Source organism: Peptoniphilus grossensis (genome assembly GCF_001940285.1).
GTDB classification, from domain to species: domain Bacteria; phylum Bacillota; class Clostridia; order Tissierellales; family Peptoniphilaceae; genus Peptoniphilus_A; species Peptoniphilus_A faecalis.
The window spans coordinates 1903156-1960826 of record NZ_MJIH01000001.1; the positions used below are offsets into that span (position 1 = coordinate 1903156).

A 57671-nucleotide genomic window follows, 5' to 3' on the forward strand; every position below is an offset into this window, starting at 1 on the left:
TTAGCATAATTAATTTTAAATAAAATTATAACAAATAGATTGTTATGTGGTTAAAGAGATCCTACCTTTTACAAAAAGTTATCATATTAATAACAAGTTTTTTACATATCATAGTTATAATAACATTAAAGTATCACAGTATAAAGTATTTAAAGGAGAGAATTTTTTTAAAAAAGATTAGTAGATGTTTAAATTTATTTTTAGCTTTTGTAATTTCATTCGTTTTAATGGGGAATTCAATTGTATATGCAAATGAGATTAATTCACAAAAACCTTATGAGAAAAGAGAAAATTTAAAAATCATTGAAGAGTCCTTTTTGAAAGGCAAGTATAAGGCTATTTATGAATATACTGAGGGAGATACTCATTATAAAAGAATAGATGAAGCTGATGATGAATTCAAAGAAACAAAAAGTGAATTATTTGAATTAGTGCGTGGTAAATATGTCAAAGTTGAAACTCAATATACTAATATTGATGATAAAGGCATAATGAATGTATACATAGATTCAGAAAAAGGAAATGATAAAAATTGGCAGGTTAATCTAAAAGATAATTTGGAAATTAACAATAATGCAATTGTACCTTATGTAAATAATTATGATTGGATTACAGAGGAAACCGATGGATATAAATATATAGGGAATTTAGGTAGAACGGCTTTAATATCAGCAATAGCTGCTATAGCTGGGTCTATAATAGGAGGACCGTTAGGCGCTGGTGTTGGGGCATCGGCAGCAGCTATTGCAGATGCCTTATTTAATGGCGGAAATAATTATGTATATTATCATAAAATATATAATTGGAAATATTGTGAAAGAGATTGGAGAATTATAGAAGAAACAGAATACACTAGATTTTATGAAGATTCATATCATAGATTTTTTATTGATTATACCTATGTGGAGTGGAGATGTTAGTTGAAGGAGTGGTATGTATAATTTTTGAGATTATATATGCTAAAAAACTAAAATATACAGAATTAAAAAATAGGAAGTATTATTATATAAGTTTTTTTATTATACTAATTAATCTATATAGATATAAATATGGAAATTCAAGTTTTGGACTATTCAGTTGGTAATTTTTTTAATAGCAATAAACTTAGGTTTTATATTTGAAAAATTTATAAGTAAATAATTTAAAAATCGTTAATTATCTTTAATTGAATTATAAAATTGTTAAACAGTAGTGTAAAATAGCTTGTGTATCGGCTTAACCTGACTAAGGTAGGTCGATACTTTTTTTATGGCTCTATGTTAAATTTTGGGAGACTCGATAATATCGAGTTTTTTTATTGTAAAAATAAATAACTATAGATAAAAATAATTCTAAACTATAAATAAAAAATTATAATTTCCATGAGAGCAAAAAGCAAATTAAAAATGAAAAATATTTATTCTATTATTTCTATCTACTTAAATAAACTAGTCTAGTATAAAAGTGGATAGATAATTATACAAAAAATCTAAAATATTTTAAATATTTAAAACATAAGACAAAAGTAAATTTAAAAATTTACAGCTATTACAATTAATTGTGTATAAATAAAAACTAATTTGTTCCTTAAAAAAATTAAAAAAAAAAAGATAACTATCTATAAGATATTTAAAATCAATTATGCTATATTTTGAGAATAAATATCCTTAGTAAACCCAAATTTTATAGCCTATTGCGTGATAATGGATATAGATTTTGGTTAAGGTTTCTATCTTTTAAAGGGAGGTAATTTAAAAAAGATAAAAGTTTTCACGACAAACACAATGGAGCAATAAAATTTTTGTAAAAATAATAGAAAAGCTATTTAAACAAAAAATCAACAGAAATTTAAAATAGCTAAAAGTCTATTATACCTTGCTTATAATTTTATAATGACAATCAAAAAAATTAATAGGAGGAATTATGATTTTAGTAGAATCAATAATCATAGTGCTATTATTTGTAGCATTATTTAAAAATTTAATTAAAAGGAATTCCATTCCATTTTATATTTTGGCAGCGTTAATAAATTTTATGTATATAAAAATTGCATCAATGCCAATGGTCAAAGAATTGAACCCGGCAATATCTAAGTATTTATTAGGACCACTAAATAGAGGAGCCATAGGGACAGCCTTTATCATAATAGTAATGTATATTGGCGTTCTCAAAAAGGATCAATTTGTAAGAGAATTAATGCAAATAAGAGGAGAACTTGCAATAATAGGTTCAATTATAATTTTTGGACATAATATATTATTTGGAAAAATATTTTTTGTACAATTTTTCACAGATATGTCAAGTCTTGAACCATTAAAACTAGTGGCGACGATAATTTCCTTGGTGATGATAGCAATTTTAATTCCATTATTTTTAACATCCTTTAAAACTATTAGAAAGAAAATGAATCCAGGTAGCTGGAAAAAACTTCAAAAGTTAGCCTATACATTCTTCTACTTAATATTCATTCATGTAATAGTATTATATTCTGGACATATTAAAGATAAAGTACTTGATGTTGTAATTTATGTTTTAATTTGGGGTTACTACACAATCAAATTAGTTCAAAAAAATCAAATATAAATTCAAGTGAAAGGGTTGCAATAAAAATATAAAGGAGAAGTTAGTCTAAAATAAGTAAAACTATTGTAAAAGTGGTACTTTGTATCATTAATTCTATTTAGGAGGTAGATATGAAAAGAAAATTAATTGCGCTAATGATGGCAATGCTAATGATGATTGGCACTGTAAGCCTTGAAGTCTTTGCTAAAGAAGAATTAACTAATAAACAAAAAGTTGACAAATTAGTTAGTGCAAAAATAGTTGAAGGAGATGAAAGAGGAAATTTAAACCTTGGCGATCCAATTAAGAGAAGTGAGATTACAAAAATCCTAATATATTCCTTGGGATATAAAGACGAGGCAACAAAATTTCAATCAGAAAAATCTAAATATTCAGATGTTAATTCAAATCACTGGGCAAAGGGAGTAATTCAAGCAGCAAGTAAAATAAAAATGCCAAATGGTCAATATTTGATAGCGGGTTATCCAGATGGGACTTTCAAACCAGAAAAAAACATAACAGAAGCAGAATTGATAAAATTAATGGTTGTAGCCACTAAGAAGGACTTGACAAGTGAGGAAATGGCAAAAGCAAAATGGCCTAATACTTATATTGATTGGGCAAAAGAGCTAAAGATTATAGGCAAGGGTACAGGCATTGAAACTATTGATCCAAATAAAGAAGCAAGCAGAGAATTATCCTTTGTAGCTTTATTTAATGCAACAGAAAATAATGAAACTAAAAAAACTGAAGAAAATAAAAAGGCAGTATCAAGCCTAAAGATGAATACAGTCAAAAAATCATCTTCACGAACAAGTAATAGGTTTATCACTAGTAGCGGTAGCACATCAACATCAAGTACAACACAAGCACCGAATGCTAATGAAAATTCTAGTTCTACACAAGCACCGAATGCTAATGAAAATTCTGGCTCTACACAAGCACCAAAAACAAAAAAACCTTTAGATGGAGAATGGTATGCAGCTTCCTTTGAAGGACTTGAAAGTGATAAATATGGACCAAGTATTGTGAAAGTTAAATTAACAGATGAAAAAATAGATTCAGTTGAAGCCATAGCTGATGGTGGATTTAAAGAAGAGTATTTAAATATTGCAAAGCATATTCTTCCAAAAATGAAGGGTTTAAAACTTAATGACCTAGATAAGGTTTTAAGTCAAATAAATAATAAAAAGGGAGAATATTATGATTCAGTAACTAATGCTACTATAACAGCTAAGGATTATGTAAAAGCGACTAAAAAAGCTATTCAAAGATCCATTGATGCAAACGACAATAAAAATATTCAGGACATAACATATATAAAACTAAGACTTGCACCAGGAGAAACAAGAACACAATATATGCTAAAAACTGATTTAAAAGCTGGCGAAAAAGCTGATTTCAATTTTCTAAAATTCGACATAGCCTATGCTAATGGTAGAGTTGAATCTGGAGTAGATTTTACTGAACTTAAATATAACAATATAGATGCAAACTATACTCAAAATCAAAAGCTGGAAAAACCAGGAAGCATCACGTTGCATATAAAGGACAAGACAGGATATCTTGAAGAAAAAGTGACTCTTCATGTATCAGATCAAGAAGATCCAACAAAGATAAAAGTCGAAACCAAACAAATGAAGATGGTAAAAGCTAATGGAGAAGAACAAGATACAGGAATAGTTGTAAAAAACAAGGGAAAAGATACAACAATTACAGCTAACAATAAAGAAGACAAGCAAGTTCCAGTAAGAATAGATAAATCTGGAAAGGTATTTGTTACTCCAAATGCTGATGTTGGAACAATAATCACTATAAGGATTACTGATAAGGATCTTCCTAGAGGTTTTGCAAGCATTAATGTTTCTGTAGATACTACTTCAACTGACATAAAAAAGATAAGTGTAGATAAAGATAATATAAAAACTGTAAATGCTACTAATGAAGAACAAGACACAGGAATCCTTGTAAAAAATAGTGGTAAAGAAACAACTATTACAGCAATTAATCTTGATGGCGATGATGTAGTAGACATAAGAATAGATGACTCTGGAAAAGTATTAGTTACTCCAGGCACTAAAGCAAAAGATTCAATTCATATTGAAATTTTTGATGACAATTTACCTGATGGCTCTGTAGAAATTGAAGTTCCCGTAGACAATAATTCAATTGATCCATCAAAGATAAGTGTAGATAAAGATAATGTAAAAACTGTAAATGCCACTAATGAAGAACAAGATACAGGTATAGTTGTAAAAAACAAAGGCGAAGAAACAACTATTACAGCAACTAATAATGATTACAAGGAGATTCCAGTATCAATAGATGAATCTGGAAGAGTATTTGTTACACCAGGTACTGATGTAGGAGATATAATCTATATTGAAATTGCCGATAGTGATTTACCTTATGGTTTTGTAAATATCGATGTTCCTGTACAAGCAAATAGTGGTGAAACATCTCCAGCTGAAAAAACTTGGTTTGGAACATCTGATGTTAATGTAGGTTTTAATCCTAAGGGAGCAGGTCCAAATATTCTCGAGGTAAAGATAGATGAGGGTCTAGTAAAAGATATAAAAGTTATTAAAAATGGTGGATTAGAAGAAGGATATATAAGAATAGCTCAAAGAATCTTGCCAAAATTAATAGACAAGGATAAAAATGCAATCTTGAAGATTGAAGCTGAAATAGATAAAAAATTAGATAATAAAAATTATACAGGTGAATATGTAGATGTAGTAAGCTCTGCTACTAAGACAGCTAAGGGATATATAAGGGCTGTTGCAAATGCAATAGACAGATCTGAAAAATATAGTGGAGATAAAAATATTCAAGATATAGCCTATATAAAACTCTCTGGAAATAATGAATTTAGTCCGGAAAAATACAGAAATGCTATTGCAGATAAAGTAAAATTAGTACGTGGAGAGAGTGCAGATTTTGATTCTATCAAATTTGATATAGCTTATGGCAATGGATTAATAAGACCTAATGTTAAATTTTCAGATTTAAAAAAATATGGAATAGAAACAAATTACGAGCAAGGACAAATTTTAAACCCTGAAGGAAATCAAATAACTATAAAAGCAAAGGATAAATCAGGCTATGCAGAAGATTGGCTAACACTTTTTGTCGCAGAAAGCCTAAAACATGAAGTAACTCCAACACATTTTATATTGACAATGCCAAATGGAAGTGAAGATAAATTCAATATACAAAAAGGATCTGGAGTTAATCTTGGTGGGAAAACAGTCAATGTCAAACCTACAAAGGCTGAACTTTTCTACAATGATAAAAAGATAGCAGATGGTCAGTGGCTAGATAAACCTTTTGAGTATTGGAAGTTTGAAAACTTTGATACAAGTGTATTAAAGGAAGGTGAAAAATTTGAAACTTCATTCTATAGATTTAATACTTGGGTTGATGATAAATCAGAATTAAAATCCATCAAGCTTAATTTAAAGAAAAATAAATATTTTGAGGGAGAAACTTTATCCAAAGGAGATTTTACAATCACTACAACTACTATCAATGGTACTGTAAAGGAAATAGGTTGGGATGAAGCAAGTCAATTAGGAATTAATATCAATCCAAATATTGATTATGAATTTACCAAAGAGGATACAAGTACTCATGAAAAGGAGATAACTATTAGCTACAAAGAAATAAGTGATAAGGTTAAAGTACAAGTATTAGAAGCAGATTCCGAAACTCCAACAAAGGTTGAGGTCAAACTAGGTGAAGAATTAGTTTATACTCAAGATATAACTAAAGAGGAATGGAATAATGCAGATAAAAAACTTAAAATAATCGGAAAAGAAATTTCAGATAAATTTAAAGGAAAACAAAAGGATTTCAATGTTATTCTATATAATGAAAGCAATAAAGTTATAAGAACAAGTAATGAATATAAGTATAATTTCAACTATGCAAACATTGGAGAATACAAATATGTAGTACTTGGTCATTGGGTATTTAAAGCTGACCCTAAGGTACCAACAAAGGTTGAGGTCAAACTAGGTGAAGAATTAGTTTATACTCAAGATATAACTAAAGAGGAATGGAATGAGGCAAATAAAAAACTTAAAATAATAGGAAAAGAAATTTCAGATAAATTTAAAGGAAAACAAAAGGACTTTAAAGTTATTGTATATAATGGAAACAATGAAATTATTCCAACAGAGTATAGATATGACAGTGGCTTGAATATCTCGACAATTCAAGAAAATGAATATATTATGCTTGGACAATGGGTATTTAAATAATGATTTGTGAAATTCATAAATAACAAATATTTCTCTCTAGATTAACTTAATTTAGAGAGATTTTTTATTTCCCATGCTTTATGTATTTTAAATTTTTGATATAAGATTTAAAAATATTTATATGGGCGAGAAGAGAAAATAAGGATTAGTTTAAGTTAAAGACTCTCATATAGGGATAAAATTAAAATGAGAGCCTTATTTTTTGTAGACTTCTGTGGTAAAGTCTGTGTTTATTTTTCCATTTTTTATATTGTATATATTGCTTGCGAGAATTTCTTTTTCCAGCATTTTTTTTATTATTCCATTAGATTTATCGTAAAAGTTTTTAAAGGAATAGATTTTATTTTTGTTTTTTGATTTTTAAATATTTCGATGCCTCTTTTATCGCAAGCGAGGACTCTTGTGTAGGGTTCTTCAAAGGATTTTTTATTTCATCTTTTTTTATATCTAAGAGAATTTCAAGAACAAGTCTTTTTATTCTCGATTTGCTATGTCTTTTTGAGTGAACTTTTTCTATAAGTTCTTCAAAATTTTTAGAGTCTAGATTTTCTAAAATTCTATTTTCTAATCCTACTTCATAGTCAAAGTAATCTTTGAAGTTTATTTTTTCTGAAATCATTTTGTATTTAAAAATTTCAAAGTAATTTTCTAATTTGTTTTCGACCTTGAGTTCATAATGTGGTATAAAGTTATTTACATCTTCATTATTATAGCAAAGTCTTCTTATATAAGATGCTGATGCAAATTCGTCAATTGAAAAGTCATCATTGTGGTTTACATTTTTTCTCTCAATTGAATAGGGCTTTATTTTTGAATTTAATTTTTCTAGGTTTTTAATGTACTCAAGTGCCAAAATATTATTAGGCTTTTTTAAAATTTCTTTTTCTTCTCGAGATAAAAAGTCCATGGCAAGTTCACGAGATTTTATATAAGAGTTTCCCTCGGCTAGAAATTTTTTTATTTTAGCATCATCTAGGTTTGCGTTAATTTTTTTTAGTAATTTTTTAAAATTATAGAATTATCTTCGCTTCCAAAGTAAAGTCTGTCGACAATGCCCATAGAATTTAGAATATTTATGCCGCCGTGAGCGAATATTTCTGCGTTTGATGTTGAATAGATTAGTGGCAGCTCTAAAACTAGGCTTGCACCATTATCGACGGCAATTTTTGCCCTTTTAAACTTATTTATTATGGCAGGTTCACCTCTCTGGACAAAATTTCCAGACATTATGATTATTATATAATCTGAATATTCATTTTTTATTTTTTGTATTTGATAGGCGTGACCATTGTGAAAGGGATTGTACTCCGCAATTATAGAAGCAATTTTCATATTTTAAAACTCCAATTATTGACTAATGTCTACATCTGTTATAAACTAATTATTAGTTATTATACTATATTTAATGAATTTAAAAAACATTAGGAGGAAATATGAAGATATTAGTAATTAATTGCGGATCTTCTTCTCTTAAATATCAATTAATTGATATGGAAACTGAAGAATTGATGGCAAAGGGTTTAGTTGAAAGAATTGGAATTGATGGTTCAAGAATTAAGCACGAAACAATAGGCAAGGAAAAGAAAACTATTGAAACTCCAATGCAAGACCACAAAAGAGCTTTGGAACTTGTAATGGAATCCCTAACTAATGAAGAATATGGTGCAATTAAATCCCTTGATGAAATTGACGCAGTAGGTCACAGAGTAGTACATGGTGGTGAAGATTTTGCAAAGTCTGTTATAATTGATGAAAAAGTTTTAAAGGGAATTGAAGATAATGTTGAAATAGCTCCTCTTCACAATCCACCAAATATTATGGGAATTAAGGCTTGTCAAAAACTTCTTCCAAATGTTAAACAAGTTGCAGTATTTGATACAGCTTTCCATCAAACTATGCCTGAAGAAAGCTATATTTATGCACTTCCTTATGAATATTATGAAAAATATAAAATTAGAAGATTTGGTTTCCACGGAACTTCCCATAAATACATCACTAATAGAGCAGCTGAAATGCTTGGAAAAGATGTAAATGAAGTTAATTTAATTACTTGTCACCTTGGCAATGGTTCAAGTATTTGTGCTGTTAAAAATGGTAAATCCATTGACACTTCAATGGGCTTTATTCCACTTGAGGGACTTGCAATGGGAACTAGATGTGGTGATTTAGATCCAGCTATTATTCCTTTTATTATGGAAAAAGAAAATCTTTCTACTGAAGAAGTTAACACTTTAATTAATAAAAAATCAGGTGTACTTGGAATTTCTGGAGTATCAAGTGACTTTAGAGATATAGAAGCTGCAAGAGATGAAGGAAATAAGAGAGCTAAACTTGCCCTTGATATTTTTGAAAAAAGAGTTCGTGGATACATTGGTTCTTATATGACTGAACTTGATCATGTTGATGCAATTGTATTTACAGCAGGCGTTGGCGAAAACTCAATTGAAATGAGAGAATCAATTGTTAATGGATTAAAATCTTTAGGAGTTAAAATTGATCCAGAAAGAAACAATGTAAGAGGCGAAGATAAACTTATTTCTGCTGACGATTCTTTGATAAAAATATTTGTAATTCCAACTAATGAAGAGCTTATGATTGCAAGAGATACTAGAGAACTTGTTAAAGCATAATTTTGCAATAAGTATTGACATTTAAAAAGTAAAAAGTTATAATAATTTGTATGTATTTTTGAGGTGAGTATATGAAATTAGATCTTAGTGCTTTTTTGTCATCTGATGATATTAGGTTAAACTTTGATGGTAGCCTAAAGGAAAATGACACGGATTTGAGTTTAGAAGATCTAAATCTCATCTATCCAATAGAGTACAATGGATATATTCATAATTTGACAGGGGAATTAGAACTTTGTCTAAATATTTCCTACAAATTTAAAGCAACCTGTGACAGATGCCTCAAAGAGTTTATAAAAGAAAAAGAGACGAGTTACATTGGATACAATTTTAAAGACCTTAGTTTATATGATGATGATTCAGTAGACGAGTATTTTAAAATTAAGGATGATTCCGTAGACCTTTCGGAGATTATTTTCTCACAAATTATTACATCTATTGTTGGGAAAAATTTGTGTAGAGAAGATTGTAAGGGTCTCTGTCCACGTTGTGGCAAGAACCTCAATGAAGGTACTTGCGATTGTGAAAAAGGATCTTCTGAAGAGAAATTTGATCCAAGATTTGGAAAGTTATTAGATTTATTTAAGGATGAGGAGGTGTAGAAATGGCCGTACCTAAGAGAAAAACTTCAAAACAAAGAAAGAATAAGAGAAGAGCATCTTCTTACAGATTAAATAAAGCAACAGTAGTTGAATGTCCTAACTGCCATGAAATGAAATTACCTCATAGAGTTTGTCCATCATGTGGACACTATGCAGGCAAAGAAATTGTTGCAGAAGCTGAATAATTAAGTGAGACTTGAGTCTCACTTTTTTTGTGCGAAAAATTTGCTCTATAATATTTCAAATATAGTCCAAGATATAGAGTTTTTATTATCAAATTTCTTTTAAGAATTCATACTAAAGTTATGTTATAATAAAAATATGGTAAAGTTAAAAAAAGCTGATATTTTAGTTATTATTTTAATAGTTATTATTTCTTTTTTAATTTATTTTTTTACAAATAAATTGCCTAAAGAGGATGTAAATCTTGCAAAAAAAGTTGTGATTACTGTTGACGGGAAAGTGTTTAAAGAGATTCCCTTAAATAAGGATACAAAAGAGAAGATAGATATAAATACTATTTATGGTAAAAATGAAGTCGTAATTGAAGGGGGAGAAGTCCATATGCATGAATCCAATTGCAAGGATAAGATTTGCATAAAGATGGGGAAAATAAGTATTCCCGGCGATTCAATAATATGTCTTCCCAATAGACTTATTGTTAAGATAGTATCTGAAAAAAGAAATGACAATGACTTGGATTTGGTTATAAAATGACAAAAAACAAAAAATTAATTTATTTATCACTACTTAGTGCAATTGGGATTGTCCTTGGTTTATTTGAAAGTGTAATTCCACTCCCAGTGGCAATTCCTGGAGCTAGACTTGGATTGTCAAATATTGTTGTACTTGTAATCATAGTTTCTATTGGTTATAAAGAGGGCTTTTTTGTCTCTATTTTTAAGACTGTGATTTTAGCTCTTGTTACTGGTGCAGTTTCAAGTTTCTTTTTCTCCATGGGTGGTGCAATTTTAAGTTCAATTGCTATGATAATGTCTCATAAATTTTTGAGAAAATATTTATCTTTAATTGGCATCAGTGAAATAGGATCTTTTTTTCACAACTTGGGACAGGTTTTAGTTGCATCCTATATTATGAAAACTACGGCAATACTAGCATATCTACCTTTACTTGTAATTTTGGGGATTTTCACAGGATATTTTGTTGGTCTTGCTTCAATCTATGTAGTCGACAATACCAATATATCTAAAGAGAGAGGTTGAAATGGAAAGTATTATTTTGGCGTCAAATTCTCCTAGAAGGAGAGAAATTTTATCGAACTTTATAGATTTTAAGGTAATTTCTAAGGAGATCAATGAAATAAAAGACGATTCTTTTTCTCCTTCTACAACGGTAACTGCTCTTGCCTTTGAAAAGGGAATTGAAGTCGCCAGGGAACATGTTGATGAAATAATTTTATCTGCGGATACTTTAGTTGAATTGAAGGGACTACTTTTAGGCAAACCCAAAAATCGAGAAGATGCAAGAGAAATGATTAAAAGTTTAAGGGGAAAGACTCATAATGTCTACACGGGTTATGGGATTTTTAAACTTTCAGAGAAAATTAAATATGTAAGCTATGAGAAGTCTAGTGTAAAATTTTATGATTTAAGTGATTATGAAATTGAAAAATATTTAGACACTCTTGAGTATAAAGATAAGGCTGGTGCCTATGGTATTCAGGGCAAAGGCTCGCTATTAGTGGAAAAAATAGAAGGAGATTATTATAATATTGTGGGCTTTCCAATAGGAAAGATAAACAGGGATTTAATAAAATTATTTAATTTTAGCTTATGGTGATTTTATGAGAGAAAGAGAAATGGAAAAATACACAATAAAGGAAATGCCAGAAGACGAAAGACCTCAGGAAAAATTAATAAAATTTGGGCCAAATTATCTTTCCAATGCCGAACTTTTAGCTCTTATTATAAGAACTGGTACAAATTCAGGTGATTCAGCAATTGATACTGCTCAAAAGGTTCTTAGAAGTTTAAAATCAGAAAATGATGAAGATGGTCTAAACAGCCTTAAAAATGCAAATTTTTCAGACTTGATGAAGGTTGATGGAATCGGACAAGCAAAAGCTGCTATGATTATTGCTGCTGTACAACTTGGAATGCGACTTGCTGTTAGTAATTACAATTCAAAAATTAAAATTACATCGCCGTCTATTGCTGCAAATTATGTTTTAAGTGAAATGAGCGTTTTGGAAGAAGAGCATTTTAGGATTATGACGCTAAACACTAAAAAAGAAATAAACTTTGTTAGAGAAATTTCGAAGGGAACTATTAATATGACCATTGTCCACGCAAGGGAAGTTTTTAGAACTGCAATTCAGGACAATGCACATAGTATAATTTTATTACATAATCATCCAACAGGAGATCCATTAACCATAGTATAATAAATAATAGTAGTTAAAGTAGTTTAAGAGGAGATATTAAAGGGATATTTTACTTTAAATAAAAATTAACAAGGTTTATAATTTGTAGTAGTTAAAGTATTTAAAGAGGTGGGAACATGTGAAGGTTCAAAGGATAGAAGTGGAGAATAAGCCGTATCCATTGTATTTATTACTAGATAAAGAATACCAGCTAATAGAACCAGTAATGAAATTTATTAAATACTTAGATAATACTGGTAAGTCTCCTAATACCATTAAGGCATACTGCTATCATTTAAAGTTGCTGTACGAGTTCATGGAACAGAGAGGTGTTATTCTTAATGATATTAACTTTGAGTTGTTAGCAGACTTCGTAGGTTGGTTGAGATATCCTTCAGCATCAAATGTAATTGATCTTCAGTCAAAAAAAGCCATAAGAGAAGAAACGACAGTGAATACAATTTTAAATGTAGTTATGAGTTTTCTTGATTATTTAAGTAGATTAGGAGAATTTAAATCAATTGATGTATTTAAACAAGCAAAGGGAAGAAATTTCAAAGGATTTTTACATCATGTTAATAAGGGTAGATACCAAAAGAATGTCTTAAAGTTAAGGGTTAAAAAGAAACAGATAAGAACATTGAGATCAAAGGAAGTTAAGCAAATTATTGATGCTTGTCATACGAAAAGAGATAAATTAATTTTAATGCTTATGTATGAGGGTGGTTTAAGAATCGGTGAAGTGTTATCGCTTAGGCTTGAAGATATTGTCACTTGGGACAATCAAATCCATTTAACACCTAGAGATGTTAATGTTAATGAAGCTTATATTAAATTAAGGAAGGAAAGAACAATACATGTGAGTAAAGAACTTATGTCACTTTATACAGATTACTTGATATATGAGTATAGTGAGGAATTGGAGCATGATTATGTTTTTATTTCCTTAAAAGAAGGCTATTTTGGGAAACCACTAAAGTACCAAAGTGTTCTTGATCTAGTTAGAAGAATAGTTAAAAGGACTGGAATAGAATTTACATCACATATGCTTCGCCACACTCACGCAACGCAGCTAATTAGGGAAGGATGGGATGTTGCGTTCGTTCAAAAGAGATTAGGTCACGCACATGTTCAGACAACGTTAAATACCTATGTTCATCTTTCAGATCAGGATATGAAAAATGAGTTTAATAAATACCTCGAGAGAAAGGAGCATAAGAAATGAATGCTTCTAGTAAAAGGAAAATTATTAGTCAGAGTGAGATTAGCAAAAAAATAGCTGTAATGAATGAAGAAATGCAGGGGTTTTGGGCTAATAATAGTTGGGATATAAGAAAATGTCCACATCCTTCTGCCATAGAATTAAGTAAGAATCCTGCTTTAAGGAATCGTTGGGTTCGTTTTGAACGTGTTAAAAATCTGTGGTTAAGAACAGAATTGAAATATTTTTATTTTTACCATTTAAACAATGGAATATGGAATGCAAAAACTGTCTGGATTAGAAAAGGAACAGTAATTAATAAAATGTTAGATTTCTTAGATTTAAAGTATCCTAGCATTACTTCAATTACTGAAGTTCCTATTGAAAAAGCAATGACGGAGTATAGAACTTATTTGACAAAACGGGGTGTTAGAATTACCACTACTAATTATAAGATTACTGCTAATCAAGAAAAAACACCTGTAAAAGCTAATTCCTACTATGTTACTAATCTAAAACAATTTATGGAGTTTTATGAGAACTTTTATTTTGATGGAGAGGAGTGGGATAAAGACGTTTGGGATAGACGTAACTTACCTTTGCCAGATGATAAGGTTAACCCAACACAATATGAATATACAATTAACTTTAAAGGGTTTCGGAATACATATTTTAAACAACTTGTAAAAAGATATTGTAAGTTGAGATTGAACGTGGATAGCTTTTCCTATGTAAGTGATATTGCCCAAAGACTTAAAGAGTTCTTTAATTTTCTGGACATGAAATTTAAACAAGTTCAGAGAGTACACCAATTAACGAGAGTGGAAATTGAAGCATATTTAAGTGAACTAAACATGATGGGAATAAAACCTAGTACAATAACTGGGAGGATCTCTATATTGGAAGGACTATTTAGTACCCTTCTTAGGCTAGAATGGGATGATGTTCCTTCCAAAATATTAATTTATTCTGAGGACTATCCGAAAATACCAAGAGCAAAACCACGCTTTATAGATGAATTCGTCCTAGAGCAATTGAACAGTCATCTTGATAAATTACCCGAATATATAGCTACGATGACTATGATTGTTCAAGAATGTGGAATGAGGATAAGTGAATTGTGCACCTTGAAAAAAGGCTGTCTATTAGAGGACAAAGATGGAGATTTCTTTTTAAAGTATTATCAATGGAAAATGAAAAAGGAGCATATAGTTCCAATATCTAAAGAGGTAGCTTTACTTATTAAAGTTCGGGAAGATAAAGTTTCAGAGGAATTTCCAGATAGTGAATACCTCTTTCCAAGAAAAGATGGATCGCCATTAAAACAAGAAACATTTAGAGGTGAGTTAAATAAATTAGCTTATGAGCAAAATATAGTGGATAAATCAGGTGAGATTTATAGATTCCATGCCCATGCCTTTCGCCATACAGTAGGAACAAGAATGATTAACAACGGGATGCCCCAGCATATTGTGCAGAAATTTTTGGGGCATGAAAGCCCAGAAATGACAAGCAGATACGCTCATATCTTTGATGAAACTCTAAAAAATGAATTTACTAAATTTCAGGAAAAACTGGTTACCAATAATGGAGATGTGCTTGATCTAGATGAAGATAATGAAGTCGATGATGTAGAGCTTCAATGGTTCAAGAAAAATATAAATGCACAAGTGCTTCCAAATGGTTATTGTAGATTGCCAGTAGTAGCAGGTGGTTGTCCACATGCGAATGCATGCTTAGATTGCACTCACTTCTGTACCAGTAAGCAATTCTTACCACAGCACGAAGAACAGTTAGAGCGTACAGAAGAGTTATTAGCCATAGCTAAGGATAAACAATGGCAAAGACAAGTAGAGACTAATAGCCGTGTTAAAGAGCGTTTAGAACAAATCATTGGAAGTTTGACGGGGTAATTATCAATGGATAAACAAGTTAGAAATACAACAGAAATTGTACGTTTGGCGAAGCAGAAATCAAAAAAGACAAGGGAAAAAGTAGACAAAGCGATTTCTAAATTTTCGATTGAAGGTAAAGTTATTAATTTTAATTCAATAGCAAAGGAAGCTAATGTTTCTAAATCATGGCTTTATAAGGAACACGATATTAGGCAAAGAATCGAATCCCTTCGTGAGCGTCAAATAACAGCAAATGTAGTCTCAAAACCCAAGAAAAGTTCTCGTTCGGAGGAAATCCTTATTAAAACCTTAAAAAGAAGAGTAATGGAATTAGAAAAAGAAAATAAAAAATTACAGAACCAAATTCAAAAATTATATGGAGATCTGTATAATAAAGAATAATTATTAATCTGTAGACAAATTGTGAAAGGATGTACTTAAACGCTAACGGTCAGCTTTATTGAACAGTAATTTAAGTATATGTCCAATCTAGGGTAAGTAAATTGAGTATCAATATAAACTTTATATGAACATAATCAACGAGGTGAAATCATGAGCAATTTGATTAACGGAAAAATACCAAATCAAGCGATTCAAACATTAAAAATCGTAAAAGATTTATTTGGAAGTTCAATAGTTGGAGTATATCTATTTGGTTCAGCAGTAAATGGTGGTTTACGCATTAACAGCGATGTAGATGTTCTAGTCGTCGTGAATCATAGTTTACCTCAATTAACTCGAAAAAAACTAACAGAAAGACTAATGACTATATCAGGAAAGATTGGAAATACGGATTCTGTTAGACCACTTGAAGTTACGGTTATAAATAGGAGTGAAGTTGTCCCTTGGCAATATCCTCCAAAAAGAGAATTTATATACGGTGAGTGGCTCAGGGGTGAATTTGAGAATGGACAAATTCAGGAACCAAGCTATGATCCTGATTTGGCTATTGTTTTAGCACAAGCAAGAAAGAATAGTATTTCTCTATTTGGTCCTGATTCTTCAAGTATACTTGTCTCCGTACCTTTGACAGATATTCGAAGAGCAATTAAGGATTCTTTGCCAGAACTAATTGAGGGGATAAAAGGTGATGAGCGTAATGTAATTTTAACCCTAGCTCGAATGTGGCAAACAGTGACTACTGGTGAAATTACCTCGAAAGATGTCGCTGCAGAATGGGCTATACCTCTTTTACCTAAAGAGCATGTAACTTTACTGGATATAGCTAGAAAAGGCTATCGGGGAGAGTGTGATGATAAGTGGGAAGGACTATATTCAAAGGTGAAAGCACTCGTTAAGTATATGAAAAATTCTATAGAAACTTCTCTCAATTAGGCTAATTTTATTGCAATAACAGGTGCTTACTTTTAAAACTACTGATTTATTGATAAATATTGAACAATTTTTGGGAAGAATAAAGCGTTCTCTTGTGAAATTAGAGAACGCTTTATTACTTTAATTTACTGAAACAATTTGTAACTATTGAAAATAGAAAGAAATTGTTCCTTCGATAGTTTATTAATATTAGTGACATTTGCATGCTTCAAAGCCTGTCGGAATTGGTTTTTAGTAAAAAGAACGCGATATTCACGGTTTACCCACTTATAAACAAAAGATTGATACTCTTTGTAGTCCTTCTTTAAAATCAATGGTTGATGTCGTTCAAGAACAATCAATACAGAGTCTACATTCGGTTTAGGGTGAAAATATGCTCGTGGCACTTTTTTGAGAACTCTTATGTCCAATTCCACCATCAATAGCAAACCTAAAGCTCGTTTCGTATTTTGTAATCTTTTTGCAAAACCATTCTCCACAATAAGGTAACTATATTTCGAATTGCTTTCAAAAGCAATTTTTTTGACAATATCAGTACTGATGTTAAAGGGGATATTACCAAATATTTTATAGTCTTTGTTTTTGGGGAAGTTAAATTTCAGAATATCCGTATGGATAACTTTTATATTCTGAAAAGGCTTCACGACTTTTTGGGTGACTTGACACAAGTCCTCATCAATTTCTATAGAATCCACCCACCGACTCATTTTGACAAGTTCTTTGGTAAAATGACCTTTTCCTGATCCAATTTCTATTACATTATCTTGTTTATTTATATTCGTATGATTCAATATCTCTTTTACATGCTTTTTAGAAGTAATAAAATTTTGAGTGTCCTTTGGGTTTTTCTGGTTCATTATAATCTTCTCCTTGCCATTTTTTTCATTATGAATGAGATAAAGTAATATCTACTACTGCGATACTGGTGCACATAATTGAAACCTCCTTATGTAACTGAATATGATTGTATCATCTTTTCATTTTAGAATAAACCTTTATATGTAATTTTGCACTTGACACTTCAGATGGACGTTTTCTTCAAAATAATATGTTTTGAAACTTGATAAGAGAAGCCACTGTCTTTACTAAAAAGTAAAGGCTGCGATAAAGGACAGTGACTTTAATAAAGTTGCACTGTTGTATTGTCTTTGGATAAAATTGTCTAAAGGGAAGTTTTATCCCCAACGAAAAAACATCTAAAGTGGTAAGTAATGAAAGAATGTCGATAAAGTAGGAATGGGGGATCTTTTTGAATACAATAGAATCACAGTTTGATAAGGTTGCAGAAGATTACGATTTCGTGAATGAGCTTTTGAATGATTATTCATTCTTTGTGTCTAATATGTCTCCAAAGAAAGGCAGAGCATTAGATATCGGATGTGGCTCGGGTTTGTTAGTGGAGAAATTAGCAAGTTATTATGATGAAGTGGTAGGGATTGATATTTCTAATCAAATGCTCGATCTTGCCAAATCTAAACGTCAACTAACAAATACGGTCTATCTGAATATGAATGCAGAACAACTTAATTTTAATGAGAAGTTTGATTTTATTGTAAGCCGAACAACCTTTCATCATTTGGATGATATAGCCAGCGTAATACAGCAAATGAAGGAACTGTTGAATGAGGAAGGAAGAATAGTTATTCTTGATAATGTATCTGAAGTCGAGACACCGCCTACCTATGTTTATAAATTAGGGGCAATCCAAGAGTTTTTACCGCATTGTTTCAAATTTGGAATAAAAAATGCGATTAGAATTTATAATCACAACACATCTAAATCATGGCTTGAGCATTTAGCTTCAGATAAGTACCTATCTGAACAAAATTATTACGATTTATATGAAAAGTTGTTGCCTGGATGCCAATTCCATAAAATGGGTTGGGCAATGGGGGTTGTCTGGACAAAATAACTTAAAGCTGTGGCTTTGAAAAGTTGAATTTGTGATTGTTTTCAGAGCTATCGGGTGCTTTAGTATAAATAACAATGAATAAAAAATCAGCCTGTATCTTATGTTACTATTAAGTAATTTAAGATACAGGTTTTACTATTTTTGAAATAAGTACCTTCCACTTCAAATACATGTATTCAAAGTGAAAGTATTGATTTAAATGATTCTTTTGTAATTTACTCTTGATAAGACGCAAGCCCTTCAAAGGAAGATATTAATCTTACAAAAAGTCTTGTCGAGGCGTCAAATATTGTTGACATCAAAATCTTGGACCACATAATTATTGGCGACAATAAATATTTTAGTTTTTTAGAAGAGGGACTTATTTAGGAGGTTTTATGAGGATTTGTGCTCTGGGAGACTCCATATTTGAAGGTTATTTAGTTGGTGGAAAGTCTTTAATTTATTATTTATCGGGAAAAGGTTATGATATTGACAATTATAGTGTCAATGGTTTTACAACAGATGAACTTTTATATCTTATAAATAAGTCAATGAGTTACGATATATATTTAGTTCATATAGGTCTCAATGATTTTTTTAATGGTAGATCTCTTGAATATGTACTAAATAATATATACAAAATTATTGAAAAATTGAAAACCTTGGGAGGAAGGATTTTTATAATAAGTCCCTATCCTACGTCATTTAAAAATTTAGACGAAGCCTATGAAAGTTTTATTAATTTTAGTTCAGTAAATAAGAAAATAGAAAATCTGGACAAAATTTTAAAAAAGAAGGCTAAAGATTTTAAAGTTATTTCCTTTTTTGATTATGCTAAAGAAAATTACATAGAAGAGGATTTAATTGATGGGATTCACCCAAATACAAATCTAAATAAAAGGCTATCAAGTCTTGTAGAGGAAAAATTAAATGGACATATTTGATGCTTTAAGCAAAAAAATTGGATATAGAAAATTTTCAAAAAGAGAGAAGATTTTATTATTAATTTTTATTTTATTGTTTTTAGAATTTTTATTTTATAATTTTCTGATAAAAAGGGAAGCACAAAAAGTATCTGAAGTTAATTTTAACAAAAATGTTGAAGTTGAAAAACCTATTTATAAATATAATGGACTTTCAGATTTTTCCAATGAAAACTTAGATAAAATTGCTTCTGAAAATAATTTAAGCAGAGATAATTTTACCAAGGAAGGGCAAACAGATATTGAGACCCTTTTAATTTCTGGGAAGGTCAATAATAGTGAAATCAAAAAAATTTCTGCTTTCACAAATTATTATGGGTATTCAACTATTGAACTAAATAGGGATGATGAAAATTCTTTTTCCTATAGATTAAAAGCGGAAAAACCATCTAAAGCAATTTATTATTCAGATCTAAAAGGAGCTTATTTTAATGGGAGTGAAAAAGACAAAAAAATAGAAGATCAAATTAAAGGGGAAGAAATTAATCCTAAAAAAGTAGGAGAAAGTGTAAAAGCAGACCAATTAAAAAACACTAAAGTGGCTATGATAAAAAATTCTAAATTAGAAGACATTAGTAAAGAGAATAAAAATATTGACAATAAAATTAAGAGCAAAGAAGTTTCTTCCGCAGATATTAATATAAATTCAAAACCTGAGAGGGATAAATCAAAATATATTAATCCAATTTTATTTGATGATTTTGAAAATAAGATTAAAAAAAATAAAGAATACAAATTCATTGTTGAGGATAATGTGAAGACAACTTATCATAGCGAGTCGGGCATTACATCATTTTATATAAATTCGGAAAGCATAGGTGATATTGTTAAACTTGGAGTAGAAAAGTACTGTGACGGAATTTCTCTTTCACTATTTTTCCCCTATGATTCCTGCAAGGAAATTGGAATTATAAATATTTCAGGGGAACAAATCCCCTTTACAGGAGAGATATGTCAGGCTGAGTGGTTTAGAATTAATTTATTAGCATACGATATTAGCTATATTTATTTTTTGCCACAAAATAACGAGGATTTATTCTTTTTTGTAAAAGATGTTGAGTATGATGAAGAAATCTAGAGGATTTACATTAATTGAGTTAGTGATATGTATTGGGATTTTATTAATTCTTTTATCTATTGCCAATATTAATCTTAATGTTCGCGACAAAATCGAAGCTAAGGAGCAACTCAAGACCATGGCTTTAGATATAAAACAATTGAAGAATTATTCCCAAGTTAATAACTGTAGAACTAGTATAAAAATAAATAATGATGGCTACATTCTTAATTTTTTAGGAAAAAGTAGACATGTAAAATTTAACAAATTAGTTAAACTTAAGTCAACAAATGTAAGAGTTATTAATTTTACAACTGAAGGGAAGCCATCTTTTTTAGCTAATAAAAATTCTGCTGGAACTATTAACTATACTATAAATGATAAAAAAACTGTTAAAATAACAATACAACCTGTTACTGGAAAGGTTAGTTACGATGAATTTAAAAACTAAAAACAAGGGTCATTTGATGATCGAAATACTATTTTCTATAGCCATAATAGGACTCATTGCATCAGTAATTATGCCAAATATTATTACTCTTTTAGAAAACCAAAATAATATAAAAGAAAGAGAAGCATTAGTTTATGCTCTTAATTCAAAAATGGAGGAAATAATTGGCGAAGCTTACAATAATAAAGATTTAAATTTGAATTTTGGTAATGCAGATAGTGAAAATGAGGACTTTATTATTAATGTTACAAAAAACAGCGAAGGCAAATTAAATCATGTAATAGTAAGTGGAAAGAGGCATGATACTGATGAAGAAATTAAGTTTGAGGTTTATATCACGAAGGGAGGGTTATTCACTAATTGAAATAGTGCTTTCTATTGCTATCCTTTTAATTATTTCAATGATATTAACTTCTATTCTTGGAGTTTCACAAAAGGCTTTGAATAAAATCTATTTAAACCAAAATGCAAATTCTGAAATGTCTTATGCAATTGAGTATATAAAAGATGAAATAGATAGCTGTGATTATTACGCTTTAATCAATGGGAAAATTTATTTTATTAAAAAAATGGGAAACAAGTACAATTACATAAATTATGAGAAAAAAACAAACCAATTATATAGGGTTTCTAATACTGTAAATACATTATTGAATAAAATAAATACATCAAGTGGAATTAAAAATTCTATGACTGGAGAAATAAAGAGTTTTAAAATTTCTGATTGTGGAAATTATTTTAACATTTACTTGGAATATAGAAATAGAGATAAAATAAATTTTAAAGTAGCAAAGAGGATACCAATTTATGAATAGAAAAGGAAAGGGCTATATTTACATTTTTACAATTATTTTAAATTCACTTCTTGCTCTTTTCTTTTATTTTATTTATTCATATATTTCAAATGCATCTTATATAAATCTAAATAGAGTTGAAAAAATTCAATCAAAATATGCAGTGGAATCTCTTTTAAATATAAAGATTTCTGAAAATGATTTTAATGAAGAATTGGGAAATTTCATATTTTCTAATGAAGGATATAGAAATTTAAATTGTGAATTCAAGCCAAAGGATACAGAAGTAAAGAAACTCGAATTAAGAAAAAGAAACTATGTAAATAAAGAGGGCATAGATGTAGATTTAGTTGAACTTAAGGCTGATGCAAAATATAAAAATTCCATAGCAGGTGCTAAGATCATGGCGAATTATGTCAACAAAATTTACAAAGAAGAAGATGGAGTTTTAAATTCAGGTAAAGTAAATAAAGATGATTTAGAAAAAATAAGAAATTTCTTTAACGAAAATAATTGGTCCAAGGGAGACAATAGAGTATTAAATCTAGATGGAGATTTTTTCTACGGAATTGAAAAGGGCAAAAAATTCATCTTTGAAGAAGTTGAAGTCTATGATGAAAACCTGAGAGAGAATGTAAAAAAAAGGAAGCCTCTTTATTTGCTAGACAATGTAGATGTTATTATTCAAAAGAGTGGAACTCTAAATATAGAAACAGGCATAAACAATCAAATTTTATTAATAAATAATAAAGTTTTGTTTAATGACAATGCAATATCTGGTATAATTATTTTAAATGATAATGCAGAAATTTTTAATAATTGTAAATTAGAGGGATATTTAATAAATTTATACGATAAAAATTCTGGCATAAGTGTTAAATATAAACCAAAAGTCTTCGAAAAATTTGGTTCTGTATTGCCTGAATACATAAAATTTCAGCCAATTTCACTTAACTATTATGATATAGAAGACAATACTTAATATGGAGGAAAATATGATAACAGCAGGAGATTTAAGAAAAGGACTTACATTTGAATGGGACGGAGATGTTTGGGTAGTTCTAGACTTTCAACACGTTAAGCCTGGAAAAGGTGCAGCTTTTGTAAGAAGTAAAATTAAATCTGTACTTACTGGTGGCATTAAAGATACAACTTTTAATCCATCAGAAAAATTTGAAAAAGTTGTAATTGAAAATAAAGAAATGCAATACCTATACTCTGATGGAACATTATATTATTTCATGGATCAAGAAACTTATGAACAAATTCCACTAGAAAAAGATATGGTAGAAGATGCTCTTAACTTTATCAAAGAAAATGATATGGCAACTATTAATTTTTATAAGGGCAAGGCTTTTAGAGTTACACCTCAAAATTTTGTTGAATTAGAAGTAACGGAAACTGAACCAGGTGTCAAAGGCGATACATCAAGTGGTGGATCTAAACCAGCTACTGTTGAAACAGGTTTCACTCTTAATGTACCACTTTTTATTAATACAGGTGACATTATAAGAATTGACACAAGAGATGGCGAATATATGTCTAGAGTTTAATTTGGAGGGAATATGGAATATTTATTAAAGAGAATATCTTATTTACAAGGTCTTTGTGATGGGTACGATTTGGACACAACTACTAATGAAGGGAAAATTATATCTGAACTTGTGGATATTTTAAGTGATGTTATTGATGAAATGAGAGAATCACATGAAGAAATCGAAGATTATGTAGACATTATTGAAGAAGATCTAGCGGATTTAGAGGATTATGTATACGGAAATGAAGATATGGATTTCGATTTATACGATGACGATTTTGACTTTGACGATTTAGAAATCTACGACGAAGACGAAGAAAAAGGTGAAGAAGAATAATTAAATTTTAGAAGGGCGAGGATTTCCTCGTCTTTTTTTAAAATTTTTATAAATAGGAGAAAATATGATTATAAAAGGCGGAAGAGTAATAGATCCTCTTTCAAAAACTGATGAAATTTTAGATATAAAAATTGAAAAGGAAAAGATCATTGATATTAAAAAAAATATTGATACATCAAATATTAGCGAAGAAATAATTGATGCCAGCGGAAAAATTGTAGTTCCCGGATTTATTGACGTTCACGTTCATTTTAGAGATCCTGGTCAAACTTACAAAGAAGATTTAAAAAGCGGAAGTGAAGCAGCAATCGCCGGTGGATTTACCACTGTCATTCAAATGGCTAATACTAGTCCTAAAATCGACAATAAAGAAAGAATTATTGAACATTATAAGAAGGCAAGAGAACTCCCTTTGAAGGTTTTTACGGTTTCAGCTCTTACAAAGAATTTTAGCGATATTGAACTTGTCGATATGGAAGAAAATTATAAAGCAGGTGCCATTGCCTTTACAGATGACGGAATTCCAAATAGAAATTCTAAATTAATTTTAGAAGCCATGGATCGTGCAAAAAAGCTAGGTGCAATAATTTCTTTTCACGAAGAAGATCCAAATTTAATTATTCAAAATGGGATAAATCATTCAGAAGTTTCAGATAAACTAAATATAGAAGGCTCTCCAACTATTGCAGAAACATCTTTTATAGCAAGAGATGTTGCTATGGCAATTTATACTGGTGCAAAGATTTCAATACAGCATATTTCAACAGCTTTAGGAGTAGAACTAGTTAAATTTGGAAAATCTATGGGAGCAAATATTTTTGCAGAAGTAACTCCTCATCACATTGCACTAAAGGACAGTGCAGTTTTAAAATATGGAAGTTTGGCAAAGATGAATCCGCCTCTTAGAAGTGAAAGGGACAGAAAAAGAATAATTGAGGGAATTAAAGAGGGAACAATTGAAATTATAGCAACAGACCATGCACCACATAGCAACGAAGAAAAGGCTTTAGAACTTACCAAGGCACCATCAGGAATAATTGGACTTGAAACTTCTTTTTCAATTTGCTATGAAAATTTAGTTTTAAATAATGAGATAACTCTTATGAAATTAATTGAGTTAATGAGTACAAATCCAGCAAAAATTTATGGATTAGAGGGAGGAGAAATTGCAAAAGCTAAAATAGCTGACATAGCTATTATTGACCTTAACAGTTGCTATAAAATTGAAAAATTTAAATCAAAATCATCAAACACTCCTTTTAAAGATAAAGTTTTAAAGGGAGAAGTTCTTTATACGATTTCTGAAGGAAAAGTTGTGTACAAAAAATAAATATGTCAAAGTAGATACAATGATAAAGATTTTTACTATTTACTTTAAAATTTAAGATGTTTGATATATTATTAAAATAGGGAGGCAATTATGAGAATTTTTAATTATACATTATTTAATTTTAATAGTATTAAAAACACCTTTAAAAGATTCCCCTTTACTATTATAAGTGCCATGCTTGCTACAGTGTTTTTGATTATATCGACTTTTTATGAAAAAGATGATATGTTTACAAATAGAATGGGATGCTATGGTTTAGTCTTTGTATTTGGAATTTTTCTTTATACCTTTGTTGGACTTTTTAATGAAGGACTAAGAAATTACTATGACCTAAAAAACTTAAAAACTAATAATTTATTCAGGGTACTTTCCTATATAATAACCTTTCCAATTTTATATGGAGTTTATGAACTTGTTTACAATGAAGCTACAATATTAGCTAATTATAATAATAATTTTATTTATTTTACATTGATTGCAGCACTAGTTGTATCTTCATCCTTTATTGGGAAATTTAGTTACCACAAGGATTATGTAGCTTATGTTGCAAAAATTTTAAAGTCCTTTATAATATCAAATATTTACAGCTTTATTGTATTTATTGGTGTAAGCGGAATTATATTTGCATTAAATAGTTTATTTAAATTTAATTTTCAGTCCTTAGTTTATTTTAGAGTGGCAATTTTTTCTTTTATATTATTTAATGTTGTAACCTTTTTTTCTGATTTTCCAAAAGTTAGAGATTCTTTCACAGATTATAAATATCCTAAAGCTTTTAAAATTTTATTAGTTTATATAATTGCACCAATTGTAATTATATATACAGCAATTTTACTTGCGTATTTTGTAAAAATTTTAGTGCTTTGGCAAATTCCTAATAATTTAATCGTAAATTTAGTTATTTGGTTTGCAAGTTTTTCAATAGTATATTTATTTTTCTTGTCTAGAGTGGATTCGATAAAAATTATTAACAAATTTAAAATTATTTTTCCTTTCACACTTTTCCCATTATTGGGAATGATGTTTTTTGCAATTTATTTGAGAATTAATGAATATGGAATAACGGAAAACAGATATATTGTTATAGCAATAGGAATTTGGGTTTTTCTTTCTCTCATTTATTATATTTTGTATAGAGAAAATTCAAATATAACTATACCGATATTTTTATCTGTAATAATTTTAATTACGGGAATAGGACCTGCATCGGCACCAAGCCTTAGCGTAAGATCTCAAAAATCAAGATTCGAAAAACTTTTAAAAGACAATAAAATGATTGCAGGAGAAGAAATTAAGCCTAATTTAAATATTGAAAGTGATGCGAAAAACCAAATAGTAGGTATAGTTAGCTATATGGCAAAAACTGATAGAGTGTCTGAACTAAAATATATACCTAAGGATTTTAAGCTAAGTGAAGATAGTTTCACAAAATTATTTGGCTTCAGTAATATTATCGAAGACAAAAATTATCTCGGTTATTCTTATACAGATAATTTTCCAAAGGACAATGAACTTAAATTTAATATAGACATTGAAGGTTACAAAAATTTAATTTTTGTATATTCGCTTGATGATGTTGTTACATCTGGAGATTATAAATTTGAAAAAACTAAAAGAGAAATAAAAATTTATAAAAAATCAGGTGAAGATTGTAAAGATATTATGACAATTGATTTGGCAAAATTAAAAGACAACCTAAAAGTTTTGAGAAATACAAAAGACAAAATAGAGTTAGAAGATTTGGCAATGGAAAAAGATGGGTATAAAATTTTATTTACAAATATCTATTTTCCAAAAGAAGATAATTTAGAAGATGCCTATATTGAATTTTATCTTTTAACAAAATAAGGAGTGATTATTTGTACTATATAAATTTTGAAAATGATGTCTTTATTAAAGAAGAAATTGATTTAAGCCCAGTTTCAGATATTTTAAAAATTTATTTAAATAAATGTGATTCCTATCAGATTAAAGTTTTAAAAGAAGATAAAAAATCAAAAAAATTAGTTGAAGAATTTGCGGTTTACTCTGATGAAGATGGATATGAATATATCTTTCAGGGGATAATTGATGAAGACTTTAAAAAAATGATTTTAGATAATTTAATTGGAGATGTTGCTCTCAACTTTATGGGAATAAGTCTTTATAATGATGGGATTTTAAAATTAGAAATCATAAATTATGGTAGCGAAGTCTACATCTATGGTTTTGATGAAAAATCTGTAGTTGAATTTTCCGAAGAACTTGAAAAAATTTATGGAGTTAAGGATTTAAATGTATACATGGATGAGAGCGAGGAAGATGATGGTGATGGACATGACCATCACGAAGATAAACACAGTTGCAATTGCAAAGATGATAATGAAAATTCTTGCGATTGCAATGGGAATTGCTCTAAATAAAGTAAAAAAGAGTCTATCGAAGTGAACTAACCTTCTAAGTTGGTTTTTAGGTCCAATTTTTGGGGCAGTTCAAAGGATGGCTCTTTTTTATTAAAAATTATGAAAGTTCTTCTGATATTGCAGAACTAATTTTAGGAAGAAGTTGTTTTTTCCTTGAAAGAAGTCCTTCAGATAAAAATTTGTCGCCAATTAATTCTTTTTCAAATTTTCTTGCAATTGCCTCTTTAAAACTTCCCACAAGGATTACCTCAGAAATCTCTTTAAATATATCCGTTATCATTAAAACAAAAGTATCTGTATCAGATGTTTCTACAAAGTGTTCCATTGCTTCTTTTAATTCCCTTTCCACAGAAGTCGTACTTTCCAAATCCATAGTAAAAATTTGGCAAACTCTTACATTTATGCCTTCAATAGAAAAGTTTTTGACGTCAGATTTTAAAAGTTCATCTGGTTTTCTCCCTTCGAGGCTTGTGCCTGCTTTGAACATTTCCATTGCAAATTCATCTACATCAATAGCTGCAATTTTTTTCATTTTATTTAGCACATATCTATCTGTGTCAGTAGATGTAGGAGATCTAAATAAAAGTGTATCAGAAATTATAGCTGCGCAAAGAAGACCAGCAACTTCACGAGAAGGCTTTATTCCATTTTCAAAAAACATTTTTGAAATAATTGTTGCAGTTGATCCAACAGGTTCATTTCTAAAATAAATTGGAGAATTTGTAGAAATATTGGCAATTCTGTGGTGATCTACGATTTGCACTATTTCTGCAGAATCTATATCATCAATGGATTGATTTCTTTCGTTGTGGTCAACTAAAATTATTTTTTTCTTTAAATTTGAAATCAAGTGGTAACGGGAAATATTTCCAATTACTTTATTTTTATTGTCGAGAACGGGATAGGATCTAAATCTCGATTGTGCCATTTTTTCACGGACTTCGTCAATTAAATCATCCTTGTGAAATACAACTAGATCATTTTTTGTCATCACATATTCAATGGGAACGGATTGTGGTAAAATTCTCGCAACCATAAAAGTTGAAAGCCCAGTAGAAATTACTGCAACATTATTTTCCTTTGCAAGTTCTAAAAGTTTATCGTCAAGCTTACTTGAAATTGTAAGAATTAAAAGAGAGACGCCCTTTTTAATTACAGCTTCTTGGTCTTTTACATCGTCGCCAACAATTACTATATCATTTTCATTTATCAAATCTTGATTTTTTATAGCTTTAACAGCCATTTTACCTGATAACTTTCTTGGATTTTTTGGTAGATAAAGGACTTTACCCTTGAGTACATCTAAAATATTTTCAAAGCTTGTGTTACTCCTACCAATTATAGAGTCGTCCCAAACTTCCATATAAGATGACGCAATATTGGATAAACTTACGATTCCAATGAGGTTATCGTCATCGTCTACAACGGGCAAGGAATTGATATTATTTTTTTGAATCAAATCCATTGCCGAAGCCATAGAAAGGCTTGAATCGACACAATAAGCAGCGTCTATTTCAATATCACGGACTTGTGGTTTAATAGAAGCCTTAAGTCTTGGATTAGGAACGTTAAAATACTTGAGAACAAATTCGGTTTCTTTATTTATATTGCCAAGTCTAATTGCTTCAGCATTTTCACCCAATTTATTTTTTAATTCCGCCAAAGCAATGGCAGAACATATACTATCTGTATCAGGGTTTTTATGTCCTGTTATATAAATCTTATTTTTCATAATTCCTCCAAATTTATTAGCTATTATAACACAAATTTCTTAAATTCTTGTAAAATTATATAACTTTAGGATATAATTTGTTTGTGATACTATGAATATAATAATTATTGGGGCAGGACCTGCTGGGATAGTCGCTGCTATAAATGCAAAAAATGAAAATAACAATGTAATATTAATAGAGAAAAATGATAGAATTGGGAAAAAATTATTGGCAACGGGCAATGGCAGATGTAATTATACTAATTTGAATTTATCGGAAAAAAATTATTCATCTCCAGATTTTGTTAAAGATACTTTAAAGGAATTTAACAATTATGATTTAATAAATTATTTTAAAGTGCTAGGACTTGAATCCACCATTGATGGAAATAGAGTTTATCCAATTACATTGAAGGCAAATTCTGTGTTAAATATTTTAATGTATTGGCTTAATAAAAAGAAGATTGATATTAGGACAAACACAGAAGTTTTAGAAATAAAAAAAGATAAAAAAGGTTTTGAAGTAGTTACAAATGAGGGGGTTTTAAAATCAAAGGTAGTTATAGCAGCCTTTGGTGCTAAATCAATGCCTGCAAGTGGTTCTGATGGAAGAAGTTTTGAAATTTTAAAAGAACTAGGGTTAAAAATAACTGAATTAAAGCCAGCACTTACTCAATTAAAATTAGAATCAAAATATTTAAAGCATCTTAAGGGAACAAAAGTAATTGGGAAGGTAAAATTATTTGAAAAGGATAAAAAAGTCGACGAGAGATTTGGAGAAATTTTATTTACAGATTATGGAATAAGTGGACCACCAATTTTAGATTTGTCAGTAAATATTTCTAAAGACAATTTTATTGAAGTGCCAATTATAAATAATGTTGATGAGAAAACAATTGAGATGCTTTATAGTAGATATTATATGTTTCCAGATTTTTCTCTCGAAGAGTACTTAATGGGAATAGTCGATAAAAAATTTATTCACTATATAATTGACTCTTTAAATTTAGACAAAAAAATTGCAATGAATATGATTTCTATGTCAGATTTTGAAAAGATCCTAGAAATTTTATTAAAGTCAAGGTTTAAGGTACTTGGAACTATGGGTTTTAAAAATTCTCAAGTTACAAGAGGCGGAGTTGATTTAAGTGAGGTAAACTCTTATAATTACTCCTGTAAAAAGATTGAGGATTTATATATTATAGGTGAAGCACTAAATATTGATGGAGATTGCGGTGGTTATAATTTGCAATTTGCATTTTCTTGTGGATATCGACTTGGAAGGATACTTAGTGAAAAATAATTTGCAATAGAAATAGATTCAGATTAAAATAATTTTTGTGAATAAGATTAATTTTAATGATTCAAATAGACTTGGAGGAAAAATGTTTTACTTACAGAAAAAATTAAAGGAATATGGAAATATTTCTGTTGGAATTGTTGGCTCAGGAATAATGGGCACTTCACTATTCACTTTGTTAAGTCAAAATGAAAATTTTTATCCCATAGTTTTTTCATCAAGAAATAAAGTAACACTAAAAGCTGCAATAGATTCAGCAAATATAGATAAGGGTGATTATGCCTTTACAGATGATTTGGAAGAAGCAAGGAGTCTTTTAAAAGAAAAAAAATATATTGCTACAACAAATAATCTAATAGCATCAACTCTTGTAGACTGCATAGTTGATTGTACTGGAGATACTGAGGCCGGTACGAGGTTATCTATTTCTGCAATAGAAAATAATGTGGACATAGTTAGTCTTAATGTTGAGATGGATGCAACAGTCGGACCAATCTTAAAGGTAATGGCAGATAAAAAGGGAATAATTTATTCGGGAACAAAGGGTGACGAGCCTGGTGCTATTGTAGAGATTTATGAATTTGCAAAAAATTGTGGATTTGAAATTTTAGTTCTTGGAAAGGGGAAAAATAATGAATTAAACAATTATGCAACTCCAGATAGTTTAAGGGATTCTGCAAATAAAAGAGGAATAAGCCCAAGAATGCTAACTTCTTTTGTCGATGGGACTAATACAATGATTGAACTTAATGCAGTATGCAATGCTCTTGGATTTATTCCAGACATTAGGGGTTGTCATTTTGTAGACACAAGCCCTAAAAAAATTGCAGATGATTATAAACTAAAAGAAGATGGCGGAATTTTAAATTCCTATGGTGTTGTAGATTTTGCAACTGGGATAGCTCCTGGTGTATTTGCTGTAGTAAAACCAAAATCTAATATTATAGATAAAGAAATGAAATATCTTTCCATGGGCGAAGGTCCAAATTATACAATATATAGGCCTTATCATTTGACTAGTATTGAAACAATAATTTCTATCATTAAAGCGGTGGTATTGAGAGATGCATCTATTGCTCCAATGGGAGAACCCTATGCAGAAACCGTAGCAGTGGCTAAAAGAGATATAAAAAAAGGCGAAAAGCTTGATTCTATTGGTGGAGAAATGATTTTTGGAACTTTGGAAACAAAAAAAGATCAATTAGAAGGAAACCACGTGCCAATTGGTATTGTAACAGAGGGTGCTTGTGCTAAGAGAGATGTAAAAAAGGGAAGCCTAGTTACTTATGATGATATATCTTTAAATGAAGATTCAGAAATTGTAAAACTTAGAAAAATACAAGACAAGTATTTTAAAAAGTAAACAAAGATGATATAATATTTAAAATAGGTGATAAAATGAGAATAACACAAGAGACAGATTATGCTTTTAGAATTGTAAGATATCTGGCTGAAAATGAAGGAAATGTAATTGGAGCACCTCAAATTGCTGAGAACGAAGGTGTTACTAAAAGATTTACTCTGAGAATTTTGAGAAAATTAAATTTGGCTGGAATTACTGATGCAAAAAGAGGTTCTAAGGGTGGCTATTATTTAAAAAAGCCAAAAGAAGACATAACATTATACGACATACTTATTGCGATAGATGGACCTATTATAATTAATAGGTGTTTACAAAAAGATAGTTTTTGCAGCAAAAATAAATCTGGTAATGTAGGAAATTGCAAATTTCACGGTACACTCGCAAAGATTCAATCCAATATTATTAAAATGTTTGAGAATGAAACAATAGACAATTTTATATAAGCTTTGATGAGGACGGTAAATCCTAAAAACTAAGAGAGCAGTTGTTTGGTGCGAAACTGTGTTTTGAAAATTTATAGATCACCTCGGAGCTCAAAGGTCAAAAGCCTTTGCGTATTTGCGTTAAAAATTAAGTGATAGTTACCTATAATTAGGGTGGTACCGCGGCTAGTTCGTCCCTTCTCGTTTGAGAGGGGACTTTTTTATAAAATTTAGGAAGAATAAGGAGTTTTAGATGAAAAATTTTAAAGAATTATCTAAGGATAAGGTTAGTGTAAGGGAAGAAGAAATCTCAAAATTTTGGGATGAAATAGATCTTTTACACAAATCTGTGGAATCTAGAAAAGATGGAGAGAATTATATTTTTTATGAGGGTCCTCCAACGGCTAATGGCAAGCCAGGCATACATCATGTAATGGCGAGAACTTTAAAGGACTTAACTTGTAGATATCACACAATGCTAGGATATAAAGTTAAAAGAAAAGCTGGTTGGGATACACATGGTCTTCCAGTTGAAATTGAAGTTGAAAAAAAGCTTGGACTTCATAATAAACAAGATATTGAATCCTATGGAGTTGAAAATTTTAATAAAAAATGTAGAGAGTCTGTATTTGAATATGAAAAAGAATGGAGAATTCTTACTAGAAGAATGGGTTATCTAATAGATTTAGATCATCCATATATTACACTTGAAAACAACTATATTGAATCAGTTTGGCATATTTTAGACAAGATGTTTAAAGAAGGACTAATCTATGAAGGACATAAAATTGTTCCCTATTGTCCAAGATGTGGAACGGGACTTGCGTCCCACGAAGTTGCACAAGGTTATGAAGAAATAAAAACCACTACTGCAACTTGTAAATTCAAATTAAAGGGCAAGGATAATGAATATTTCTTGGCATGGACAACTACACCATGGACACTTCCATCTAATGTAGCCCTTGCTGTTAATCCAAAAGTTTTATATATAAAAGTAAAACATTCTGACGGAAATATTTATTATGTGGCAAAACAACTTGCAAAAACAGTTTTTAAAGATGATGAATATGAAGTAATAGAAGAATACATCGGTAAAGATTTAGAGTTTATAGAATATGAACAACTTCTTGATTTTTTAAAACCAGATAAAAAAGCATTTTATGTAATTTGTGCTGACTATGTAACTACTGAAGATGGTACAGGTATTGTTCATATTGCACCTGCTTTTGGTGAAGATGACTATCAAACTGCAAGAAAATATGATCTTCCAATGCTAAAACCAGTGGACGAAGAAGGAAAGTTCACTGATACGCCTTGGAAGGGTCAATTTGTAATAGATGCTGATCATGATGTGCTTAATTATCTAATGGACAAGGACTTAATGTTCTCAAAGCAAAAAGTAGTTCATAATTATCCACACTGCTGGAGATGTCATACTCCATTAATTTATTATGCACACCCATCTTGGTACATTGAAGTTACAAAATTTAAGGATAAATTAATTGAAAACAACAAGGGCGTTAATTGGTTTCCAGATTTTGTTGGTGAAAAGAGGTTTGGAAATTGGTTAGAAAATCTAAATGATTGGGCAATTTCAAGATCAAGATATTGGGGAACACCACTTCCAATTTGGAGATGTGAATGTGGTCATACAGAATCAGTTGGTTCAATTGAAGATCTTAGAAATAAAGCTGTTGAAGATGTGCCAGAGGACATAGAACTTCATAGACCCTATGTTGATGACATTCATTTAAAATGCCCAAAATGTGGAAAAGAAATGAAAAGAGAACCAGATGTAATCGACGTATGGTTTGACTCAGGAGCAATGCCCTTTGCACAATGGCATTATCCTTTTGAAAATAAAGACAATTTTGGAGATTTATTTCCAGCAGACTTTATATGCGAAGGAATTGACCAAACTAGAGGTTGGTTCTATTCACTAATTACAATTTCAACTTATATGACTGGTAAAAGTCCATATAAAAATGTACTTGTAAATGATCTTATCCTTGATAAAGAAGGAAAGAAAATGTCAAAATCAAGAGGAAATACTGTAGCTCCTTTTGAATTATTTGATAAATACGGTGCTGATGTTGTAAGATGGTATTTACTTTATGTATCTCCACCTTGGGCTCCAACAAAATTTGATGAAGATGGTCTGCGTGAAATTGAATCAAAATTCTTTAGATCACTTAGAAACACTTATAACTTCTTCAGTCTTTATGCAAATACAGATAATATCGATCCTAGAGAACACAAAGTAAGCTATGAAGATTTAGAAGAAATTGATAAATGGTTGCTTTCAAAATATAATAGGCTTGTAAAAACTGTAAGAGAAGACATGGAAGTATTTGAACTTACAAAAGTTGTTAGAGAAATTCAAGAATTTGTAATAGAAGATGTTTCAAACTGGTACATTAGAAGAAATAGAAGAAGATTCTGGAAGGTAGACAAAGACAACACTAAACTTGCAGTATATAAGACAACTTATGAAGTTTTACTAGGTGTTACAAAACTAATTGCACCAATAGTTCCATTTATATCTGAAGAATTATTTAAGTCACTTACTGATGAAGAGTCTGTACATTTAGTTGATTACCCAACTTATGATGAAAATATGATTAATGACAAAGTAGAAGAAAAAATGGATTTAGTAAGAGATCTTGTAACATTGGGAAGAGCATCTAGAGAAAAAGCGAAGATTAAAGTAAGACAACCACTTTCAGAAGTTATTATTGACGGTAAATATAAAGATATTATTGGAGATTTAACTGATTTAATTAAAGAAGAATTAAATGTTAAAGAGGTAAAATTTGAAGATAATCTTTCAGAATATATGGAATTTGAGCTTAAACCAAACTTTAGAGTTTGTGGAAGCATTTTAGGATCAAAAGTAAAAGACTTTGGCAAGTATTTGAGGGAAACTAACGCAAAAGAACTTCTTTCAAAATTAAATGAAGGAAATGTAAATATTGAAATCGGTGGTGAAGAAACAGAAATCGAGAGAGATTATGTAGAAGTGAAAATCACTGCAAAAGAAGGCTTTGATGTTGTTATGGAAAACAACCTCTTTGTAATCTTAGATACTGAGCTTAACGCCGAACTTCTCAAGGAAGGATATGTAAGAGAATTTATATCAAAAATTCAACAACTTAGAAAGAAAAAGGACTTAGATATTCTAGACAATATTAGGATAACTTATAAATCTGACGCAGAAGTAGAGAAGGCAATAACAGCTGAAGAAGAATTTATTAAGACAGAAACTTTGGCAACTGAAATAGTGAATTCAGATGTAGATGCAGAAGTTGAAAACTTAAATGGTCACGATATAAAAATAGAAATAAAAAGAATATAAATTTAATTTAAAATTATCTAGTAAAAAAATGACCTCCTCAATTAGGACTTTAAAAGGACTTGAGGAGGTAAATTTTTTATTAAATCTAAGGAACATCTTTTTACCATATGAAAATTATGTAAAACTATTGACAAAAGTAAAAGTTTCAAATATTATGATTAAAGAATATGAATTGACTAATCAATTTAATTTATATTACATATTTGGAGGTATAAAGTGAGAAAGGAAATTGATAATTTAGAGAAGACAGCTGAAGTTTTAAAAGTAATGGCACATCCAATTAGGCTTAAAATTATTAAAAATCTAATTGACAATGGTCCATGTAATGTTGGATCTTTACAAGAGATATTTAATATTCCTCAACCAACTGTTTCTTCTCATCTTGGAAAATTAAAGAGAGCTGGTGTGTTAAATAGCGATAGAAATGGAACTGAAATTTTTTATAAAGTTGACAATAAATTCATAATATCTCTTGCGAAAATAATATTTGATTAATTCCTATAGAGGAATTTTTTTAATGGAGTTTTTATGAATTTAAATAAAATTCAATTAGAGGCAGTTGAGTCTATTGATAAAGATGTAACATTGATGGCAGGAGCAGGAACGGGGAAAACTAGAGTATTGACAAGTAGATTTATAAACATTGTAAAAAAATACAATGACCCCAAAAGTATTTTGGCAATTACTTTTACAAAAAAAGCTGCGGAAGAAATGTTAGCAAGAATTTCCAAAGAACTTGTAGAAGAAAACATTGAATTTGAAGAAAAAGATTTAAATGTCATGACAATCCATTCCTTTGCTCTTGAAATCGTAACTAATTACTCTTATATTCTTGGGATTAATCCAAATTTTAAAGTCTTAGAAGAGGCTAAAAACTTGGAATTATTAGAAGATTCTATAAAATTAGCTTTGAATAGCAATACAGATGAAAAATTGAAAAAATATCTAATAGATTTTAATACAAATCCCTTTGAGGAAAGAAAAGTTTTCTTTGACCTTTACTTGGATTTTAATAATAATGATTTAGATTTTGCAGATGTTTTAAAAAAGAGCTTAAGTTTTTGTAGTTCAAATAAAAATTTTAGCGAATTAATTTTATTGCTAGACGACTTTAGAAAAGTAAGTGGCAAAAAGTTTCAATATTTTTACGATAAAAACATTGAAGATATTAAAAATTTAGAAAATTATAATCTCGACATTTTAAACTCAATAGAAGAAAATCTTGGATCGGCAAAAAAATATAATGACAAAATTAAAAATATTTTGGATTTAGTAAAGGAATTAAGAAAAAACCTTGAAATAAAGAATAAAGAGTATTATGAAATTATCATTGAAATTTTAAGGGAGATTCACGATATTTATTCTAATAAAAAAAGAGAAATAAATTCCCTTGATTATGACGACATCATCTCTTACACTCACAAGATTTTAAAAAAGGAAAACTGCAAAAAAGCTTTACAAAAAAGGTATTCTTATATATTAGTTGATGAATATCAAGATACAAATGGAATTCAAAATGAGATTATAAATACCTTTTCTGCTTCAAATTTATTTATAGTTGGAGATCCAAAGCAGTCTATTTATGCCTTTAGAGGTGCGGATCTTTATAGCTATTTTAGATTTTCAGATGATATAAAAAAACGCGGGCTTTCACTTATAATGAATAAAAACTATAGAAGCGATGGAAATATTATAAATTTTATAAATTCTACTTTTGAAAAGTTAATTGATAATTATGAAGAAATGGAATATGACTTTCAAAGTGACGGCGATGTTTACCTATATGATACTGATGACAATAATGAGATAAGTATTGTTATAAGCGACTTATTAAAAAAATTTGAAGCGAAAGAAGTTGCTATTTTATCTAGGAGCAATGCACAGATTGATGAAATAAGTAAAATACTTACTATTAAAGACATACCCTTTAACAAGGGTGAGAGAACTTTAGAGGAAATAGAAGTTTTAAAGGTCATTAAAAATATTTTGTCTACAATTTATAGCCCTGAAGAATTTTTAAATACATTATCTCTTTTTAATTCTCCTATTTTAAAATTTAATTTTAAAGATCTAGTCAATATTTTAAATTTAGGAATTGATAATTTTTCAGATTTAATTCAAATTGAAACTGAAAATAAAAATTTAAATAATTTTATAAAATTTTTAATTTCAATAAAGAAAAAATCTAAGGTTCTTTTTTTTGATGAAATAATTGAAGAAATTATGAATTATTTTTATGAATTGGAAACTTTAAGAGAAATAGACTGGGATTATTTATATAAATTTAAAGAGATAGCAAAAGATTTTTCCTCAGAAAACTCAAATGATTATAGAATTTTTGAAAAGTATATTTTAACTATTAAATTTGAAGATTTGGAAGAGGGAATAAATCTTTTGACAATACACAAATCAAAGGGTTTAGAATTTGAGGCAGTGGTAATTTCTCACATGGATAAGGGAAGAAAATTAGGGCAAAATAAAAAAATAATCCTAGACAAAGATCTTGGTATTGCCATTAAATCTAATTTTTCTGATTCAAGGTATAGAGAAGTAAGCGAAAGATTGAGAGAAATTGATAAAGAAGAAGAAAAAAGAGTTTTATATGTAGCCATGACTAGGGCAAAAAAGGAACTTTTACTCTTTGGAAATTTTAAAGATTATAAATCAAATTCCTATTTTGATTTTTTGGATAAAGAATTAAAAATCAGGGAATACAAGCTTTCTAATGTTTTAAAAGAAGATCCTCCTTCAAAAAAATATTTACCCTTAGATTTAAAAATTAATTTTGAAAATAGAATTAGAGAGTATTATACTGTTACGGATTTTATAAATTATAAAAGAAGCCCAAGGGATTTTTACAAGAAATATTTTTTAGGAATAGACGAGTACACAATGGGCTATGGAAAGAATAGAGCATTAGATCCAAAAACCTTAGGAAGTATTGTGCATTTATTTGCACAAATTCATTCAAGAAAAGATACAAATAAAAATAATATAGAGGAATTTTTAAAAGAAATTTTTGATTATTATGAAGAAGAAATAGATGATGATAAATTAAAAATTGCAAGAGAACTTTCTCTAAATTATTTGGCAATGGAAGAAGAAAATATAATTGAGAAAGAATTATTATTTTATTATGATTTAGAAGGATTTCTAGTAAAAGGCTATATTGATCAAGTTATAAAAATTGGTGAAGAATATTATATTGTTGATTTAAAGACTAGTGACATGGATTTAGACTATATTAAATCTTCTTATGAAAATCAATTAATACTTTATTCAGCGATCTATGAAAATTTATACAAAGTTAATGTAAAAGGTGCATATATTTTTGACCTAAGGGGTAAAAATAAAATAATAATTGAGACTAATGAGGAAAAAAGCAAAATTATAATGAAAGAATTTTTAGATTATATTAAATTTTTAAGGTCTCATACTATTTATAAGGATTATTTATAATTAAGGAGGAAATATGGATTATTCTAAAGAATATCAAGAAAAATTAATTTCAGCAAAAGATGCTGCTGCAATGGTAAAAGATAATATGTGGATTGACTATGCATGGAGTGCTAATACTCCTGTTGCCTTTGATAAGGCTCTCGCTGAAAGACTTGATGAATTAAACGAAATTTATTTAAGAGGTGGTGTAATTCTTTGGGAACCAGAAGTTTTTAAGAAGGATCCTAAAGGAGAAAAAGTTGTGTGGAATTCTTGGCACGCAGGTGGACCAGATAGAAATAGGATTAACAAAACACCAGGTGGATTTTATAACCCACTAAGATATTCTGAATTGCCAAGATGGTACAGAGAAAATTGTAAAGTTGATATTGCAGTAATAGTAACTCCTCCGATGGATAAACATGGAAACTTTAACTTTGGTTTAAGTGCTTCTCATTTAATGGCAGTTATTGAAGTAGCTGACAAGGTAATTATAGAAGTAAACGAAAAAATGGTAACTGGACTTGGCGGCTTTGAACATGAAATTAACATAAAGGATGTTGATTATGTTATTGAAGGCGAAAATCCTGAAATTGCTACTCTTCCAAAGGGAAGTTTTGGTGAAGTGGATAAAAAGGTTGCAGAATTAATTGTAGAAGAAATTCCTAATGGAGCGACTCTTCAATTAGGAATCGGCGGGATGCCTAACGCAGTAGGATCACTTATTGCTGATTCTGACTTAAAAGATCTAGGAGTTCATACAGAAATGTATGTCGATGGATTTGTAGAAATGGCAAAGAGAGGCAAACTTTCTGGCGCAAAGAAAAATATCGATAGATTTAGACAAGTCTATGGATTTGCAGCTGGTTCAAAGGAAATGTATGATTACATCGATGGCAATTCAGCATGTATGGCAGCTCCAACTTCTTACACAAATGATGCAAGAGTAATTGCACAACTTGATAATTTTGTATCAATCAATAATGCTGTAAATATTGATTTATTCGGACAAGTAAGTTCAGAATCCTCAGGATTAAAACATATTTCTGGAGCAGGAGGACAACTTGACTTTGTGCTTGGAGCATATTTATCTAAGGGTGGCAAATCTTTTATTTGTTTATCTTCTAAATTTAAGAATAAAAAGACAGGTAAAGAAGAATCAAGAATCGTTCCTAATTTTGAACCTTTTTCAGTAATTACAGCTGCAAGACCAAACACTCACTGGATTGTAACTGAATATGGAAAGTATAACTGCAAGGGTCAATCAACTTGGCAAAGAGCAGAAGGAATAATAAACCTTGCCGCACCTGAATTTAGAGATGATCTAATCAAAGAAGCAGAAAAGATGAATATTTGGAGAAGAACTAATAAGAGATAATTTTTAAAGAATTTCGCCCTCTAACTTATATGAGTTAGGGGGTTTTAAATTAAAAAAATTTCACAAAAAAAGTTATTAATTTTCACAATAAAGCCTTATACTTATATTAATGCAAATAAAATAAAAAATAATAAAAAATCTTTGCATAAAACAATAATCTATGATATAGTAAAGAATTTTACTTTTTTAAAAATCTCTGTTATACTAATAATAGGGATAATAGGGGGTAAAATATGTTTAATATCGGCGATAAAATTGTATATCCTATGCATGGGGCAGGTGAAATTGTAGCAATAGAAGAGAGAGAAATTCTAGGTAATGTGCACAATTATTACATAATGAAATTACCAATTAATAATTTAAAAGTTATGGTGCCTGTAAAAAATGCTGAAGAGGTTGGCGTTAGAAAAATTTCTGATGTACAAACTATGAAAAATGTTTTAGAGACACTTTCTTCAAGAGAAGAAATATCTATGCCAAAGAATTGGAATAGAAGGTATAGATTTAATTTAGATAAAATAAAATCAGGTGATTTAACAGAAATTGCCGATGTAGTAAAATGTCTTGAAAATTTGGACAGACAAAAATCTCTTTCAACAGGAGAAAGAAAAATATTGACAGAAGCAAGGCAAATCATCATTTCAGAGATGGCTCTTGTTTTTGATAAAAAGGTGGAAGAAATCACAAAACTTATTGATGACGCCATATTTGGTTAAGGAGGGATTTTTATTAGCAAGAACCGAAAAATCGTGTCCAAAATTTTTAAAGTGCTATTCACATTAATAGGAGCACTAGTGGGTGTTTTTATCGTGTCTATTTTATCAGACATGAAATTTGTAAGAGATATTGAAAGCCAAAAAATTATGACGGTAATTTTTGTCGTTACTGTAATTTTATTTGCACTTATATTTTTTATACTTTCACCAAAGGCCTTCAAAACTTTAGAAGAACTTTTGTCTTTTTGGGAAAGACAAATTCAGACAAAATCTTTTGCAGAGGTAATACTCGGTGCTGTTGGACTTATTCTTGGGCTTATAATAGCATTTTTAATTTCACAGCCTATTTATAAAATTCCTATTCCCTATGTAGGGTCAGTAATTTCTATTTTACTCTACGGAATGCTTGGTTATTTAGGGCTCAATATTGGAATGTCAAACAAGGACACTATTTCAGAAAGAGTAAGGGATTTAATTTCTTTAGCTGCGAAGAAAACATCAAAGCCAAAGGAAAGCATTAAAACTCGAGAAGGCATCCCAAAAGTGTTAGATACTTCTGTTATAATTGATGGAAGGATACTTGATATTGCAAAAATTGGTTTTATTGAGGGACCTCTTGTAGTTCCAGTTTTTGTATTAGAAGAACTTCAACATATTGCAGATTCCGCAGATGGACTAAAGAGAAATCGAGGAAGAAGAGGACTGGATACTGTTGCAGAAATTCAGGAATTAAACAATGTTGAAGTAATAATATATAAGGGGAAAATCGAAGAAATTCCTGAAGTAGATTCAAAACTTTTAAAACTTGCAACTGACTTAGGTGGTAAAATTGTTACAAATGATTACAATTTAAATAAAGTTGCAAAAGTACAAAATTTAGAAGTTTTAAATATCAATGAACTTGCAAATGCAGTTAAACCACTTTACCTCCCAGGAGAAGAAATGAAAATTTTAATTGTTAAGGAAGGGAAGGAACAAAATCAAGGTCTAGGATATTTAGACGATGGAACAATGATAGTTGTTGAAAATGGGAAAAATCTTATTGGAGAAAGTGTAGACATAATAGTTACAAGTGCACTTCAAACTTCAGCAGGAAAAATGATTTTTGCAAAATTAAAATATTAATTTAAAAACTCTGTCTATGGCAGAGTTTTTAAATTATATTAAAAAGGGTAAATAAAATAAAATTGAAGGCTCAACAAAAAAATTTATTTGACTATAAGAATATTTTATATTATTATCGTACTAATAATTTAAAAAAAGGGTATATAATAATATATCAAAAAAACATAGTGTAAGTTAATTGCTAGTTTTAACAAAAAAAGGAGGAATTGCTTTGGATAAAGGATACGATTTTTTTGAAGATTATATGAATTCACAAAAAAAGATGATGAATATGTGGCAAGAATACGTAAAATCTTTTGGCGGAAATAACTTCAATCCCATTAATAATGAATATTTTTCAAGTTTTACTAAAATTTTTGGTGATATTGGATCAGCAGATTTCTTTAATTATAGTGGCACACCTACTGAAGTTGTACAAAAAATAAAGGAAACATCTAAGCTTTATTACAGTATTTACGAACTTTACAAAAATATTTACGACAAAGATATTGAACCTACCAAGGAAAATCTTGAAAGAATAATGAAACAATATAAGGAAGGCTCACTTCAATATATTAATAACTATATTTTCCCATATATACCCGTTGATTTACAAAATTTAATAAAACAATGCATGGGGGCTGCTGAAAGTTACAAGAATATGATTATTGCAATTTATGGTCCTTGGATGGATAATTCATCTGAATTAATGGATTATGTCATGAAGGGAGTCTTTGATGATCCAAAGGCCTTTCTTGAATTTTTCAAGTTGTGGAAGAAAAATTATAGCGAAACTTTTGGAAAAATGTTAAATGCTCCACAATTTGGAATTGATAGAAACACTTATGAAATGCAAATGAAAACGATAGATAAAATGATTACTTTTATAGGCAATTATTTAGAACTTAGCATTATGATCTCAAATTTAATTAATGAATCAACTGAGAATGTTGTAAAAGAAAGCTTTGAAATGATTAAAGAAGGTAAAGCACCTAAGACTTATGAAGAATTTTATAATTATTGGAAAGCAAAAACTTCTGAAGAATTCGATACATTATTCTACTCTGACGAATTTTCTAAATTTTTAGGAAACTTTGTTGACTCTCTAATGCTATTGAAGATCGACTTAGATAGAGTTATTGAAGAATCACTTAAATGGGTTCCAATTCCAACTAATTCAGATATGGATTCATTATATAAAACTGTTTATGAACTTAAAAAAGAAGTTAGAAATTTAAAAAGACATATTAGAGATAAAGAATACGAAGAAGAAAAAAAGGAAAATAAATAATAGGAGGTTATTAATTTGAAAAACGCATTTGGAATAGATTATGTGAAGTCAATGTCCGATATGGTCGATTCTTACGAAAAGATTATAAAGGGTGTGGACACTCTCATGAATGTAGACTATAGTGGATTTGATGCAACTCCTAAAAAATTAATTTTTTCACAAGACAAGATGAAGCTTTATCACTATGAGCCAAAGGTTAAAGAGCAAAATAAAATTCCCACACTAATAGTTTATGCTCTTGTCAACAAACAATACATGATGGATTTGCAAGAAGATAGATCTCTAATTAAAAACTTATTAGAGGGTGGACAAGATATTTACATCATTGATTGGGGATATCCTACAATGGACGATAAATATATAGGTTTAGACGACTACATCAATGGCTACATCAATGACTGTGTTGATATCATTAGAAGAAGACACAATATCGAAAAAATCAATATTATAGGAATATGTCAAGGCGGCACTTTTTCCTTTATTTATACAGCAATTCATGGCGAAAAAGTAAATTCATTAGTATCTCTTGTAACGCCAATTGATTTCTCTACAGATGATGGACTTCTATTTAAATGGGGACCATATTTAAACCCTGAAAACATGGTTAAAGCCTTTGGAAATGTACCAGGAGAATTTATGAACGCAGGATTTGTATTCCTAAAACCAATTGATCTTATGGTGGATAAATACATCGGAGTAATTGATTCTCTAGATGATCCAAGCAAACTTGCAAATTTCCTTCGCATGGAACATTGGATCTTCGATTCACCTGATCAAGTTGGGCGAGCTTATCAAGAGTTTCAAGAAGAAATGTATCATAAAAATAGTTTAATCAAGGGAGAATTTTATCTCGATGGAGAAAGAGTAGACCTTAAAAATGTAAAATGTCCAGTGCTTGCAATTTTAGGTACAAAGGACAACCAAGTTCCACCAAATGCAACTAGACCAATACCTGATGTTGTTGGTTCAGATGATGTTGAACTCGTTGAAGTTGAAACAGGTCACATTGGACTATTTGTATCTGGAAGAAGTCAAAAAGAAGTTGCACCAAAGATAAATGAATTTTTGACAAAAAAATCTAAATAATTTTATAATGAAGGACCGAGCATTTTTGCTCGGTCTTTTACGTCTATAAATTTTATTTTGAAATAATTTTTGGATGGCCGATATTAAGTGAATAATAATAAATTTTTGCAGCGTCCTCTAAATACTCTGCAGATAAAAAAGCTCTATTTAAATCAATTCCACAGCAGACCACGCCATGATTTGCCATTAGACATGAATTTGATTTTTTTAAATAGGGGAGGATGGACTTAGCAAGTTCGAGAGATCCTGCTTCTTGAAAGGGAGCGACTTCTATTTCCCCACCTAAAAAAGCTTCCATTTCAATTAAAATCATGGGAATCTTTTTATTACAAACTGAAAAAGCCGTTGCAATAGGTGAGTGAGTGTGTACAATAGCATTGTAATTTGGATAATTTTTATAAATTTCTGAGTGCATTTGCCACTCTGATGAAGGTTTTTTATTTCCTTCAATAGTTTTGCCATCGAAGTTTATCTTTACTATATCCTCTTCTGATATTTCTAAATAATCCATGCCACTTGGAGTGATGTAAAATATGTCATCATCTTCGCCACGAAGGCTCAAGTTGCCACTTGTTCCTGCAACTAAATTTTTATCTAAAAGTTTTTTTCCATATTTTACTAAAAGTTTTCTATAATTCATTTTGCACCTCAAATATAATTTATCATATTTTTCTTCTAATTGACAATTTATTATGCTGTGTTAGACTAAAATCATAAAGGAATGGAGATTAATTATGTTAAAAGAAAAAATTTTTGATAATTATAAAAAGAGTGCTAATTATATCTTGAAAAAAATAAAGATAAAACCTGAGATTGCAATAATCTTAGGCACAGGCCTTGAAAAACTTTTAGATGAAATTGAAGATAAAATTGAAATTAATTATAAAGATGTGCCAAATTTTTTGATTTCAACTGTAAGTGAAGATAGTGGAAAATTTATTTTTGGGAAGTTAAAGGGCAAATTTGTAATTTGCATGACTAAAAGATTTCATTATTACGAAGGTTATGATTTTAACGAGCTTGCGACTCCAGTCTATGTTTTAAAACTCCTTGGTGTAAAAGAATTAATTCTTACAAATGCAGCTGGTGCAGTGAATTATAATTTTCATCCTGGAGATATTTGCCTAATAACTGATCACATAAATTTTGCGGGAGTAAGTCCAACTAGAGGAAATAATTTATCTGAATTTGGCGATAGATTTTACCCAATTGATAAATTGTACGACAAAAGTCTTCGCAACCTAGCAAAAAAATCTGCAATAAAATTAGGAATTGAACTAAAGGAAGGGGTTTATTTCTTTACAATAGGTCCATTTTTTGAATCACCTTCAGAAATTCGTGCAATAAGAAATTTAGGAGGAGATTTAGTTGGAATGTCAACTATCACAGAGACATTGACGGCGGGTCACTGCGGAATAAAGGTCCTTGCCTTTTCAGTTGCAACAAATTATTCATCTGATCGAGTAGAAAATATGGATGGAAGTGAGGTTGAAGATGTGGCTAGGGAAGTTTCGCCAAAATTAAAAAATTTAATCATTGATATTATTGGGGAGTTGAAATAATAAATGGAAAGACAAGATTATGGTATGCCCTTTATGCTTAGATATGAAAATGTAGCTTGGTATGAAAAGGGAAGAGTGAGAATTTTAGACAGAAGAGTATATCCAAGGGATATTAGATTTGAAATTTGTAATAGTTATAAGGATGTTGCAAGAGCCATAAAAGACATGGTAACACAATCAGCAGGGCCTTATACGGCAGCAGGTATGGGAATGGCACTTGCAGCCTATGAGGGAAGAAATTTAAAGGGTGAAGAGTTAATAAAATTTTTAGAGGAGGCTGCCCATACAATTTCCACTGCAAGACCAACTACATCAAGTAGACTTAAAAAAGTAACTGAGGGATCAATTAAAGCTGCGAGAAGAGCAATTAAAAATAGGGAAGATGTTGTAGATGCAGTTTTTCGAGAATCTATAAAATCACTAAATAGAAGATATAATGCAATGAATGAAGTTGCAAAATATTTATGTGATGTAATCCCTGATGGCGGGAAAGTATTGACTCAATGTTTTGCAGAAACTATTATTGGAACCATGACTAGAACTTTAAAGGAGCAAGGTAAAAATATAAAATTTTACTGCACGGAAACTAGACCCTATTATCAGGGAGCGAGGCTTACTGCAACATGTATAAATGAAATGGGATTTGATACATATGTTATAACAGACAACATGGTTGCCTACACCATGGAAAATATTGGCATTGATGTATTCACATCTGCGACAGATACAATTACACTTGACGGTCATGTTGCAAATAAAGTTGGCACGCACCAAATTGCAATTGTTGCTCGTGAATTTAATGTTCCCTTTTATGTTACGGGAATGCCCGATAGGGAAAAAAAGAAAAGGGAAGACATAGTAATTTAAAGGAGAGACCCATCCCTTGTGCTAGGTAATCACACTGCAAAGGGAGTAAAGGCAATCTATCCTTCTTTTGATATAACACCTCCAAAGCTAATTACAGGTTTTGTAACAGACAAGGGAATTTATGAGCCTAATAATCTAAAAAAATATTTTGAAACAGATTATAAAAGTTATTATTAAATATAATAAAAATTATATTGAACTTAAAAAGATAAATAAAAGAGGAGAGTAGTTAAAAATAATTTAACCATTCTCCTTGAGTTTAAAAGAGTGTTACGAAAATAAAATTAATTATAAACCATATCATCTTAAATAGGAGTTCAAAGAGTGTAAAAGCAATGGCATACCAGCCAATGAAATTAATTTTTGATCTCCCAACAAGTTCTTCCTTATAAAGAGTTATTGCAATAAGAATTGATAATATAATTAATATCAATGTAGCAAGGGGCATAGCAGTAAGTGCTTGCAACATATTGTATTTAAGAAATCCACCAAAAGGTGTGATAATAAATCCAACAAATAAAAATACTTTACATATTATCCAGTTAATAAGAGCGAACTTTTTGACTTCTGGATAACTTGTGTCAATCTCATCTCTATCAGTTGCAATATTAAGAGGAATGTAAAATTCAAAATAATCAAATACAAGTTTAAGTATTAAAAATACTATTAAAATAATTTTAAAGGATCCACTGCCAATTAAAAGTGCAATTGCGTTTAATATTGTACCAATTCCTATTAAAATTTTACTTTCCTTTGAGCCAAAGTCGCCTATGTAATTGGAAACTTTGTCGGTAATCTTACTTAAAAATTCCATTGCTTTGTCAATGGCATCTAAAGATGATTTAGAAATTTTAGATTCCATACTATTTACTTTATTAGATAGATTATTTTCAATAACTTTTTCAACTTTTGAATCCACAGATTCTATTTCTTTTATAGGCTTTTCACCATTATCTTTAAAAGTAAATAAATCCTTTAAATTTTTAGATTTTTTATAAGTTTTATGCTTATCTAAAACTTTAGAGCTTTCTGTTTGTTTAGGTATTTTTATTCTATTGAGTTTTTCAGAAAGTTCGGAATCATGCATTGATTTAAAATCTTTAGGTGTATCAGATTTATTATCTTTTGACGCCCTATTGATATTTTTGGCATCGTAATTTTTTTCAGTTAAATCCTTATTTTCATTTTTTTTCCTCTTTGCTTCTTCAGACTTTTTTATGGCATCTTCAATATCAATTTTTGGAGTAGAGAGAGTATTTTCAAAAGATTTTTCTGAGTCGTCAATAGATTTACTTATTTCTAAATTTCTTACATCTTCTTTTTTCTTGCTATCGTCTTTAATACTTGAAAAAATAGAAAATTCGTCATTGTCTTCATTTATAAAGTTTTTCCATTTTTCCTTTAAAGAAAACTTCTTAGGGTTTTCCTTTTGTGAATTCTTTATATCATCAAATTTTTCAGAGCTATTAATAAAATTATGGGAAGGAGTTTCTTCTGTATATATGTCCTTTTTTAAATTAGAAACTTTCTTTGAACTTTCGCTAAAATTTGACTTTTTAAGTTCTTCTTGAACTCTTCTTATTAATTCTTTTTGACTCATTCCTGAGTTGGATTCTGATCCTCTATTTGCGTCTAAAAATTCTTTATCAGCTTTTTTTGTATCAATGGAATCATATCCATTTTCAGAAAGTTTGGATTCTTTTTTTATATCAATATTCTTCGAAGGAGATTCTTTAGGTTTCCTTTCCTTTGAAGATGATTTTGCTTGGACATTGCTTTTTTGGTATTCTTCAATATTTTTGGAAATTTTTCTATCAACTTCAGCAATAATATTCTTTAGCTCGTCAGTAGTGTCAATTCCATCAAGGGACTTTGGATTAAATACTCTAGTATGTTCACTCATTTTTTTAACTTTAGTAGTATTTTCTTTTTTTATTGACGAGTTTGATGTAATATTTATTTTTACATCCTTTAAATTGTAACCACAGGAAGCACAAAAGTTGTCATCTTTAGAGACAGGATTCCCACATTTTGGGCAAAACAATGTAGCACCTTCTTTCATTAATTCTATTAAAATATTATAACATATTTTTTATGACGAACAAATCTTTTATGTAGTAAATAAAAGGTTTGAAAAGTTATATACTTAAAACAAAAATTTTAAAGCAATAAATTTATGTAAAAAAAGAAGCCTCTAAGGGCTTCCTTTAAAGTTAAGCTAAATTATTTTGCTTTTTCTTCTGTTTGAGCAGCATTATTAGTTGCTTCTTCTGTTTTAGCTTCATTAGCTTTAGCGTTTACTTCTTCTTTAGCTTTTTCTTCGTCAGCTTTTACATTAGCTTCAGCTTCTTTAGCATTAGCTTCAACTTTAGCTTTGTTAGCTTCAGCTTGTTCTTCTACTGCTTGGTTTTTAGCATTAGCAGCTTCTTCTTTTTTGTTGTTAGAACCTTGGCATGCTACCATACCTAACATTAGTACAGAAATCATTCCAACGCTTGCTATTTTCTTTAAATTTTTCATTTTAATAATCCTCCTATTTGAAACTTCTTGTTTCTTGATTTATTTATATAATATATTTGCTATGTGATAATTGTGTGAAGATGATGTTAAAACTTTTGGAAATGAAAACAAAAAGAATTTATAAAAACTTTAAAAATAATTTAATAAAATATTTTTTCATGTATAATTATTTTAGGTGAGAAAATGTATAAAGCATTATATAGAAAATATAGACCACAGACTTTCGATGAAATATGTGGACAAGAAGCAGTGAAAGCTTCACTAAAAAATCAGGTAAAAACAGGAGAGATTAGTCACGCATATATATTTCAAGGTACAAGGGGAACTGGGAAGACTTCTGCTGCAAAAATTTTATCTCGTGCAGTAAATTGTCTTCATCCAGTTGATGGAAATCCATGCAATGAATGCGAAAATTGCAAGCAAATTTTAAAGGAATCAGTTTTAGATGTAGTTGAAATGGATGCAGCAAGTAATAATGGAGTGGACGACATACGAGAATTAAAGGAAAAAGTAATTTATCCGCCTCAATCTCTTAAGTATAAAGTTTACATAATAGACGAGGTTCATATGCTATCTAAGGGTGCCTTCAATGCACTTTTAAAAATTTTGGAAGAACCACCAAAGCACTTGATTTTTATACTTGCAACTACGGAAATCCACAAAATTCCTGCAACGATTTTATCTAGATCTCAAAAATTTAATTTTAAAAGAATATCCATAGAGGAAATTGCAAAAAATTTAAAAAAAATTACTTCTCTCGAAAAAAAACACTGTGATGATGAAGTTTTTACACTTATTGCAAAATCAGCTGATGGTGCAATGAGAGATGCACTTTCAGTTTTAGATCAACTTCTTACAAAAAATAAGGAACACATAACACTCAAAGATGCAATGGAAGTTCTTGGAATATCATCTTCAGAATTATTATTTACACTATCAAAGGCGCTAGTAGAAAAAAATATAAGTGAGTCACTTTTAGCAATTGATGAAATATATAAAGAGGGAGTTGAATTTAACACTCTTGCTTCACAAATTTTAAGTCACTTTAGAGATCTTTTGTTAGTAAAAACTTTAAGAGATCCCAATAAAATTGTCTATACGACTTATTTAAATGAATTTAGAGAACTTGCTGCAAGAGTTGATATCGAGGAACTTTTAATAATTATTGATATTTTAAAAAATTTATCAATGGAAATAAAATATGCAGACAATAAACGTGTAGTATTTGAGATGAATGCAATAAAAATTTGCAATAGAGTCATTAAAGATGATTTAGTTCTTCGAGTTAAGGCTTTAGAAGATAAAGTTAATTCTTTTGGCGATGTGAATTTTGCATCAAACTCTTTTGAAGATCTTTCAAAGGATATTGTCCATAAAAATTCACTTAATATAAAAAATGTGGAAAACCAAATAAATAAAAGCATTGTCAATAATATTGAAAGTGATATAAATATAACTAAGCCCATAGAAAATGCTTCAATTGAAAAATCAAATCAATCTGATATAATGAAAGATAAAGGCAAAGTTCAGAAAGAGGGGACTACTCTAACTCTTGAAAAAATAAATAGTGATTGGCAAAAAATATGTCAAGAATTAATTTCTAGAAAATATCACGGGTTTGGTAGAAATCTTGCCTTTGGAAAACCAGTGAAGTTTCACGATGATATTTTAGAAATTGTATTTAAAGAAGGACATGAGTTCTATTATACTTATTGTTCTGATTCTGAAAGGAAAAACATTTTGTCAGATCTTTTAAAGAACATATATGGTATAAATATAGATGTTCGGATGAAGTTGCAAAAAAGTGGAGTAGATAAATTAGAAGAAATATTTGGAAAAGATAATATAGAAGAAATTTAGGAGGAAATATGGCTAGAGGTGGATTTAACGGCTTCCCAGGCGGAGGCGGAAGAAATAATATGATGAAACAAATTGAGAAGCTTCAAAAACAAATGGAGGAAATGCAAGAAAATTTAGCAAATGAAGAAATTTCTGCGACTTCTGGAGGCGGTGCAGTTTGTGCAACTGTTAATGGAAATAAAGAACTTATTTCTATTAAACTTGACAAAGATGCAGTTGACCCAGAGGATGTTGAAATGCTTGAAGATTTAATTGTAGCTGCAGTAAACGAAGCTATGAGAAGTGCTGAAAGTAAAATGAATTCTCAAATGGGCAAATTAACTGGTGGATTAAATATTCCGGGGCTATAAGATGAATAAAGAAGTTGGTCCTATTGAAGACTTGATAAAAAAGTTGAATAGACTTCCTGGGATTGGTTCAAAAACTGCTCAAAGGCTTGCTTATTACATTATTGGACTTGATGAAAATGAAGTGGAAAGTCTTTCAGATGCAATTCTTTCCGCTAAAAGAAATACAGTTAAGTGTTCCATTTGCATGAATTATGCAGATAGTGACCCTTGTGAAATTTGTTCTGACAAGGCAAGGGATGATTCAGTTATTTGTGTAGTTGAAAGCCCAAAAGATGTCGAGGCAATGGAAAGATCTCTTAGTTTTCGTGGAAAATACCATGTCCTTCATGGAGTAATATCTCCCTTAAAGGGCAAAACTCCAGAAGATGTCAAGGTTAAAGAATTAATTGACAGAGTTAAAAGGGGAAATATTAAAGAGATAATAGTTGCAACTAACCCAACAGTTGATGGCGACGCAACTGCAACTTATATAAAAAATGTTCTAAAAGACTTTGACATTACAATTTCAAGAATAGGATATGGACTGCCTGTTGGAGGCGATCTTGAGTTTTATGACGAGATAACAATTCAAACGGCAATGGAAAATAGAAGAAGACTAGATTAATTTTGGGACTTTGTCCCAATTTTTTCTTTTAAAATTTTTAGAAAGGGGAAAAGTTTGTCTAATAATAAAAATAATTTTAATAAATACATTCCCACAATTCTCTATGTAATTTTGGCGATAGTAATTTTTTATGTAGTTGCAATATTTTTAGTTCCCAAATTAAATAAAGGATCTGATATAAAGGAAACTGATTATGTATCCTTTGTAAATATGATCAACAAGGGTGAAGTTAAGAAGGCAGAGGTAAGAGACAAAACTATTGCCTTTGAAGTAGAAAAAGATGGAAAAAAGATAAAATATCAAACTAATAGGATGTACGATCCAAATTTAGTTGATAGACTAGTTAATAAAGATGTAAAATCTGCCCAAGTTTATAAAGCTGAGATGAACCCAGTATTGTCTTTTATAATTTCAACAGTAGCTACCTTTGCAATTTTTATTGCTTTTTGGCTATTTCTTTCAAAATTTATATTTAAGAGAATGGGCGATGTTGGTCCAATGAATTTTGGAAAGAGTGGTGCAAAAATTTATGTGGAATCAACTGATGGAATAAAGTTTGAAAATGTGGCAGGTCAAGATGAAGCAAAGGAAGCTTTATCAGAGCTTGTAGATTTTTTACACAATCCAAAAAAATATACAAAAATCGGAGCAAAATTACCTAAGGGAGCACTTTTAGTAGGACCTCCAGGAACTGGAAAAACTCTTCTTGCAAAAGCTGTGGCAAGTGAAGCAGAAGTCCCCTTCTTTTCAATATCTGGTTCAGCTTTCGTTGAAATGTTCGTAGGTCTTGGCGCTGCAAAGGTTAGAGATTTATTTAAACAAGCTGTGGAAAAGGCTCCTTGTATAATTTTTATTGATGAAATTGATACAATTGGAAAAAAGAGAGATGGAGCGGGATTTTCGGGAAATGATGAAAGAGAACAAACTCTTAACCAACTCCTTTCTGAAATGGATGGATTTGATGCGAAAGCAGGAGTTGTAATTCTTGCTGCAACCAATAGACCCGATTCTCTTGATCCAGCTCTATTAAGACCAGGTAGGTTTGATAGGAGAATCCATGTTGAACTTCCAGATTTAAGTGGAAGAACTGCAATTTTAAAAGTTCATGCAAAGAATATAAAAAAAGAAGAAGGCATAGATTATGACAAAATTGCTCGTGCAACTGCAGGAGCAAGTGGAGCTGATCTTGCTAACATGGTAAATGAAGGTGCTCTTCGTGCAGTTCGTGAGGGTAGAGATAAAATGAGCGAAAGGGATTTGGAAGAATCTGTTGAAGTTGTCCTTGCAGGCTATGAGAAGAAAAATGCAGTTATTTCTCCGAAGGAAAAGAGAATTATAGCTTATCACGAAGTAGGTCATGCCCTTGTAGCTGCAAAACAAAAGGATTCGGCACCAGTTCATAAGATTACAATTATTCCAAGGACTTCAGGTGCATTGGGCTATACTATGCAAGTTGATGAAGAAGAAAAGTTTCTTATGTCAAAGGAAGATGCAATTAATAACATTGTAACTTTAACTGGAGGAAGGTCCGCTGAAGAATTAATATTTGGGATTAGAACAAGTGGTGCTTCAAATGACATTGAAAAGGCTACAAAAATTGCCAAGGCAATGGTAACTAGGTTTGGCATGACAGATGAATTTGGTTTTGTTGCACTTGAGTCTATGACAAATGCCTATCTTGGTGGAGACACTTCTCTTCAATGCTCACCACAAACTCAGTATGAAATTGATGAAGCAGTTCAAAAAATTATTGGCGATGCCCATGATAAAGCTCGTAAAATTTTAAAGGAAAATATTAAAGCACTTCACGCAATTGCCGAATATCTTTTGAGACAAGAAACGATTACTGGCGAAGAATTTATGGACATTTTAAAAGAATATGACAGTAAAGAAGAGCAAGTTGAAATGCAAAGAGAATCCGAAGATCGTAATAAATCTATAGAAAATAGTGAAGATTGACATTTTAAAATTATATTTAAGATGGGTAAGTATTGGCTTTTAAAGATTATGCTTTTAAATTCAAATTAATATTTATTTAGGCTCTATATGTCTGTTAGAGATTTTACTTTTCAACAGATGTATAGAGCCTTTAAATAATAAATAATAAGATTTAAAGATTAAAGAGAAATAAATTAAAAATGATCTGCATATGCAAATTAAAAATTATAATACAAAATTTTTAATATAATGGTAAAATTATAGTAGAAGCGATACTTCAAATTTTATAATTTTGCAAGGAGGAGAAATGAAAAAAAATAGTTTTTTTAATTCCTTAGTTTTTAAACTAATATTAGGAATTATCATTGGAATTTTTGTAGGAAGAATCTCTAGTGAATCTGCTATTGTTGTAATTGATACTATTAAGAGAATAGTTGGAGATTTAATAAGTTATATTGTTCCACTTATAATTTTGGGATTTATAACTCCTGCCATTGTTTCCTTAAAGGAAAGTGCAGGTAAGATATTAAGTGTAACACTTATTATATGCTACATATCATCTGTTGGAGCAGCTACAATGTCATTTTTAGCAGGTAGAGCAATAATACCAAAACTTAACATTGCATCAAATGTTGGAACTGGAAATGTTATTCCAGAATCAATTTTTAAATTATCAATAGCTCCAATTATGCCCGTAATGACTGCTCTTGTTACTTCAATTTTATTTGGAATTGCAGTAATAGTTACAAATTCGCAACATTGGGAAAATTTACTTTTAGAATTAAATAAAATAATATTATCTATTGTAAATAATTTTGTTATAAAAATTCTCCCAGTTTATATTGCTACAACTTTTGCTGTATTGTCTTATGAAGGTGCGATTATTTCTGAACTTCCAGTTTTCCTAAAAATTATTCTTATTGTAATTGTAGGACATTTTATTTGGATGACAATAATGTATTCAATTGCAGGAGTTATTTCTAAAACAAATCCTAAGGAAGTATTTAAACATTATTTACCAGCATATCTAACAGCAGTTGGCACAATGTCTTCAGCTGCAACACTTCCCGTTGCACTTGAATGTGCTAGGAAATCTACGACTCTAGATCCAAAGATTAGAGATTTTGCAATTCCACTTTGCTCTAATACTCACTTGTGCGGCTCTGTATTAACAGAAGTTTTCTTTGTAATGACAGTTTCACAAATTTTAACTGGAAAGCTACCAGAAACATCAAATATGATAGTATTCATAGTTTTACTGGGAATTTTTGCAATAGCTGCACCTGGCGTGCCTGGTGGTACAGTAGTTGCATCTCTAGGACTTATAACATCAGTTCTAGGTTTTAATGACACAGGAACTGCCCTTATGCTTTCAATTTTTGCACTGCAAGATAGCTTTGGAACAGCATGTAATGTAACATCAGATGGAGCAATTGCACTAATGGTTACAGGAATATTTGACAAAGTGCCTGGCAGAGGAAAGAATAGTAAGGCTAAAGAAATTTAATATTAATTTAAAGACTAAACCAAGGATTATCCTTGGTTTTTCATTTAAAAATTATTAAAGGATAAATTAATAATTTTTAATGATATAGATGATTTCAAAATTTCAAAAGGGGTTCAAATTATTACAAAATAATATAGTAAAATTTTTATTTAACAAATTCCTATAATTTTATATAAAAATTCTTCAGAGAAATTTATTAGAATTAAGACAGATGATAATAAATTTCAAAATTGGAGGAAATAAAATGAGTAAAGTAAATGTAATATACTGGTCAGGAACTGGTAACACAGAAAAAATGGCAAATGCCATTGTTAAAGGGGCAGAAGGTGAGGGCGCTGAAGTAAAACTAATTCAAGTTGGATCTGCGACTGAAGACGATGTAAAAAATGTTGAAAGAATTGCCTTTGGCTGCCCAGCAATGGGTGCAGAAGAACTTGAAGAAACTGAAATGAGACCTTTTATGGATAAGGTAAATCCACTTCTTTCAGGGAAAAACATCGTACTATTTGGTTCTTATGAATGGGCTGATGGCGAATGGATGAAACTTTGGCAAGAAGAAGTTGAAAATACTGGAGCAAAATTAATTGCAGATGGATTTGCTGCCTATGATGACCCAGATGAAGATGCATTAGAAGAGTGTGAAGCTCTTGGAAGGGATCTTGCAAGGTCATAGGATATTATGGAAAAATCTATTTTCATTGAATTTTTCAATCATATAAAAAACTTCAAAGATTTTGAATATATCTTAGCTTTAATAAAATCCACTGTGGCTCCAACTTTAAAAGATTTGAAATTAGGCACAATGATGAACTTAAAAAATGGAAATAGACCGTTGAAAGATTTATGGGTAAAAAATAAACTTCTCATAAAGGAAGCTTTAGGACTAGATTTTTTTGAACTCAATGAGGGAGAAGATTTTATTTTAGTTTATTTTTTTAAAAGAGATTTGCTTATAAAAAAATTATCAACGCCAAAGATTTTAGATTTTTTAAATATAGTGGGCTATGAAAATTGTTTTAAACTTGAAGAATATCTTAATTTATTAAAGAGTCGATTTAATGAAACTTGCCCTGATGAAATTGGTGTATTTCTAGGATATCCTCTAAAGGATGTAATTGATTTTAAGGATCGCCACAAAAAAATATGTAAATGCACAGGATATTGGAAGTGTTTCAACGATGAAGAAAGTTCTAGAAAGGCTTTTGAAAAATTTGATGAAGTAAAAACAATTGAGATGAAAAGTATTTTAGAAGGATGTTAAAATTAAAGTGGCACATAAAGTTGTGTTTAAACCAGAGTTAGTTTATACTAGCTCTGGTTTTTTAGATATTTTAGTTTGCCATAAAAAACCACCCTTTTAAAGGTGGTTGTAGATAAATATTAAATTATTTTACAAAAGTTTTAATAAAAGTTAGTACTATTGGTTGATATATAATGTCTACTAAGAAAGCTCCAACTATAGGAACTATCATCATGGCTTTTCTACTCATGCCATACTCTTCGTTAATTGCAGTCATATTGACTATGGCAGATGGAGTAGCACCAAGTCCGTGACCACAAAGTCCTGCACACATAACTGCTGCATCATAGTTCTTTCCAAGGGCTCTAAATACGAAGAAGTAAGCGTAAATTATCATAAAGATTACTTGACAAATTAGAACT

General features: G+C 29.8%; 53 protein-coding genes, 2 pseudogenes and 1 other annotated feature (1 of these 56 running past the window's edge). Of the genes and pseudogenes, 47 read left to right on the forward strand and 8 right to left on the reverse strand.

The annotated features are described in order from the left end of the window. Positions 1 to 227: 227 nt before the first annotated feature. The 3 genes from BIV18_RS09155 (at position 228) to BIV18_RS09165 (ending at position 6806) form a co-directional block, all read left to right on the forward strand. On the forward strand, positions 228 to 920 hold the full coding sequence (locus BIV18_RS09155) for a hypothetical protein (protein WP_144015217.1): 693 nt from the start codon (positions 228 to 230) through the stop codon (positions 918 to 920). A gap of 982 nt (positions 921 to 1902) precedes the next feature. After that, positions 1903 to 2562, forward strand: coding sequence for a hypothetical protein (locus BIV18_RS09160; protein WP_075660296.1), 660 nt, complete (start codon positions 1903 to 1905; stop codon positions 2560 to 2562). A gap of 110 nt (positions 2563 to 2672) precedes the next feature. Continuing rightward, positions 2673 to 6806, forward strand: a complete 4134-nt coding sequence (locus BIV18_RS09165) for an S-layer homology domain-containing protein (protein ID WP_075660297.1) — start codon at positions 2673 to 2675, stop codon at positions 6804 to 6806. Between the two features lie 340 nt (positions 6807 to 7146). On the opposite strand, the gene BIV18_RS11300 is transcribed toward BIV18_RS09165, so the two are convergent. Then, positions 7147 to 7794 carry a nucleotidyltransferase family protein gene (locus BIV18_RS11300; RefSeq protein WP_328585306.1) on the reverse strand — a complete coding sequence of 216 codons (648 nt, stop codon included), beginning with the start codon at positions 7792 to 7794 and terminating at the stop codon, positions 7147 to 7149. A gap of 5 nt (positions 7795 to 7799) precedes the next feature. Continuing rightward, positions 7800 to 8138, reverse strand: a complete 339-nt coding sequence (locus BIV18_RS11305; RefSeq protein ID WP_268875155.1) for a nucleotidyltransferase family protein — start codon at positions 8136 to 8138, stop codon at positions 7800 to 7802. Positions 8139 to 8239: 101 nt separating this feature from the next. Here BIV18_RS11305 and BIV18_RS09175 point away from each other — a divergent pair, with 101 nt between their 5' ends. From BIV18_RS09175 to BIV18_RS09225, 11 genes are all read left to right on the forward strand, one after another. Then, positions 8240 to 9436: an acetate kinase gene (locus BIV18_RS09175; RefSeq protein WP_075660298.1), complete on the forward strand. Its 1197-nt coding sequence runs from the start codon at positions 8240 to 8242 to the stop codon at positions 9434 to 9436. Between the two features lie 71 nt (positions 9437 to 9507). Next, positions 9508 to 10038: a YceD family protein gene (locus tag BIV18_RS09180; protein ID WP_075660299.1), complete on the forward strand. Its 531-nt coding sequence runs from the start codon at positions 9508 to 9510 to the stop codon at positions 10036 to 10038. 2 nt (positions 10039 to 10040) lie between these two features. Continuing rightward, positions 10041 to 10223, forward strand: a complete 183-nt coding sequence (gene rpmF / locus BIV18_RS09185; RefSeq protein ID WP_019107039.1) for a 50S ribosomal protein L32 — start codon at positions 10041 to 10043, stop codon at positions 10221 to 10223. 136 nt (positions 10224 to 10359) lie between these two features. Continuing rightward, positions 10360 to 10755 (forward strand): NusG domain II-containing protein, encoded by a 396-nt coding sequence (locus BIV18_RS09190; protein ID WP_075660300.1) that lies wholly within the window; start codon positions 10360 to 10362, stop codon positions 10753 to 10755. Beyond that, on the forward strand, positions 10752 to 11261 hold the full coding sequence (locus BIV18_RS09195; RefSeq protein WP_075660301.1) for a Gx transporter family protein: 510 nt from the start codon (positions 10752 to 10754) through the stop codon (positions 11259 to 11261). Before BIV18_RS09190 ends, BIV18_RS09195 begins: the two co-directional genes overlap by 4 nt. A 1-nt stretch (position 11262) precedes the next feature. Then, positions 11263 to 11838 (forward strand): nucleoside triphosphate pyrophosphatase, encoded by a 576-nt coding sequence (locus tag BIV18_RS09200; RefSeq protein ID WP_075660302.1) that lies wholly within the window; start codon positions 11263 to 11265, stop codon positions 11836 to 11838. Between the two features lie 4 nt (positions 11839 to 11842). Beyond that, the gene (locus BIV18_RS09205) at positions 11843 to 12442 is read left to right on the forward strand and encodes a JAB domain-containing protein (RefSeq protein WP_083635571.1); all 600 of its coding nucleotides are present in this window, start codon (positions 11843 to 11845) and stop codon (positions 12440 to 12442) included. A 160-nt stretch (positions 12443 to 12602) separates the two neighbouring features. Next, positions 12603 to 13646 (forward strand): phage lytic cycle repressor MrpR family protein, encoded by a 1044-nt coding sequence (locus BIV18_RS09210; protein ID WP_046400596.1) that lies wholly within the window; start codon positions 12603 to 12605, stop codon positions 13644 to 13646. Further along, positions 13643 to 15535, forward strand: coding sequence for a site-specific integrase (locus BIV18_RS09215; RefSeq protein ID WP_001557544.1), 1893 nt, complete (start codon positions 13643 to 13645; stop codon positions 15533 to 15535). The genes BIV18_RS09210 and BIV18_RS09215 overlap by 4 nt, the downstream gene beginning before the upstream one ends. Before the next feature lie 6 nt (positions 15536 to 15541). Next, on the forward strand, positions 15542 to 15919 hold the full coding sequence (locus BIV18_RS09220; protein ID WP_000361059.1) for a DUF6262 family protein: 378 nt from the start codon (positions 15542 to 15544) through the stop codon (positions 15917 to 15919). Between the two features lie 150 nt (positions 15920 to 16069). Then, the gene (locus BIV18_RS09225; protein ID WP_000067268.1) at positions 16070 to 16852 is read left to right on the forward strand and encodes an aminoglycoside nucleotidyltransferase ANT(9)-Ia; all 783 of its coding nucleotides are present in this window, start codon (positions 16070 to 16072) and stop codon (positions 16850 to 16852) included. Between the two features lie 125 nt (positions 16853 to 16977). Here BIV18_RS09225 and erm(A) read toward each other — a convergent pair whose 3' ends face one another. Next, on the reverse strand, positions 16978 to 17709 hold the full coding sequence (gene erm(A), locus BIV18_RS09230) for a 23S rRNA (adenine(2058)-N(6))-methyltransferase Erm(A) (protein ID WP_002360844.1): 732 nt from the start codon (positions 17707 to 17709) through the stop codon (positions 16978 to 16980). Between the two features lie 392 nt (positions 17710 to 18101). Here erm(A) and BIV18_RS09235 point away from each other — a divergent pair, with 392 nt between their 5' ends. The 13 genes and pseudogenes from BIV18_RS09235 (at position 18102) to BIV18_RS09295 (ending at position 27637) form a co-directional block, all read left to right on the forward strand. After that, positions 18102 to 18764: a class I SAM-dependent methyltransferase gene (locus BIV18_RS09235; RefSeq protein ID WP_001092058.1), complete on the forward strand. Its 663-nt coding sequence runs from the start codon at positions 18102 to 18104 to the stop codon at positions 18762 to 18764. 240 nt (positions 18765 to 19004) lie between these two features. Next, positions 19005 to 19133, forward strand: a pseudogene (locus BIV18_RS09240) (JAB domain-containing protein); the annotation flags it as partial. Positions 19134 to 19141: 8 nt separating this feature from the next. Beyond that, positions 19142 to 19690: an SGNH/GDSL hydrolase family protein gene (locus BIV18_RS09245; protein ID WP_075660303.1), complete on the forward strand. Its 549-nt coding sequence runs from the start codon at positions 19142 to 19144 to the stop codon at positions 19688 to 19690. Further along, on the forward strand, positions 19677 to 20807 hold the full coding sequence (locus BIV18_RS09250; RefSeq protein ID WP_075660304.1) for a hypothetical protein: 1131 nt from the start codon (positions 19677 to 19679) through the stop codon (positions 20805 to 20807). Before BIV18_RS09245 ends, BIV18_RS09250 begins: the two co-directional genes overlap by 14 nt. Next, complete coding sequence (locus BIV18_RS09255) at positions 20791 to 21237, forward strand: prepilin-type N-terminal cleavage/methylation domain-containing protein (RefSeq protein ID WP_235860822.1); 447 nt, start codon at positions 20791 to 20793, stop codon at positions 21235 to 21237. Before BIV18_RS09250 ends, BIV18_RS09255 begins: the two co-directional genes overlap by 17 nt. Beyond that, entirely contained in the window at positions 21221 to 21601 is a 381-nt protein-coding gene (locus BIV18_RS09260) for a type II secretion system protein (protein WP_075660306.1), read from the forward strand. The genes BIV18_RS09255 and BIV18_RS09260 overlap by 17 nt, the downstream gene beginning before the upstream one ends. Then, entirely contained in the window at positions 21546 to 22052 is a 507-nt protein-coding gene (locus BIV18_RS09265) for a PulJ/GspJ family protein (RefSeq protein WP_075660307.1), read from the forward strand. Before BIV18_RS09260 ends, BIV18_RS09265 begins: the two co-directional genes overlap by 56 nt. After that, a complete protein-coding gene (locus tag BIV18_RS09270; protein ID WP_075660308.1) occupies positions 22045 to 23013 on the forward strand; it encodes a hypothetical protein in 969 nt (322 codons plus the stop codon). The genes BIV18_RS09265 and BIV18_RS09270 overlap by 8 nt, the downstream gene beginning before the upstream one ends. A 13-nt stretch (positions 23014 to 23026) precedes the next feature. Then, complete coding sequence (gene efp, locus BIV18_RS09275; protein WP_075660309.1) at positions 23027 to 23584, forward strand: elongation factor P; 558 nt, start codon at positions 23027 to 23029, stop codon at positions 23582 to 23584. A 12-nt stretch (positions 23585 to 23596) separates the two neighbouring features. Then, positions 23597 to 23905, forward strand: coding sequence for a CD1247 N-terminal domain-containing protein (locus BIV18_RS09280; protein ID WP_075660310.1), 309 nt, complete (start codon positions 23597 to 23599; stop codon positions 23903 to 23905). Positions 23906 to 23969: 64 nt separating this feature from the next. Next, the gene (locus BIV18_RS09285) at positions 23970 to 25235 is read left to right on the forward strand and encodes a dihydroorotase (RefSeq protein WP_075660311.1); all 1266 of its coding nucleotides are present in this window, start codon (positions 23970 to 23972) and stop codon (positions 25233 to 25235) included. A 90-nt stretch (positions 25236 to 25325) separates the two neighbouring features. Continuing rightward, positions 25326 to 27083 carry a DUF4153 domain-containing protein gene (locus tag BIV18_RS09290; protein ID WP_075660312.1) on the forward strand — a complete coding sequence of 586 codons (1758 nt, stop codon included), beginning with the start codon at positions 25326 to 25328 and terminating at the stop codon, positions 27081 to 27083. An 11-nt stretch (positions 27084 to 27094) separates the two neighbouring features. Next, complete coding sequence (locus BIV18_RS09295) at positions 27095 to 27637, forward strand: hypothetical protein (protein ID WP_075660313.1); 543 nt, start codon at positions 27095 to 27097, stop codon at positions 27635 to 27637. A gap of 97 nt (positions 27638 to 27734) precedes the next feature. On the opposite strand, the gene BIV18_RS09300 is transcribed toward BIV18_RS09295, so the two are convergent. Further along, positions 27735 to 29369 carry a putative manganese-dependent inorganic diphosphatase gene (locus tag BIV18_RS09300; protein ID WP_075660314.1) on the reverse strand — a complete coding sequence of 545 codons (1635 nt, stop codon included), beginning with the start codon at positions 29367 to 29369 and terminating at the stop codon, positions 27735 to 27737. Positions 29370 to 29460: 91 nt separating this feature from the next. Between BIV18_RS09300 and BIV18_RS09305 the strand changes: the two genes are divergently transcribed. From BIV18_RS09305 to phaC, 11 genes are all read left to right on the forward strand, one after another. After that, positions 29461 to 30651, forward strand: a complete 1191-nt coding sequence (locus BIV18_RS09305) for an aminoacetone oxidase family FAD-binding enzyme (protein WP_075660315.1) — start codon at positions 29461 to 29463, stop codon at positions 30649 to 30651. Positions 30652 to 30733: 82 nt separating this feature from the next. Then, positions 30734 to 32011 carry an NAD(P)H-dependent oxidoreductase gene (locus tag BIV18_RS09310; protein WP_075660316.1) on the forward strand — a complete coding sequence of 426 codons (1278 nt, stop codon included), beginning with the start codon at positions 30734 to 30736 and terminating at the stop codon, positions 32009 to 32011. A 35-nt stretch (positions 32012 to 32046) separates the two neighbouring features. Then, positions 32047 to 32454 (forward strand): RrF2 family transcriptional regulator, encoded by a 408-nt coding sequence (locus tag BIV18_RS09315; RefSeq protein ID WP_075660317.1) that lies wholly within the window; start codon positions 32047 to 32049, stop codon positions 32452 to 32454. Then, positions 32449 to 32635: a binding site (T-box leader), on the forward strand. (Overlaps the previous gene by 6 nt.) Positions 32636 to 32686: 51 nt before the next feature. Continuing rightward, on the forward strand, positions 32687 to 35788 hold the full coding sequence (gene ileS / locus BIV18_RS09320) for an isoleucine--tRNA ligase (protein ID WP_075660318.1): 3102 nt from the start codon (positions 32687 to 32689) through the stop codon (positions 35786 to 35788). A 216-nt stretch (positions 35789 to 36004) separates the two neighbouring features. After that, positions 36005 to 36283 carry an ArsR/SmtB family transcription factor gene (locus BIV18_RS09330; RefSeq protein ID WP_075660320.1) on the forward strand — a complete coding sequence of 93 codons (279 nt, stop codon included), beginning with the start codon at positions 36005 to 36007 and terminating at the stop codon, positions 36281 to 36283. 33 nt (positions 36284 to 36316) lie between these two features. Next, a complete protein-coding gene (locus BIV18_RS09335) occupies positions 36317 to 39247 on the forward strand; it encodes a UvrD-helicase domain-containing protein (RefSeq protein WP_075660321.1) in 2931 nt (976 codons plus the stop codon). 13 nt (positions 39248 to 39260) lie between these two features. Further along, positions 39261 to 40604 (forward strand): butyryl-CoA:acetate CoA-transferase, encoded by a 1344-nt coding sequence (locus BIV18_RS09340; RefSeq protein ID WP_075660322.1) that lies wholly within the window; start codon positions 39261 to 39263, stop codon positions 40602 to 40604. Positions 40605 to 40837: 233 nt separating this feature from the next. After that, positions 40838 to 41320 carry a CarD family transcriptional regulator gene (locus BIV18_RS09345; protein ID WP_075660323.1) on the forward strand — a complete coding sequence of 161 codons (483 nt, stop codon included), beginning with the start codon at positions 40838 to 40840 and terminating at the stop codon, positions 41318 to 41320. 33 nt (positions 41321 to 41353) lie between these two features. Continuing rightward, entirely contained in the window at positions 41354 to 42445 is a 1092-nt protein-coding gene (locus tag BIV18_RS09350; protein ID WP_075660324.1) for a PIN/TRAM domain-containing protein, read from the forward strand. Positions 42446 to 42656: 211 nt separating this feature from the next. Further along, the gene (locus BIV18_RS09355; RefSeq protein WP_075660325.1) at positions 42657 to 43715 is read left to right on the forward strand and encodes a poly(R)-hydroxyalkanoic acid synthase subunit PhaE; all 1059 of its coding nucleotides are present in this window, start codon (positions 42657 to 42659) and stop codon (positions 43713 to 43715) included. A gap of 15 nt (positions 43716 to 43730) precedes the next feature. Further along, a complete protein-coding gene (phaC, locus tag BIV18_RS09360) occupies positions 43731 to 44801 on the forward strand; it encodes a class III poly(R)-hydroxyalkanoic acid synthase subunit PhaC (protein ID WP_075660326.1) in 1071 nt (356 codons plus the stop codon). Positions 44802 to 44853: 52 nt separating this feature from the next. On the opposite strand, the gene BIV18_RS09365 is transcribed toward phaC, so the two are convergent. Beyond that, positions 44854 to 45441, reverse strand: coding sequence for a class II aldolase/adducin family protein (locus BIV18_RS09365; protein WP_075660327.1), 588 nt, complete (start codon positions 45439 to 45441; stop codon positions 44854 to 44856). A gap of 94 nt (positions 45442 to 45535) precedes the next feature. Here BIV18_RS09365 and BIV18_RS09370 point away from each other — a divergent pair, with 94 nt between their 5' ends. Next, entirely contained in the window at positions 45536 to 46363 is an 828-nt protein-coding gene (locus tag BIV18_RS09370) for a purine-nucleoside phosphorylase (RefSeq protein WP_075660328.1), read from the forward strand. 210 nt (positions 46364 to 46573) lie between these two features. Further along, positions 46574 to 47407: pseudogene (locus tag BIV18_RS09375) on the forward strand (translation initiation factor eIF-2B alpha/beta/delta subunit family protein). 82 nt (positions 47408 to 47489) lie between these two features. Here the strand turns inward: BIV18_RS09375 and BIV18_RS09380 are convergent. Beyond that, entirely contained in the window at positions 47490 to 49274 is a 1785-nt protein-coding gene (locus tag BIV18_RS09380; RefSeq protein ID WP_235860823.1) for a zinc ribbon domain-containing protein, read from the reverse strand. Between the two features lie 179 nt (positions 49275 to 49453). Next, the gene (locus BIV18_RS09385; RefSeq protein ID WP_075660330.1) at positions 49454 to 49750 is read right to left on the reverse strand and encodes a hypothetical protein; all 297 of its coding nucleotides are present in this window, start codon (positions 49748 to 49750) and stop codon (positions 49454 to 49456) included. A gap of 183 nt (positions 49751 to 49933) precedes the next feature. Here BIV18_RS09385 and dnaX point away from each other — a divergent pair, with 183 nt between their 5' ends. From dnaX to BIV18_RS09420, 7 genes are all read left to right on the forward strand, one after another. Beyond that, positions 49934 to 51610 (forward strand): DNA polymerase III subunit gamma/tau, encoded by a 1677-nt coding sequence (gene dnaX, locus BIV18_RS09390; protein ID WP_075660331.1) that lies wholly within the window; start codon positions 49934 to 49936, stop codon positions 51608 to 51610. Between the two features lie 8 nt (positions 51611 to 51618). Continuing rightward, entirely contained in the window at positions 51619 to 51960 is a 342-nt protein-coding gene (locus BIV18_RS09395; RefSeq protein ID WP_075660332.1) for a YbaB/EbfC family nucleoid-associated protein, read from the forward strand. Between the two features lies 1 nt (position 51961). Beyond that, positions 51962 to 52564, forward strand: coding sequence for a recombination mediator RecR (gene recR, locus BIV18_RS09400; RefSeq protein ID WP_075660333.1), 603 nt, complete (start codon positions 51962 to 51964; stop codon positions 52562 to 52564). Positions 52565 to 52618: 54 nt separating this feature from the next. Then, positions 52619 to 54523: an ATP-dependent zinc metalloprotease FtsH gene (ftsH, locus tag BIV18_RS09405; protein WP_075660334.1), complete on the forward strand. Its 1905-nt coding sequence runs from the start codon at positions 52619 to 52621 to the stop codon at positions 54521 to 54523. A gap of 286 nt (positions 54524 to 54809) precedes the next feature. Continuing rightward, positions 54810 to 56009, forward strand: a complete 1200-nt coding sequence (locus BIV18_RS09410; protein ID WP_075660335.1) for a dicarboxylate/amino acid:cation symporter — start codon at positions 54810 to 54812, stop codon at positions 56007 to 56009. Positions 56010 to 56253: 244 nt separating this feature from the next. Beyond that, on the forward strand, positions 56254 to 56682 hold the full coding sequence (locus tag BIV18_RS09415) for a flavodoxin (RefSeq protein WP_075660336.1): 429 nt from the start codon (positions 56254 to 56256) through the stop codon (positions 56680 to 56682). A 6-nt stretch (positions 56683 to 56688) separates the two neighbouring features. Further along, positions 56689 to 57270: a DUF3793 family protein gene (locus BIV18_RS09420; RefSeq protein WP_075660337.1), complete on the forward strand. Its 582-nt coding sequence runs from the start codon at positions 56689 to 56691 to the stop codon at positions 57268 to 57270. Between the two features lie 124 nt (positions 57271 to 57394). Here the strand turns inward: BIV18_RS09420 and gltS are convergent, their stop codons facing one another. Then, a protein-coding gene (gltS, locus tag BIV18_RS09425; protein ID WP_075660338.1) for a sodium/glutamate symporter crosses the window boundary here: on the reverse strand, positions 57395 to 57671 show its final stretch. It continues 953 nt past the right edge of the window; the window shows 277 of its 1230 coding nt (coding positions 954-1230); its start codon lies beyond the right edge, outside the window; the stop codon is at positions 57395 to 57397.

What these genes read in the sequence shown, in the direction of transcription:
- BIV18_RS09155 (WP_144015217.1), top strand. Translation starts at nt 228, where the DNA reads ATGGGGAATTCAATTGTATATGCAAATGAGATTAATTCACAAAAACCT.
- BIV18_RS09160 (WP_075660296.1), top strand. Translation starts at nt 1,903, where the DNA reads ATGATTTTAGTAGAATCAATAATCATAGTGCTATTATTTGTAGCATTA.
- BIV18_RS09165 (WP_075660297.1), top strand. Translation starts at nt 2,673, where the DNA reads ATGAAAAGAAAATTAATTGCGCTAATGATGGCAATGCTAATGATGATT.
- BIV18_RS11305 (WP_268875155.1), bottom strand. Translation starts at nt 8,138, where the DNA reads ATGAAAATTGCTTCTATAATTGCGGAGTACAATCCCTTTCACAATGGT.
- BIV18_RS09175 (WP_075660298.1), top strand. Translation starts at nt 8,240, where the DNA reads ATGAAGATATTAGTAATTAATTGCGGATCTTCTTCTCTTAAATATCAA.
- BIV18_RS09180 (WP_075660299.1), top strand. Translation starts at nt 9,508, where the DNA reads ATGAAATTAGATCTTAGTGCTTTTTTGTCATCTGATGATATTAGGTTA.
- rpmF (WP_019107039.1), top strand. Translation starts at nt 10,041, where the DNA reads ATGGCCGTACCTAAGAGAAAAACTTCAAAACAAAGAAAGAATAAGAGA.
- BIV18_RS09190 (WP_075660300.1), top strand. Translation starts at nt 10,360, where the DNA reads ATGGTAAAGTTAAAAAAAGCTGATATTTTAGTTATTATTTTAATAGTT.
- BIV18_RS09195 (WP_075660301.1), top strand. Translation starts at nt 10,752, where the DNA reads ATGACAAAAAACAAAAAATTAATTTATTTATCACTACTTAGTGCAATT.
- BIV18_RS09200 (WP_075660302.1), top strand. Translation starts at nt 11,263, where the DNA reads ATGGAAAGTATTATTTTGGCGTCAAATTCTCCTAGAAGGAGAGAAATT.
- BIV18_RS09205 (WP_083635571.1), top strand. Translation starts at nt 11,843, where the DNA reads ATGAGAGAAAGAGAAATGGAAAAATACACAATAAAGGAAATGCCAGAA.
- BIV18_RS09215 (WP_001557544.1), top strand. Translation starts at nt 13,643, where the DNA reads ATGAATGCTTCTAGTAAAAGGAAAATTATTAGTCAGAGTGAGATTAGC.
- BIV18_RS09220 (WP_000361059.1), top strand. Translation starts at nt 15,542, where the DNA reads ATGGATAAACAAGTTAGAAATACAACAGAAATTGTACGTTTGGCGAAG.
- BIV18_RS09225 (WP_000067268.1), top strand. Translation starts at nt 16,070, where the DNA reads ATGAGCAATTTGATTAACGGAAAAATACCAAATCAAGCGATTCAAACA.
- BIV18_RS09245 (WP_075660303.1), top strand. Translation starts at nt 19,142, where the DNA reads ATGAGGATTTGTGCTCTGGGAGACTCCATATTTGAAGGTTATTTAGTT.
- BIV18_RS09250 (WP_075660304.1), top strand. Translation starts at nt 19,677, where the DNA reads ATGGACATATTTGATGCTTTAAGCAAAAAAATTGGATATAGAAAATTT.
- BIV18_RS09255 (WP_235860822.1), top strand. Translation starts at nt 20,791, where the DNA reads ATGATGAAGAAATCTAGAGGATTTACATTAATTGAGTTAGTGATATGT.
- BIV18_RS09260 (WP_075660306.1), top strand. Translation starts at nt 21,221, where the DNA reads ATGAATTTAAAAACTAAAAACAAGGGTCATTTGATGATCGAAATACTA.
- BIV18_RS09265 (WP_075660307.1), top strand. Translation starts at nt 21,546, where the DNA reads ATGAAGAAATTAAGTTTGAGGTTTATATCACGAAGGGAGGGTTATTCA.
- BIV18_RS09270 (WP_075660308.1), top strand. Translation starts at nt 22,045, where the DNA reads ATGAATAGAAAAGGAAAGGGCTATATTTACATTTTTACAATTATTTTA.
- efp (WP_075660309.1), top strand. Translation starts at nt 23,027, where the DNA reads ATGATAACAGCAGGAGATTTAAGAAAAGGACTTACATTTGAATGGGAC.
- BIV18_RS09280 (WP_075660310.1), top strand. Translation starts at nt 23,597, where the DNA reads ATGGAATATTTATTAAAGAGAATATCTTATTTACAAGGTCTTTGTGAT.
- BIV18_RS09285 (WP_075660311.1), top strand. Translation starts at nt 23,970, where the DNA reads ATGATTATAAAAGGCGGAAGAGTAATAGATCCTCTTTCAAAAACTGAT.
- BIV18_RS09290 (WP_075660312.1), top strand. Translation starts at nt 25,326, where the DNA reads ATGAGAATTTTTAATTATACATTATTTAATTTTAATAGTATTAAAAAC.
- BIV18_RS09300 (WP_075660314.1), bottom strand. Translation starts at nt 29,369, where the DNA reads ATGAAAAATAAGATTTATATAACAGGACATAAAAACCCTGATACAGAT.
- BIV18_RS09305 (WP_075660315.1), top strand. Translation starts at nt 29,461, where the DNA reads ATGAATATAATAATTATTGGGGCAGGACCTGCTGGGATAGTCGCTGCT.
- BIV18_RS09310 (WP_075660316.1), top strand. Translation starts at nt 30,734, where the DNA reads ATGTTTTACTTACAGAAAAAATTAAAGGAATATGGAAATATTTCTGTT.
- BIV18_RS09315 (WP_075660317.1), top strand. Translation starts at nt 32,047, where the DNA reads ATGAGAATAACACAAGAGACAGATTATGCTTTTAGAATTGTAAGATAT.
- ileS (WP_075660318.1), top strand. Translation starts at nt 32,687, where the DNA reads ATGAAAAATTTTAAAGAATTATCTAAGGATAAGGTTAGTGTAAGGGAA.
- BIV18_RS09335 (WP_075660321.1), top strand. Translation starts at nt 36,317, where the DNA reads ATGAATTTAAATAAAATTCAATTAGAGGCAGTTGAGTCTATTGATAAA.
- BIV18_RS09340 (WP_075660322.1), top strand. Translation starts at nt 39,261, where the DNA reads ATGGATTATTCTAAAGAATATCAAGAAAAATTAATTTCAGCAAAAGAT.
- BIV18_RS09345 (WP_075660323.1), top strand. Translation starts at nt 40,838, where the DNA reads ATGTTTAATATCGGCGATAAAATTGTATATCCTATGCATGGGGCAGGT.
- BIV18_RS09365 (WP_075660327.1), bottom strand. Translation starts at nt 45,441, where the DNA reads ATGAATTATAGAAAACTTTTAGTAAAATATGGAAAAAAACTTTTAGAT.
- BIV18_RS09370 (WP_075660328.1), top strand. Translation starts at nt 45,536, where the DNA reads ATGTTAAAAGAAAAAATTTTTGATAATTATAAAAAGAGTGCTAATTAT.
- BIV18_RS09385 (WP_075660330.1), bottom strand. Translation starts at nt 49,750, where the DNA reads ATGAAAAATTTAAAGAAAATAGCAAGCGTTGGAATGATTTCTGTACTA.
- dnaX (WP_075660331.1), top strand. Translation starts at nt 49,934, where the DNA reads ATGTATAAAGCATTATATAGAAAATATAGACCACAGACTTTCGATGAA.
- BIV18_RS09395 (WP_075660332.1), top strand. Translation starts at nt 51,619, where the DNA reads ATGGCTAGAGGTGGATTTAACGGCTTCCCAGGCGGAGGCGGAAGAAAT.
- recR (WP_075660333.1), top strand. Translation starts at nt 51,962, where the DNA reads ATGAATAAAGAAGTTGGTCCTATTGAAGACTTGATAAAAAAGTTGAAT.
- BIV18_RS09410 (WP_075660335.1), top strand. Translation starts at nt 54,810, where the DNA reads ATGAAAAAAAATAGTTTTTTTAATTCCTTAGTTTTTAAACTAATATTA.
- BIV18_RS09415 (WP_075660336.1), top strand. Translation starts at nt 56,254, where the DNA reads ATGAGTAAAGTAAATGTAATATACTGGTCAGGAACTGGTAACACAGAA.
- BIV18_RS09420 (WP_075660337.1), top strand. Translation starts at nt 56,689, where the DNA reads ATGGAAAAATCTATTTTCATTGAATTTTTCAATCATATAAAAAACTTC.